The organism is Gracilibacillus sp. D59 (genome assembly GCF_052246695.1).
GTDB lineage: Bacteria > Bacillota > Bacilli > Bacillales > Amphibacillaceae > Gracilibacillus.
Window position 1 is genome coordinate 173014 of the sequence record NZ_JBQQCK010000003.1, and the last position, 57671, is coordinate 230684.

The window sequence follows — 57671 nt, forward strand, 5'->3', positions numbered from 1 at the left end:
CACACTGGATTATTTATCTCTTGTTTTATCAAGTGTCGGTTTTGGTGGGGTTTTATACGGAGTAAGTAACGCAAGTTCACAAGGCTGGGATGATCAAGTAGTGTTAACCACATTAATAGTCGGTGGCATTGCTTTAATTCTATTTGTGGTTCGTCAATTAAACATGAAGGAACCATTATTAGATTTACGTCCTTATAAATATCCTATGTTTGCACTTGCATCTGTCATTATGATTGTTAATGCAGTTGCGATGTTCTCAGGTATGATCTTAACACCTGCTTATGTCCAGGATGTTCGAGGTATTTCACCACTTCATTCAGGATTAATGTTACTACCAGGTGCAATTATTATGGGAATCATGTCACCTATTACAGGAAGACTGTTTGATAAATTCGGTCCGCGGATTTTGGCGGTTGTCGGACTTACTGTTACTGGGGTTTCAACCTATATGCTAGCACATGTACAAATCGATTCCACGTATACGTATATCGTATTAGTTTATTCTTTACGTATGTTTGGTATGGCGATGGTAATGATGCCAATCATGACGAATGGTTTAAATCAACTGCCAACATCGTTGAATCCACATGGTACAGCGATCAACAATACAGCACAGCAAGTATCAGGCTCAATCGGTACGGCAATAATGGTTACGATTATGAATTCTGTGGCAACATCAGAAGGTGAAAAATTAATGAGTGGAGTGGATCCAACCACATTAACAGAGGCTTCAACAGCTTCCATGACACAGCAAGCTTTGCTAAGTGGAATTCAGTATTCTTTCTTTGTGGCGCTAGGAATCAATATTGTCGCGCTAGTACTATCCTTGTTTATGAAACGCGTGGATACGAGCGATAAAGCGGTACAAGAAATTGAGAAGCAAGAAACAAACCCATTGGAACCAGCAGTGGAATCATGATAGATCAAAAGGGAATTGTTAATTACCATTTAAGTCAAAAGGTTGTCAGTAAAGCCTAGAACAACCCAATAGCAAGTATTCGGTAAGTCCAAGCATAGTCGAAAATAATAAACTGGGTAGTGAGATGCAAATGACTCTTACTGCACAGTTTATTTTTATTTTTGTTATTGGATTAGAAATATATCAAGGCCCTAACACAAAAAAAGTCGAAATTTGTAATTAAAACAAAAAAAATGTATTAATACAGTATAATATTTATGCAATACAAAAATCCAACTTTTAAAGGTTGGATTAAAGAAATACTGTAACAATGGGGTTTTGTAGAAATTAGCATAACTAATTAGTTCAACTGACCTAATTCATTAACTTTATGACTAAAATAAAGATATGAAAAAGTTAATTTTATAAACAAAACAAGTATTGACTTTTACAAAATGAAAGCGTATTCTATATTTAAAGTTACAGAAAAATTGTAATTAAACATTTTATTTGTAACTTAGTTATACCTAATAAAAGGAGGAGTCAATATGAAGAAGGGCTTTAGTGGACTTATTGGTTTGTTGCTTGTTGCAATGTTTTTGGCCGCGTGTTCTGATAATTCTGGCTCAGCAGGAAATGATGTAGAAATTCCAGAAGGTGCTACCGAAGTGGTTATGTGGAACTTGTTCGGTGGTGGTGATGCGGAGTACATGAATGATATCGTAACGAAGTTTAATGAGAGTCAAGATGAGTATTTTGTTAACAATGTACAGCAAGAGTATGACGAATACTACACAAAATTACTTACAAGTGTTGGGTCTGGAAAAGGGCCTGATATAGGTATTGCCCACAGTCATGTATTACCTGAATTAGTTAGCCAAGGACTTGTAACCAATATTAATGATTATGCTGAGACTGTAGGACTTAACTGGGATGAGTTTAACCAAAATGTGTTAGACGTCACAGTCTATGACGGAAAAAATTATGCAGTGCCAATCGATACCCATCCAGAAATTATGTATATTAACAATGATCTTGTTAAGGAAGCTGGTCTTCTCAATGAAGACGGTACACCAAAATTCGAAGAAACACCAGAAGGATTTGTTAATTTCTTAACTTCTCTTAAAGAATCATTGCCAGAAGATAAAATGGCCTTTGCGTTCTCAAGTACTGGTGAAGATCCATACCGCATCTGGTGGGCGTTATATAACCAAATGGGTGGAGAACACATAGTTTCCGGAGATTTGGAAAATCCAACTTATGCGTTAGATAAAGAAAAAGCGATTAAAGCAGCTAAGTATATTTATGACTTATACCATACACATAAAGTTACACCTTTAGATTTAGCTGATTTTTATAGTGACTTTCAATCCGGGAATGCAGCTGTAATGTCTACTGGGGTTTGGGCAACTGGAATTTGGGAATCAACGGAAGATCTTAACTTTACACCAATGCCTTTTCCTAATATGTTTGGCCAAGATGCTGCATGGGCAAGCTCCCATACATTCGTATTACCGTATTATGAAGACGCTGATGAAGACGTGCAAAAAGGTGCAGTTGAATTCATGAAATTTGCTACTGACAATGGTGCGATGTGGGCTAAAGCTGGACATATTCCTGCTAAAGATACTGTTTTAGAATCAGCTGAATTTAAGGAAATGCCATATCGTAGCGAGTACGCTGAGGTTGCCAATTATGTGAAATATGTAGACCGTACTGTTCATGCACGTGGAATTCAAGATATTGTAGTACGTAACTTAGATAAGTACTGGGCAGGAGATGCTACTGCTGAAGAGGTTTTCTCTACAATTGAGCAGGAAGTAACGGATCTAATAGCAGAATAAGTAGCAAAGTTAAAAGATTGCTTAGTAGCCTGGTCCTAGCAATTCTTCGTTCAACTAGAATATCAGATTACTAGGATCAGACTCTATTTCTTTTTCCATCCTTATACGAGGAGGTCAAAATATGATAAAGAAACAATGGATCCAAGATTTAAAAGCGATTCCTTTTTTATTACCATTCTTTATTGCCTATATGATCTTTACGATATTTCCAATTTTCAAAGGTTTAGAAATGAGTTTGTATGATTGGACATTAGTTCGTAAGTTAGAGTTTGTCGGATTAGAAAATTATACAAAAATGTTTACAGATCCTCATTTTTGGCGAACGTTATGGAACACAACTTTCTTTGTAATATTGACAACACCAACGATGGTCTTATTGGCATTAGGGCTGGCGCTATTATCTAACCTGAATACGAGACTAAAAACATTTTTCCGTGGCTCCTTTTTTTTACCGAGTATTTTATCTGTTTCAGTTATTTCGTTTCTTATGATTTTTATGCTTCAACCATATAACGGATTGGTTAACAATCTTATTCAAATGATCGGCATTGATGCGGAGCCAAAGTGGATGGCAGATCAAGGATTAGCATGGGTGACCATTGTTGTCGTTACTTTATGGTGGACGGTTGGTTTCAATATGATTTTATTCCTAGCCGCATTACAGGATATACCTGAGTCGTTATATGAAGCTAGCGAAATAGATGGTGCTTCACGCTGGGATATGTTTAAGTATATTACCTTACCACAGCTTATTCCGATTGGTCGCGTCGTTCTTCTATTACAAATACTTGCCTCCTATAAAGTGTTTGCGCAGATTCTCTTAATTACTGGAGGTGGACCTGGTGGAGCAACAAGGCCGTTAATTCAATATATTTATGAAGTTGGGTTTAATCAAAACAACCTAGGTTATGCTGCAACGATGTCGTATGCGTTATTCTTTATATTATTAATTCTCTCTATTATTCAATTAAAGAGTCAAAGATCGGGGGAGAACTAAATGAGTGATCCACAATTTAGTAATGAGGCTGCTGTTCGAGTTAAGAAAAGTAAAAGTACGGTATTACAGCGAAATCGAGATCCTAAATTAGGACTGAAGGTAACGTTGGGATTTATTGTAGCGTTAATCTTTATTTTACCTATCATTTGGATGTTGTTTGTTTCGATTAAGCCGAATGGTTTTTCTACAACAGAACCATTAGAATGGTTTCTGCCACCGTATACGTTCTATAACTATGTAGATATTATGTTTGGTAGTTTAATCTTTCGTTGGTTGTTTAATAGTTTAATTGTAGCGGTAATTACAACTATTTTAACATTGATTATAACGTCATTAGCTGCATTTGCTATTTCACAAATGAAATTTCGCTTCAAAAATTTTATCTTTATTTTCTTTCTGCTAGGATTAATGATTCCTGGTGAAGCAACGATTATCCCACTTTATGAGGTTGCTAAGAGCTTTGGGTTAATTGATACGTATGCGGGTTTAATCTTACCGATGATAGCATCACCATTAGGTGTCATTATATTAAAAAGCTTTTTTGACAATGTACCAAAAGAAGTAATCGAGAGTGCGATTATCGATGGCTGTTCCTATTTTAAATTATTTTACAAAATCGTTTTACCATTAGCGAAACCAGCTTTATCGGCGATAGGTATTTTTACGTTTATCGGTTCATGGAATAACTTTTTATGGCCATATCTATCAGTACTATCTGAGACACTGTACACTTTACCAGTAGGTTTACCAGTATTTAATTCTACCTATTCACAAGCATATGTCCAACCAATGACAGCAAATGCCATTGCATCTATCCCGGTAATTATCGCATTTTTAATTTTTGAAAAACAAATTGTAAAAGGTATTAGCTTTACAGGAATAAAAGGATAACAAAGGAGAATTTACACAATGGAAAATACAATCACATATCAAAGAACAGAATACCCACGACCACAATTTCAACGTGATAGTTGGGTGAATCTAAATGGAACATGGAAGTTCGCATTTGATGATCAAAATATCGGAGAAAGTGATCATTGGCATCAAAACTTGACGGAAACAAAGGATATACAAGTTCCATTTACGTATGAAACTAAAGCAAGCGGTATCGGTGATGAAAAGTTTCATCCCTATGTATGGTATCAACGGTCATTCGAAATACCAGCTGATCAAATTGGAAAAAAAGTGATGCTGCGATTCCAAGCATCAGATTATCTAACCAAAGTATGGGTGAATGGTGTATATGTTGGCAGTCATACAGGTGGAAATGCTCAATTTTCCTTCGATATTTCTAACGCAGTGACAACTAACGCCAAAAATGAATTAGTTGTGAAAGTCGAGGATAGCAACAGCTGTTATCAACCAAGAGGGAAACAGAGATGGAAAGAAGATAATTTCGGTTGTTGGTATGTGCAGACAACAGGAATTTGGCAAACAGTTTGGTTAGAATTTTTGGAAAAAAGAAATATCGAACATGTCAAGATGACACCAAATATTGATACGAATTCGGTAGCGTTTGATTACTCGCTAGCAGGTAACATGGATGACCAGCTTAGGGTTGAAACAACGATTCGTTTTAAAGGGGATACAGTAAAACAATTTTCTTTTACTCCAAACCGTTCTACAATGCACTTCGAAGTAGATCTATTAGCTGAGATACATGAGTGGAAGGTGATGCACTGGACACCTGAACATCCTAATTTATATGACGTGACCTTTTGTTTATATGAAGGAGACCGATTACTAGATGAAGTGCAATCCTACTTCGGTATGCGAAAAGTATCGATAAAAGATGGTCAGGTGCTGCTAAACAACCGTCCAATCTATCAGAAATTGTTATTAGACCAAGGGTATTGGCTAGACACGATGCTGACACCACCGTCTGATGAAGCGATGATCGAAGACATCGAAAAAACATTGGAAATGGGCTTTAACGGTGTGCGAAAACACCAAAAAATAGAAGATGAACGCTTTTTGTATTGGTGTGATCGTAAAGGGTTATTGGTTTGGTCAGAGATGGCTGCAGCGTATGAGTTTTCAGATCAAGCGGTTGAGAACTTTACCAAAGAGTGGTTAGACATTATGCAGCAACATTATAACCATCCATCGATCATCACTTGGGTTCCGTTTAATGAATCTTGGGGCGTACCTCATATCGCAACCAATAAAAAAGAACAAGCTTTCACAGAGTCGATATATTATTTATCTAAATCTATTGACGCTGAACGGCCTGTTATTGTTAATGATGGGTGGGAACATACGATATCAGACATTATTACCTTACATGATTATGAGGAGTTTGGTGAAAGATTTTTAGATCGATATCAAGATAAAGAAGCGATTGTCAATAATGAAATAGCCCACAATAATCATAAGTATCCATTTGCTAATGATTATACCTATAAAGGGCAACCAATCATAATTTCCGAATATGGTGGCATTGCTTTTAATGAAGGAAGTGGCTGGGGATATGGTAATCAAGTGGAAACAGAGGAACAATTTATAAGCCGCTACCGCAGTATTACGAACGCTATCAAAGAAATTCCGTATATATCTGGTTATTGTTATACACAAATAACAGATGTTCAACAAGAAATTAATGGTTTATTAAAAGAAGATCGAACTCCAAAAATTGCACTAGAAAAAATAAAAGAAATCAATGATTAAAAAACTTCTAAGGGATTGTTCTGAGTGAAAAGAACAATCCCTATTTAAAAATTAATGTGTCGGGAAGTGATTGTCATAAATGGGCGCGACCACTCTGTTGATTATTTTAAAGGACTTCTAGTCATTGGTATGGTATACACACACGTGCTGCAATTTTTTAGTGATGCATCTATTTTTTTATCGATTCCATATATCACCCAATTTTTTAATCTCATTACCTTTTCAGGATTTGTATTTTGTTTTGGATATGTATGTCAACTAGCCTATTATTGTAAGCCCTTTCGTTCCGTTTATAAAAAAATGTTTATGACAGGTTTGAAGACACTTCTGGCATTTTACTTATCTGGTATCGCTTTTCAAGTATATGTAGGCAATCAACCACTAGATATTAACACTATTATGCCGATTTTAGTCTTACAAGTTATTCCGGGATGGTCGGAATTTTTAGTTTCCTTTTCTTTGATCATCTTGTTGGGACTAGCCTTATTTCACAGTTTCAGATGGATGTCTAACCGACCGATTCTATTTTGGGTAGTATGCTCCCTTCTTTTGTTAACGACTTGGATTGATTATAGTAAGGTGACGATTCCGCAGCTAGGATTATTGATAGGGACAACGGAGACTATAACTTTTCCGGTTGTACAGTATTTGCCATTTTATTTAATTGGTATCTATTTTGCGAAATACCGAATCGGTTTCAGGTGGAAATATTTATGGATTTCTTCAGTTGGTACGATTCTATTTATCTATTATCTCCTAACAAGGGATATGCAATTGCCTGACAGGTTTCCACCGAGCATCTTTTGGATTATCGGACCAACTTTGATCCTTTATATCTATTATCTTTTTTCAAAAGTATTGGATCGTTGGCAAAAGGGGTTAGGCTTTCTAAGGATGATGGGAGAAAACGTACTTGTCTATTTACTGCTAAGTAATATGTTTATTTTTTCATTGGATAGCTTTTTTGTAGGACCGTGGCAGGGATTCTTCTTTAGTCTCATGCTCTTATTAGTGATTACGTATTTGATTAAGCTAACGAGTAGAGTTCCGAAAAACCATTCATCGTTAAAGATGATGCGAAATAAGGCTGAACCAGAGCAGTCAGCCAAAAGAATAACAATCTAGTACGCCTCTAACTAAAGGGGGTGATTCATTCATTGATTCAGCAAAGCTCGATAAAACGAATACTTACTAAAGGAGTGGCTTGATTGAAAAGAATTTTTAGTTTGCTGTTTATGGCTGTGTTAGTGATAACTTTTATTGTATTAAGTAGTAATTCTAATATGCTAGCTTCATCGGACCCTATCAAAATAGATGGGAACGACAAACCCGGAAATGAGCAATTACCAGATGAATTGAAGGAACTGAAGCAATTCAAGTTGGAATTGGATGATAGTTCGTTTGAAAGTGGCTCCTATCATGATGGAACCATTGATATCGACTTCCATGACAGTAAAACATTTGATTGGCAGGCTAACATTGGCATCAAGTATGTATTTGTTAAAGGTGGCAATGCAGGTAATCTTTATAGCTATAATCAGGAGGATACTATGGATAATGAATTAAACGCTCCGAAAAATAAAGCTGGACAACAACCAGACATTGGTCATATTACATTTTATTACGAAGAAGAACCAGCACAACTATTTGAAAATCCAGTGATAGGTAATGGGGCAGACCCATGGATTGTTAGACATACAGATGGCTATTACTACTATACAAATACAACTGGGAACAACGTAACCATTTGGAAATCGAAAACAATTTCAGGCTTACAAAATGCAGAAAGTAAAGTTGTTTGGACACCTGAACAAGGCGCTCCTAATAGTGCACACATTTGGGCACCGGAAATCCATTTTATTGATGGGAAATGGTATATCTACTTTGCCGCCTCTGGTGGTGACATGGAAAAACAACGTATGCATGTACTTCAGTCCGAAACATCTGATCCATTTAGTGACTATTCTTATCCGGAAGGAACTACCTATGGGAAGATAACGACACCTGCTGACAAATGGGCGATTGATGGCACGATTTTGGAAATGGATGGTGAGTACTATTTTGCCTGGTCTGGTTGGGAAGGTGATGTCAATGTGAGTCAGAATATTTATATTGCGCCAATGACCAATCCATGGACGATAAGCGGTGAAAGAGTAGAATTGTCAAGACCCGAATATGATTGGGAAAAAATCGGAAACCCACTTATTAATGAAGGTCCACAATTTTTAAGAAATAATGATGGCGAGCTTTTCCTGATTTATTCTGCTAGTGGAAGTTGGACAGATGATTATAAATTAGGGATGTTAAGATTTACGGGATCAGATCCACTTAATCCTGACGCGTGGGAAAAGAGTCCAGAACCGGTATTTGAAAAGGATCCCTCAGTTGGTGTCTATGGTCCAGGACATAATGGTTTCTTTAAATCACCAGATGGAACAGAGGATTGGATCATTTACCATGGGGCTAAATTTCAGGGATCAGGTTGGGATCGGAATGTAAGAATGCAAAAATTCACCTGGAATGAAGATGGTACACCAAACTTTGGCAAACCTGTCGCAACTGGAACATTATTAGAAGTCCCGTCAGGTGAACAGGCTGGAACGCTAACTCCTGCACTTCCGGTTGGTCATAAATTTGAAGCAGAGGTAGCTACAGTTAACCGTGCCAGGATTGTAGAAAATACATCAGCTTCCAATGGAGCAAAGGTTGGTTATATTGATTATGCTGATAGTTTTATAGAATTTGATGTTGACCTTCCAGCGGGAGATTACACGTTGAAAGTCAGATATGCAAATGGAATGGGAGAGCCGTCCTCACATCAAGTTTCCTTGAACGGTAAACCACTTGGTGAAGTTTCCTATAATAATAATGGCTGGGATAGCTGGTATTTTGCTGAAAAAGAGATTAGCCTAAGTAGTCAAGATAACAAAATTAGACTAACAAAAGGACATTTATATGCAGAGATCGATTTTATTGAAATCGTTCCAAGCCAACCAGAATTTAGATATGAAGCAGAACATGCACAATTAACTAACACATCCATTATCAACACGTTTGCTGCATCCAATAAGCAAAAAGTGAACTTTACTAGCAATGAAAGTGAATTGGAGTATCGAATAGACGTGAAAGAATCAGGAACATACAACTTACATCTAACTTATAGCAACCAGACAACTGGTATGAGTACACAGAAAGTCGTGATTAACAACAATGAAATTGGCGAAATAGTGTTTCCGCCGACTGGTGATAAGTTGGATAGTGTTTCGATTCCAGTAGAGTTAGAAGCTGGGGTACAGACTATTCATTTATCACAAAACACAGGCGAAATAGCTTTAGACTATCTGCAATTAACTCAATAATTTATTGAGACTGGGACAAAAGAGTAATTAGATAGGAAAAATCCGAACATTAAAGTCTGAGTAAACATACCGCTTCGGCAAAACACTTCGCTTTCCGTGGGCACGGCCTCAGCTAACTGTGTGAAGAAGAATACTTCACACAGTAGATTTTCGGCTCGCGTGAGTTCCCACAGGAGTCTGCGTATTTTGCCTACGCTTAGTTCAGATTGTTCGGATTCTCGTTCTACCTATTTAGTTATGTCCCAGCCTCGTCTTTTTAAATAAAATAAAAAAGGAGGAATACTACTTTGAAGTTATTCCGAATACTTCTTTTTTTTGCTGGAATTTTGGCGTTACCAAGTATTTCTTTTGCTTATAGTAATCCATTTGATGAATTACCTGATTCTTGGAAATGGGATAATGGAGATTTCTATGGTGAAGGTGACCCATATATTTTAAAACACAATGGGACGTATTATCTTTATGTAAGTACAGTTGATGATAAAAGTGGTGTGAAAGCTTGGACCTCAGAGGATTTAGTCAATTGGGAACATGCCGGTCTTGTTACAGAAGAGCCAAGTACATTAGCCGCCTATGCTCCTGAAGTCACCTATTGGAATGGTGCATTTTATATGTATACTTCACCTGGGGGTAATGGACATTACGTCTATAAAAGTGACAGCCCTCTAGGTCCTTTTGAATTGCAGACAGAAAACCTCGGCATGGGAATTGATGGCCATGTATTTATTGATGATGATGGTCAGTGGTATTTTTATGGTACTGGTCGTGATTATATCAGTGCATACAAGATGGAAGACCCTTATACATTTGGTCCAGAAATAAACACTGGTGCAGAAATGAATGGTTGGACAGAAGGGGCGACCGTATTTAAAAGGCATGGAAAGTATTATATGACGTATACTGGTAATCATGTCTGGAGCAATGCCTATCGAATTAATTATGCTACAAGTGATTCGCCAACTGAGAATTTTGAAGGAAGCACGCAAAATCCGATCTTAATTAATTCGGAAGGATCAAATGTTGGGTTAGGCCATAATTCCATCATAAGAGGTCCAGATCTTGATTCAGAGTTTATGGTCTATCATAGTCATGCAAAACCGGGGAGATTTATGAATATCGATCGGATCGGCTGGAACGGAGACAAAATGGTCGTGCTTGGACCAACTACATCTGAACAGCCTAATCCACAATTGCCGGATTTTAGTGACCGTTTTAAACGAGAGGAAATTGGTTCAGAATGGTCCACTATTAATGGTGGTGAATGGTCGATTGTAAACAATGATGACTCATACGCAATGGAACAAGCTACAATCGATGACGATTCATGGTATCGACAGGTAACTACGCATGAGACAGAAGCGAATTATACAGCTGAATTTAATGCCAATATGATCGAAATAGGAGACAACTCTAACCCACGTTTTGGCGCCGTATTCTCTTATCAAGATGAAGATAATTATGGACTAGCTGTATTAAATCCTAATAACAATAGACTGGAAACCTTCTTTCGAGTGGATGGTGTAGATCTTGAATGGGACACATCATCACTACCTAAAGACTTTGATTATACAGCTTTGCACAAAATCAGGGTGGAAAAAGAAGACACAGAATTCAAGATTTATATTGATGGCATGCATAAACAAACGAGAAATATTGAAGGTCTAACGGGTGGAAAAATTGGCTACACGACGATGGACGTTCATGCTTCCTTTGGTTATATCGCAACGAGTAATCAAGTGAATGGAAGTAATATATTTGATGTACACAAGCCTTTACCGGGTACCATTGAGGCTGTTCATTATAATTCCGGTGGAGAAGGATATCATTCCACAAAAGATGAAGTATCAGATACCTACCGAAAAGATCATGTTAACATCGGTCCTAATCCTGAAGGTGGCTTAAGTGTGAATTCCCTCCAGCAAGAAGAATGGCTTAATTATAACGTCAATATAGAGGAAGAAGCTACCTACGACTTTAACATGAGAATGGCAACACCTAAAGATGGTACAAAAGTGAGACTGTGGTTAGACGGTGATATAGACTTAACTGGTGTTGTAGACGTTCCAAATACAGAGGATAAGTGGCAGAATATTTCGATTGATAAAGTCTCACTACCTCAAGGGAAACATTCTATTAAGGTAGAAGTCATCGAAGGAGAAGTGAACTTTGCCAGATTTGATGTGAACAAACATCAGCCTGTATCCCTTTTGTTCGATGATTTTAATGACGGTTTAGACACTGGCTGGGATAGATATGAAGGTTCTTGGAGAGTCGATACAAATATGGATTCAGCAAGCGCGTTCGATGCACCAAAACCAATTCCAGGATCGATCGAAGCAGCTTATTATCTTCCTGGTGGTGAAGGAGTAGGATATCATGATCGAACGACAGAAAACATTGGTGGTGAACTGAGAACAGATTCAGTCGATATTAGAGAAAAGCCTGGTGGAGGTTATGTTGTTGGCTGGAATCAAACCGATGAATGGTTGAAGTATAATGTAGATGTCCAAGAAAGTGGATTATACAATCTAGAAATCGAATTGGCGACAACCTTTACCGATGCAGAAGTAAGACTATGGTTAGACGATGACACTGATCTTACTGGTGTTGTAGATGTCCCTACTACAGGTGATTGGAATAATTGGCAAACACTTACGATCGAAGACATAGAGCTTCCAGAAGGTGAACATACCTTGAAATTAGAAATTGTTACGGGAGAATTTGATATTTCCACCCTTACATTTAGATCATTTGATGTACACAAAGCCTTACCAGGAATGATCGAAGCTGTTGATTATAATTTAGGTGGCGAAGGTGTTGCCTATCATGATAAGACAGAAACAAATACCGGTGGCAAATTTAGAGATGACGGAGTCGATATTAAACAGGATCCTGAAGGTGGATTTGCCATCGACAAATTTGAGGAAGGTGAATGGGTAAATTACAATGTCAACGTTGCTGAAGCAGGTCAATATGATCTTGACTTGATTGCCAATAATGCAAATGAAAATACACAAATAAGAGTTCTGTTAGATAATGAAACAGATTTAACCGGTAATGTTGCTATTCCTGTTACGGAAACCGATACGTGGATGCAAGTACCTATAAAAGACCTTGAACTACCTGAAGGAAACCACACATTAAAAATAGAGGTTGTTTCAGGTGAACTGTCTTTTTCAAAAATGCTATTCCACACATTTGATCAACACCATGCATTACCAGGAAAAGTAATGGCTATCGATTATATGACAGGTGGCGAAGGGGCAGCCTATCATGATAATACCCCTGAAAATATTGGAGGTTACTATCGACATGATGGGGTAGACATACGTAATCATCCGGATGGAACGTTTAATATTGCTTGGAATCAAGCACAGGAATGGTATAAGTACAATGTAGATGTAGCACAAGCTGGTGAATACGTATTAGAATTAAACGTTACTAGTGATGTCCAAGATAGCCAAGTAAGAGTCTGGTTAGATGATGAGGTTGATCTCACAGGTATCATAGATATTCCGCAAACTGGTGGGATGGATAACTGGACAAGTGTCATTAAAGAAAATATTTCGTTACCTGCGGGTCAACATACAATTAAAGTAGAAACAGTCAATGGTGCGTTTGATTTTCACAATTTCACTTTTCACAATAGTGACGAGTTTGAGGTAGTGGAGCAAGAAGGTGTCTATCGTTCAGGAGCAGGTACTTTTGGTAAATCAGTAACTGGTGATAGTAATTGGAGTAACTATATTGTCGAAGCAGACATGCAAGTTGTGAATGGTGAAGGCGATGGCGGCATCTTGTTAAGAACAACAAACCCAGGGCATGGTACTGAGCTCAACCATAACAGTCCTGATATGCTGCAAGGTTATGTAGCATATATCAACAAAGATGGTGTGCATCTAGGGAAGCTTAATTATAATTGGAACTATTTAGATGGTGCTAGTCTGGATGAACCTATCGATGAATGGCAGCATGTTAAGGTTGCTGTTAATGGAACGAATATTAAGGTTTATGTCGGGGATATGGAAGAACCTAAAATTGACTATACCGACCACAGTGCCACAGCATTCACACACGGTAAGGTAGGAGTTAGAAGTTTCTATAGCGATACAAAGTATGATAATTTCCTTGTCAGACCATACCCAGACTATGACTCAACAAAAAGCTTAGTAGAGAAGTTTCATGATGATGGTGACATTGATCCTTCTTTCTACGAGTTACTTCAAGATAAATTGAAACAAGCACAACACCATCAAGAGAAAGGGAGACTTGAACAGTCGACAAAGCATTTGGGAGATATGCTTAAGCATTTAGATAAGCAGAAAGAGGAAGAGGGAATTTCTGAATTTGCTTATCAGATTATTTATGATAGTGTGCGGCAGATGATAGAGAACAAATAATGTTACTAATTTTGTAGGGCTTATTCGATTTTGGATAAGTCCTTTTTTCTGGCTCTATCATATGGGTATAGAAATATTCAGGCAAAAGAAAACAAGCAAGCTCCTTTATTTGTTACACTATGTTTAAGAAAAAAAGAAGTGATAAAGGAGGACCACGTATGTCAGATAAATTTAAAGCATTACTTGTAAATAAACAAAATGAAGAATTTTCCGTCGGAGTTAAGGAACTAACTTTTCAAGATTTACCAGAAGGAGAAGTATTAATTCGTGTTCACTATTCCGGAATAAACTATAAAGACAGCCTTGCTTCTAATCCTAATGGCAATATTGTCAAAGATTATCCGATTGTACCTGGCATTGATTTAGCGGGTGTTGTTGTCTCATCTGATGATCCACAATTTAAGGAGGGAGACAAGGTCATTGCGACTAGTTATGAGATCGGTGTTTCCCATTTTGGAGGGTACAGTGAGTATGCACGTATTCCCGCCAAGTGGATTGTCCCGCTTCCAAAAGGTCTTTCATTAAAAGAAGCAATGATTATCGGAACAGCTGGCTTTACTGCGGCATTATCTGTTCAACGTTTAGAAGAAAATAATTTGTCTCCTGAAAAAGGAAAAGTACTTGTCACAGGAGCAACTGGTGGTGTTGGCAGTTTTGCTATATCCATTCTTTCTTCTCTCGGTTATCAGGTGGAAGCTAGCACAGGTAAAGAATTAGAGCATGATTATTTGCGGAAGCTAGGAGCGAGTAGCGTTATTTCACGCGATGAAGTATATGACGGGAAAATCAGAGCTTTAGCAAAACAAAAATGGGCAGCAGCGGTTGATCCGGTTGGTGGTGAACCACTGGCTTCTGTCTTAAGCCAAATCGAATACGGAGGTTCTGTTGCAGTTAGTGGATTAACAGCTGGGACAAAACTGCCAGCTACTGTCTTTCCATTTATCTTGAGAGGTGTTAATTTGCTCGGGATTGATTCTGTGTATTGTCCAATGGAAACGCGGGTGAAAGCGTGGCAACGTTTAGCAACAAAGATTAAACCCGCTAATTTGGAAGAGTTTGTATCTAAAGAAGTTAGCTTAGAAGAACTTCCAGACGTTCTTCCGATTTTATTAAAAGGACAAGTAAGAGGTAGAATGCTCGTTAAATTAGTATAATGGAAAATAAAAGTCTGCTGGATATCGGGTAAGTAGTTCCGTTTCGGTGGAGAAACATAAGAAATAGCATACTAATTAGCAGGCCAAATCGCATATGATTTGGTCTCTTATTTGTTCCTTATACATCAACGATTATTGGATATTAACACTTGAATTATCATACAAAATTGCAACCAAAATAGAATAATGACAATAACTGTTGTCAACGTGAGATTCCTAAGTTAATTAGTAAGATAATCAATTTATCTCATTTCAAATAGGGCTAAACGGGTGCAAGAGTTCAACAAGGCAATCATCAAATGATTGTCTTTTTTCATGGCTTAAATTTAAAATGAAAAATTGGAATATTATGTTAAAATGGTGTGAGAGCATATTGTGCTAACTAGCAGGAATGTTTAAAAGGGGAAACTAAATGGAACTAAAACTAGAACATTATGTTAGAGTCTTACTTAATTTCTAGTTAAAGGTGGTTGTAATATGTCTATGCCACGACACGACACTCTCTTCTAGCGGGTGCGATTCCTTTTTGCAAAAGAAACAGGTTTAAATTAATAAAGCCACCAATATATTAGTGGCTTTAAGATAGATACTTATTTATAAGGATTTTTATATCTGTGATAAGAATTCCCAGTTATAAGTGGTCTTCGGGTTTCCGCATCAATAATAGTATGTTTCCAATACTCTTTATCTTTGGTTTGAACAAATGAAGCAAGGAAATACACTTGTCGTTCTGGATGTATTGAAGGAGAAAGAGTCTGTTTAGGTTGACCAAAATATCTTCCTGTTTTCTTTTCAAAAGTCATAATTGCATTAGGTGTTTCTTTATAAGATATTTTTTGTCTAACACTATAAGTAGCATCTTTAAACTCCATATAATCATCCTTTTCCGTTTGTTGATAAAACTCATTGACACTGACAAAGGATTTTTCTTGGTTAGCAGGATATTCAAACTGTTGAGCAGACGTTGAAATTGATAAAACAACAAACATAAGTAAAGCGATGATAAAAGTTAGAAACTTGTTCACGTTTTTCACCTCCGTCTTTTAGTAATTTTCCATAGTATTTAGATAACCATGTATATGTATTAATTTTTTAAACACATGTTAATATTTTCAAGATGAAGTTCACGTTTTTATTTAAAACAAGAATGTGAAGGAATTTATTCCTCTTACTTTTCTTTTTGTTTTGCACAAAAATCTGGAGGGACAAATGAAATAATGGAAAGCAAAATAATTAAACAACTTCGAAAATTATAATATTAAAAAAGTATTATTTGATTTTGAGGTAAAAAAATACATAATTCTTTGTTCATCTAACCTGTCATTAGTTTTAATAGAACATTGCATTTTTTTATATAGGAGGTGAGTTATATTGCAACAAACTATTTTTCGTGTTTTCCCTTTCGTGTTACCCACATTATGCATACTTGTATTTTTAAATGATATTGGAAGTTCCACGCCTTTTGTAGGTATAACTTTTTTAGTATTAGGGCTTGTATATAGTATTATGGATATAATAATTTTTAGAAAATCAGTATTATCTTCTATATTAAGTATTTACTATATAGTGTTCATTTTCCTTATTGGGTTAGTATTTTTTATTCTCATTATACTTGGTTGATAAAATCGATAACTCAATATATTATTTGTGAATAATTTCACTTAGATTGGCATTAGTACAAACAGAGCACTTGGGTAAAAAATCCAAGCTTTGTTTAATTATGGTGCTAAACATAGTGTTTTACTATGTCATTTCAACTGTTATTTTAGTTTTTCTCCATAGTATCGGAACTACTTAGGATATCGGAAACCTATCCTTTGTATGGTTTCAAACTTGCGATCAATTAGAATAAAAAAATCGTTGCTTCCTTACGTTCTTCTTTAATTAGTGTATCCAATTAATGCTCATAAATTCTAGTTGAATGTAAAACATAATAATAAAGGGAGATAAGCAAGACAGATAATAATATTCCAAAAAAAGGATGTAAATAAAATGGCAAATAAAAATAAAATACTTGTTCCAGAAGCTAGAGAAGGATTGGATCAGTTAAAAGCAAAAATTGCAAATACAAATGATCCTCAAAAAGCAAAATATGAAGTTGCAGCAGAACAACATGTTTCACTTGAACAAGGATATAATGGGAATATTAAAGCTAAAGATGCAGGAAAAATAGGTGGACATATAGGTGGTAATATGGTCCAAGAATTAGTTAAGATGGGGCAACAACAGCTTCAACAAAATCGTAACAATTCTAATTAAATAAAAAATCAGTTGACCAAGTGGTGGCGAAAATTACGTCAATTATGGTTATTACTTCGATTAAATTAGTAGAAAAATATTTATAAGGAAGACCTCTTTTCTGTGAGAAAAAAGGTCTTCCTTTTTCTATGTGTAGAAGTTTTTTCTAACGCTACCGACAGTTATTATATTCTGTCAAGGTGCTTATCGTCCGTAAAACGAAGTCTCACCCTATATAAAATTTCAATTCATTTTATTGCCGCTAAAAAAAGTAGTTTTCTTAAGGCAAGTCAGGGAATAAATTATTAGATATTTATTTACATATTTTTCATCTCTTGATTACAGTAAAGTGAAAGGGGCACCAGGAATAATGAGAGAAAATAAATGCATCTTAGGTGTAGTTACACCGCCTTTATATACAGAAAAAATTGGTAGACAATTAAAAAAAGGTCTTCCTGCCCTACTCAATGAGTACACAGAGGATAATATAAAGTGGGAGATAGAATATATATCAGACCCTTTAACAGGACTAACAGAACATTCAAAGGATGTAATCGAAGCCCTTTGTGAAAAGAAAGAGGAAAAAGAATGGGATTTTGCTGTCTGTTTAACGGATCTCCCACTATTTCGACATAAAAGACTGGTTGTAGCAGAAGCCAATAAAGAACGCAAAGTTTCACTGCTAAGTTTGCCGGCGCTTGGTGCTTTTCCTTTAATAAAAAGAATTCAAATATCTATTTTACACCTAGTAAAAGAAATGTATGGTGACAATATTGAAATGAAAGGATCACCAAATAATAGAACGAAATGGTGGAAGGAATTTACGTTACTGCCCCCCATTCAGAAAGAAGTTGCCGAAAAAAATGAAACGCATATTGGGGTCCGCTTCACTATGGACTCTAAATTTAGAGGTGGATTACGAATGATTTCCGGAATGGTGAAAGCAAATCGTCCGTGGCTGCTTTTTCCTTCTTTTTTTAAAATATTAATTATTGCTTTCACAACAGGGGTTTATGCATTGATTTTCCCAACGATGTGGAAGTTGAGTCATGGATATGAGTTAAGCCGGATGATGCTAGTATCTGTAATCGCCATTGCAGCCTTAGTATTTTGGATAATTGCAGCACATAATTTATGGGAAAAGCCAAGTGATGGTTATAGTGATTATCTCCGTAAATTATATAATGGCACAACAGTTCTCACATTGTTAATGACGGTAGTGCTATATTATTGCCTCTTATATATCTGTTTTTTTATCGCTGTATTTTTGCTAATTCCGATTGAAATGCTGGAATCCCAACTATCTGGCCCTACAGGGTTTGGGAATTATTTCAAAATAGCCTGGGTGGCCACCAGTGTTTCGACTATCATCGGTGCACTTGGATCAACCTTGGAGAAAGAAGAAGTGGTATTATCAGGAACTTATGGATATCGACAAAGACAAAGGTATAAGCTTATGAAGGAGGCAGCAGAAAAAAAGAGAAAAGCGGCACATGAGAAAAAAGAAATAGCACAGGGAAAATGAAATGACTAAAATGGAAGAGGAGGACGAATTGGAGATCTTTCGTTGGAACAAACGTCCAATAGCCAGAATAGAATCGACAAGGAGTGCCAATACTGGTTCGCATCGCAGTATCTGGCACTCCTTATCACTATTTACTATTAATAAAAACATCTTCTAATGACTGTTGCTCCATTCTCAATTCGAATAATTGAAAGCCAGAGTGAATCAGTTCCTTTGATAATTCTGCAATATCATTATCATCATGAACATTAACAATCACATATTGCTTTTTCGTTGTAGCAAATTGAACGTTGAAATCCCATTTTGCTGATAACTCAGCTATTTTTTGCGATGTTAACATAGGATTTGTTCTTAGCGCTACACTTATTTCACTTGATGTATTACTTTTTAATTCATCAGGTGTACCGAGTTTTTTTATTTTCCCGTCACTAAGGATACCAACACGATCACTGATTTTTTCAATCTCATCTAAATTGTGAGATGTTAATAGAATCGTTTTTCCTTGTTGTTGCAAATCAACAATCAATTTTCTAATGTTAATCGCTGACTCAGGGTCTAATCCAGAGGTTGGTTCATCAAGAATAATTAAACTCGGATTACCCAATAAAGCCTGTGCAATACTAATCTTCTTTTTCATACCAAATGAATAGGATTTTATCTTTTTCTTTTCGGCACCTTCTAGACCAACGTCTTTCATCAATGCTACATAATCCTGTTTGCTGCGTGTATCACCAGCAAGTTTACCCATGTATGTTAAGAATTGAATACCTTTCATTTGATCATATAAATTCGAGATATCCGGCATGACACCAATCTTAGCTTTTACGTCATCAAGCTGTTGATCAGAAGTTCCTATTATCTCAAATGATCCGCTGCTTTTATTGATAATACCCGTTAATGTATTGATAAAAGTCGATTTGCCAGCTCCATTATGTCCGATAAAGCCAAATACTTCACCTTCATGAATCGTTAAATCTATCCCATTTAAGACATCTGTTGTACCAAAACGTTTTGTCAGTTGTGCTACATTAATAATGTTCTTCATTTATAAATCCCTCCGTCTCATTATTACGACGCTGATTAATAGATAGGCAACTCCGATAACCAGTGGAACCAGCATACTAAACGAAGTATTCTCCATATAATGATACGGTAGAAGATATTTAAATGGGATCAAATACCATTTATCGGAGAAGAGGCTAATCATTCCGACAATAGGGAGTGAAATACCTAGTATAATTCCTAGGAACATGGTTAGCTTGGACTTCAGTACAATCGTTGAAATGAATAGGACAAAACCAATCACATAAAACAAAAATAGTAGAGTTGTTATGTAATCTAGGAAATGCCAAGAACCTGAAATAAAAGTCAAGATGCTATAAGATATTAAGATTGTCACCATCCAAAACAGTAAGATACCAATAAATTTCCCGATCACAATTTGCCAACGTGGGATTTTGGTTACAAGCAATCGTATGGTTCGCATTTCAATGTCTTTATTGATGACATCATGTGAAATAGCAAAAACGAACAAAAAGCCAAACATTAATACAATTAGCGAAATGGCAGCAGTATAGATAGAGCCTTCAGACCCTGCAGTAGAAATAATTTCCTCCACTAAACCTGGATTATTTTTAAAGAATCTAGCAGATTGATAAGAAATAAACGTCAAAAATAAGATGATCAGAATCGATCTTATACTTTTAAATGAATCAGTGAATTCTTGCCATAATACGTGTAACAAATTACAATCTCCCCTCTAGTTCATGTCATGCATTTTGATTTTTGTTAATTCTTTTTCTCTTTTCTCTTCTAAATACTTACGACCTGCTTTCCATTCGGCATACAGGAAAAGCCAACCTAGTAGCACTACAAGGATGTAGGCAACTATACTTTCTATGTTATTGGTTGAAAATCGCCAAGTTATCCATACCAAAAAGAATAACGGAGCGATAAAGCCTAAGTATTTATTATCCCTTGAGGCACAATAATATTGAAGGGCCAATAATGCTACAATAACTAATACTTGATAGAAGTCATTCATTGTTTTCACTCTTTTCTATTTTTTTGTATTTATCAATAATCAATCGAGCGTCTTCCAGACTGATTCGATCATCAATCGATAAGGTTTTGATAAAAGAAATAAATTCTTCCGTTTCTTCTGCATCATTTGCTTTTATTTTTTCAATTAACCGATTCAATTTAATTCTTACAGTAGGATAAGACACATCATATATTTTTGAAATTTCCTTTAACGATCCTGAATTCACGACAAAGTTTTTAATGAATTCCACATCTTCCTTTTCCAATGCTAGCAGCCAATTTGGAACTTCTTTAGCATCCATATATTACCTCCTTTGTTTTATCTTGTTTAACTTTAACATATTATTTAATAAAGTTAAAGTTTATTTTAACAAAATTAAAAATGTTGAAGAGTAAAAGTATAACACAATAATATAAAGACACTTAAAAAAATAATGGAAATGTAGCTTTCACTCCACTATGTACATGCTTTTTACCTGAAAACCATGAAATAAATAACAGGACTTTAGTCTCTGAATAAATTATTATAATAGATAATTAGTATTAATTTCCATTATTTTATTAACGATCACTTCAATTATTTTCCTTTATTATGTACACTAAATATGGCTTAAATAAAAATCTACTTCAAACTTGGAGGCTCTCATTGTGAAAATTCGGTATTTATATGTGTTTCTTGTTTTAACTGTGTTTTTAGGAGGTTGTCAAATGTCAGATAAAGAACATCCAAAACCATCTGAGATGGATCCAGAAGATTTACCTGATGTTAGTGCTTTTCAAGATGAATTTACGAGAGGATTTATGGATTCAGTTAAACCAACGAAAGAAGGCTATTATTCTTTTATTTCCAAAACCAAAGCGTATCAAATGGACTTTCCTGAAAATATGACGATAAGTGAAAAAAGTTACAATATTGGTCCGGATAATCGCAGTGAAATATTAATTATATCTCCAAAGAAACCTAGTGGGCTATACGTAGAAAATCAAGTAGAATATTATAGTTTTCTAAATAATGGAGAGCGTGGTAAAGAGCAGATTACTTCACGAGTTGGATTGGAAATAACTTTTGAAGAAGTGTCATCTAGTTTTGAAGGACAACATATTGAAATTGCAGAATACAATTATGACTCTGTAACTGAAATTGCCGCTTTGATTTGGAAGGACGAAGAGATGGGTCAAATTCATACTTTTTCAAGTATACGGTGTGTTGATGATAATAATTCTGAGAGTTGTAAAAAGCAAAAAACAGATAAAAAAGATCAATTAATCAGTTGGTTAAAAAGCATCGAGATAATTAGTAATGAGAGTGAGTGATTTAAATGAGGCGTGATATAATCTATACCGATGAATTCAAAACAAGACTAATTGATATAGGTTATCGAGATTTAACGGAAGAAGAGTTTGAGGATAAGGTTAGACAAATATACTTAGAAGAAAATGGCACATTATTAGAAGCTGATATAAAAATTTTACAATCATCTAATTCAAATAGCGAAATTGTCAAAAGTTCAGGATATGACGGCACGGCAATTTATATTAACACGGGGGAACAACAAGAATTATATGTGATTTCTAAAGGGTCGCAAGGAATAGGTGATTGGAATTATAATATAAAAGCCATGTTGGCCGGTAAGACTGCAGATCAAGCACTCCAACTGATGAGTTCGTTCATGAAGCAAAACAGCAATTCAACATTGATAAAAACGTTAAAATAATTGGATTATCTCATTCACTAGCCCATAATAATAATGCATTTGCACTCGTATCATTTGATACTTTTGATAATGTGTTTAGCGTAAATGGAGCTCAGCTGAACTACTACCAACTATTTAACACAGATCGTAAATTTAACAATACGGTTCGGTCAGAGTTTAATGTGATTGTAAACGATGATGTCTATGACATCCCACCTCAAGAACTTCATAATTTTGCTATGAAATTTTATAATGAAAAAACGGATGATATACAACAAGTTATTTCAAAGGATGATCCCCTATATGCAGTGAGCGGTGTAAGGGGTTTCTTTACCTCTGGTGATGTGAAATTTTACGATACGAATACGGATTATCCTGGCCTACGTCAAATAATGGATCAAATCCCTGATGAAAATGTAAAGGATTTACAAGAATTAGCGATTGATTATACGGTAGCTTCTAAGCAGGGAGGTATGAACGCAGGCATCCAGAAGTTAACTGGTATTGATATGGATTTGATCAAAGAATTCGATGGTGTATGGGGTGGAATTACAACATATACAACGAAACAATTAGAACTCAATAATATGGTTATCGCTATAAATGATAAACTTCCGCGACTTACTTCACAAATTAAACTACTCACTTCTAACGCTGATACCATTTCTCAAAAATTTGTAGTTTCAGGATATATAAATGAAAAACAAAAAAAATTACTCGTAACCGAATTATCCAATATTGAAACTGAACTAGATGAAATAGAGGAGGTTGTTAAGAGATTAGTTAGTATCCATGAAAACAGCCAAGATTTCAGCTTCAAAGTCGGAGGTGACATAGGTTCAATGCTAAACGTAATAAATCACGCAAAAAACGTTTTTGAAAGTTTAGAAAAAATTAATACAGAGGAACTACAACATCTCTTACATACTATTGCAAGTGGGCATGATATAACTGGTATCCTCGCTGCCATGTCAATTGGTAACAAGTCTTATTTAGGAACGGATATGGTGTTAACCAGTACAAAGACTGGAAAAGAGATTCAAGTGAATATATCTGCGGCATTACGAATGTATACAGAAGGACGAGTGGTTTTAGAAGACAAGGCATCCAAGGTAAATCAGTTGGAGAAAGCCATTAATCGTGAAGTAGATGTATATTATGAAAATGTGAAAAGAAATGTGATGAACAAAATCTACGATATGGAAGCTAACCCAACTCCTTATACCTACCTACTTCGAAAACACGTCTATTATGCAAGATTGGATAAATCGTTGGTTAGTATCAACGTGTATGAGTCACTACCGCCGCTTCGATCTATGCATATGGAAGAAAGAACTGATTATTTAGATAAAAGTGTAGAGAAAGGCTATACCTATATAGAAGATTATCGCAAAGCGATTGAAAAACTATTTGAGGAAGAAGATAATATTGCGACGATGTTTGATGAGATTGGAGGCTTATAACATTGAACGAAACCCTTCATACGATAACTATAAGCGAAGTAATAATGGACAGTGAAGATTTGCAACACAAAAAAACAATTCTGAAACGCCATACAGAAGAAATAGTTGAACAAGATGATCATTTTTATAAATTAATCGATTCCATCTTTATTAACGAAGATCAAAAAGGTGAGATTATTGATTCGATGCTTGAACAAACACAGCGGCTCAAACGTGAAAATTTGCAGATCGTGGAGGATGTAGATCAACAAATTGTTAAATTGGTTACCAACTTAAATGATCAGGTGGATGACATTAAGGAGCAGAGGATGACGCTGACTTATAGGGATAATCTATGATTGTTTTTTATTTAGCCAACCTTCATCAACACAATTTTGACTAATATTACAAATAGGAGCATATTTGATAGTTTCTTTGATCAATAGAAAATAGACCTCCCTATTTGCCCAACAAGTAACTAGGAGAGGTCTATTAATCCTTTGATAGCCGATCCCTTTGGGGGAACCGCTTATACATAACCCGCAGTAGCATCTGCGGGTTATTTAGTATACGCATTGCTCATTTTTATTATAACATAATCGGTGAGAATTTGTGAATTGTCAACTACAGCGTTTCATACGAGGTGATTGCAATACTTACTTTTAAATAAAGGATGATACCATGCCAACTTACAATAAGCTAGTACGTGATAAAATACCAGAAATTTTAGAGCAGAATAATTTAACATATCGTTTAAAACATTTAGACAAAGACCAATTTCATTCAGCAATACAAGAGAAATTTCAAGAAGAATGGACGGAATATCAAAAGGCAGCGAATAATGATGAAGCTGTTGAGGAGTTGGCTGATTTATTGGAAGTGATTTTTGCTATGACAGAAATACATGGAATAACGAAAGAAGAATTATTAGCTGTAAGACAAAGGAAGTTTATAGACAGAGGTGGATTCGATCAAAAGTATTATTTGCTTGAAGTAGAAGATAAGTAATCTAAATTGATGAAAAAAGTAATATTTTTTATCACGGTGATAATCGTCTATAAAACCTCCATTTCAAGGTTCAAGTAATTCAAAAAAACTAAGTGGGGGTAACGGACGCTAACACCCACTTAGTTTCGCTAACCATTAGTGGGGGCCAAAAACCCTACTAGTGGAAGTCTCACTTTATGGCCCCACTACAAAAGGTTCAAGATACCCATTATTTAGTAGTATAATTTAAATAATGGGTATCACTAGGAGGACGAGGTTATATGTACATAGAAACTGATCGACTTATTATTAAAAATTTTGCAGAAAATCATTTAGATGAAGTATTTGCTATTTATAACGATGAATTAACATGTCGGTATTTGTTACATGATAGATGGACACATGAAAACAAGCATATTAATTTTCAAAAGAAAATAACTAATAATACATTAACGCAGAACAGCTCTTTAAGTTTGGCTGTATTACATAATACCAGAGTGATAGGTGATCTATCCGTATGGTATACAGGCATGAAAGACACGGTTGAAGTAGGCTATACTTTTTCAAGGTCTGTAAGTGGACAAGGGTTCGCAACTGAAGCTATGAAAGCTTTGTTGTTCTATTTATTTAATGACTATGATGTACATCGTATTCAAGCAACTTTAGATGCAAAAAATCAAGCATCCATTAAGTTATGCGAAAGAATTGGTATGAGAAAAGAGGCTCACTTTATTCAGGATTTTTGGAGTAAGGGAGAGTGGACGGATAGTATTGTTTTTGGGATGCTAAAATCAGATTTAAAATAATATAGAATATATTTTTTTGAATTTACTTTCGTTAGAAACTAGACTGTGTGTTTGCATTAGAATGATTGATATATCAACCATTCTAATGCTTTTTTAGTTTTAGACTGAAATTCCTGAACGGTTAATGAAAACTACAGATAATGATCAAAATTTGTCATTAATACAAAAAATATGTATTAATACATGATAATGATCTGCATAATGCATAATTAAATTTTTAAGAGCTAGTTTAAATAAAGGTTGTAATAATAGGGATTTGTTTCAATTAGAACAATAAGTTTATTTAATTAATATTTTATATTAGTTGATTGGCAAAAATCAATATATATAAATGTTAATTTTATTTCTTGAATTAATGTTGACTTCTATAAAATGGAAGCGTATTCTATACTTGAATAAACGAAAAAACTGTAATAAAACATAATGATTGTAATCCAAATGACTTGTTAATGGGGGATCAGTGGGCTTATTGCTGTTTTTGTTTATTGCGTTAATTTCGTGCATTTCGTTGGTTGTTTTATTCATTAGGGAATGATAAGAAGATTTCGCAAGATGATACCGAAATGGTTATTTGGAACTTGTTTGGTGGTGAATGATAAAAAATGTTTGGTGAGACTCAAGATAAGTATTTTATTAAAGATGTGTAGAATATGACGAATACTACGCGAATTTACATACGAGTATTGGACTGATAAAAGGGCCTGATCTAGTATCGCCAAAAAGTCTTGTATTACCTGGAGTAGTTAGCTAAGGAATTTTGACAAATATAAATAAAGTGTAGAACTTGCTTGAGATTATATTAGCCAAAATATGTAAGACGTCGCGATGGAGAAGATTTGCGGTGCCAATTGATTAGAAATCAGAAAATATGCATATAAAAAATTTAGTAAATAATTACTACTTGATTACATTGTATATCTTTTGATTTGCGAAAATAAAATATAAAATATTGAATTTTTTTACAAATATTATTAAAAAAATATATTGAAAGCGTTTTATTTTATTGGTATCATATAATTGTTTAATGTTGTTTTACTAAAATAACACTAAAATTTGAGTGTTGAGGAGGAATGAAAATGAAAGGTAGATTAAGTTGGTTTGTAAAAGGATTTTTAGCTTTGGTATTTGTTGTATTGTTATTGTCAGCTTGTAGCTCAGATTCAGGTAGCTCATCCTCGGGTAATTCTAGTGGTGGAGAGATAGAATTAACAATGACTGCATGGGGGAATCCAGCGGAAATCAAAGTATATCAAAAAGCGATTGATGCCTATCAAGAAGAGAATCCAGATGTAACAGTCAAATTAATACCGGGGCCTGGTGATACTTATAAACAAAAGTTACTAACACAGTTACAAGGTAGTCAATCACCTGATTTGTTCTATGTTGGCGCTGAATACATGTCACAGTTAATCGAGACAGATAGAGTAGCTGAATTATCAGAATTTTTAAATTCAGACGAGAGCTTTGTTAAACCGGATGAATTTGCGAATGGATTATGGGGATCCGCAAAAAAAGGTGAAGAGATTTATGGTACACCAGTGGACTCTAATCCTTTGCTTCTTTATTACAATAAAAAGGTATTAGAGGAGGCTGGATTGGATCCAAACGAGCCACAGAAATTGTTTGAAGCAGGAGAATGGAATTGGGAAAATTTTGCGAAAGTAAACAAACAAGTTACCGAATCAGGAAAATATGGCTTTGTAGCTGAAAATTCCTCGTTACACATGTTTAGCTGGATTTGGTCAAACGGTGGACAGATGTATGACGATGAGGGAAATATGATTTTGCAAGATAACGAAAAAGCTCAGGAAGCCATTGCTTATTTAAATGAAAATATTTCAGATGGTAACTTCAAGTACGCTGGCTCATTACCAGAAGGGCAAGGACCTGATGCGATGTTTATGTCCAATCAAACAGCTTTTGCAGCCGCTGGTCGTTGGTATACACCGATGTTTAGTGAAAATAAAAACCTTGAATTTGATTATATACCATGGCCAACCAATACAGGTGAGAAAATGGAGCCTGCCGTTATTGCAACCGCTTACTTATCTACAACAACTGATTCCGATAATCTAGAGGAAGCAAAAAAATTCCTTTCTTTCTATACTTCTGAAAAAGGGCAAAGAGCTCGCCTAGAAGGAAACGGAAATGCAGTACCATCTATTGAAAGTGTGGATGACATTATCGAAAATGCAGAAGTACCAGAACATGCAGGTTATTTAATTGATGCTCGTGATATAGGAAAAGTAGAATCAAATCAATCTGTTATTCCAGGACTAGATCAAGAAGTAACCGATATGTTTGATCTGATGTTCTTAGGTGAGAAGACACCAGAGGAAACGATTAAGGAAGTATCAGAAAAAGCTGAGAAAATGATTGAAGATTATAAGAATCAGTAAAATCATGAAGCAGTGGGAGTAGGTTATCCTACTCCACTCCTCCTTCCATATATCTTATAAAGAGGTGAGCAATGTGCAAAAAAACAACGTCTTTTGGGGACTTGTATTTCTTACACCACAGTTACTCGGTTTGATTTTCTTTGCGATTATCCCACTATCATCTGCACTAGTATTAAGTTTTATGAAATGGGATGGCTTTGGAGAAAGGTCTTTTGTAGGACTAGATAATTTTATTTATCAGTTTACGAATTCGGAATTTTGGACAGCAACCTATAACACAATTTTATATACTATCTTTACTGTACCAATTGGTTTGTTAATTTCTCTGCTCCTTGCAGTTGCGCTCAATAAAATCAAAGGTAAAGAGATATACCGTTTATTCTATTTTATGCCAGTTGTCACAAGCTCTGTTTCTATTGGGGTTATTTGGATGTGGATTTTAAATGGCGATATTGGGATTTTAAATCAAATGCTGGCATTGATCGGTGTTGATGGACCAAACTGGTTAACGAATACGAATCTCGTCATGATCTCGATTGCTGTACTAAGTATATGGTGGCAACTTGGCTATAATATGGTTATTTTTTTAGCAGGACTTCAAGGTATTTCAAAATCATATTATGAAGCTGCAGAAATTGATGGAGCATCAAAATTTCAGCAATTTCGGAGTATTACACTCCCGATGCTTTCTCCAACTACTTTTTTTGTCGCAATTATGGCTATTATTGGTTCATTCCAAGTGTTTGATCAAGCATTTGTTATGACAAATGGTGGTCCTGGTAAGGCGAGTTATACGATGGTATTTCATATTTATGATAATGCCTTTGTCGATTTTCGATTTGGTGAAAGTTCTGCAGCTGCAATGATTTTGTTTGTTGTTATCCTAATCTTTACACTAGTTCAATTTAAGCTACAAAAAAGGTGGGTCCACTATGAAGACTAATACACAAGTATTAAACGATAATGTCGCGACAGTAGCTGAATCTAAGAAAAAAATCAAACCTTCAAGAATTTTACTGCATATTGTCTTGGCACTTGGTGCTTTTGTTATGGTATTTCCTTTTCTATGGACAATTAGTAGTTCATTAAAGGATATGTCCCAAATCTTTGCAGTACCACCTGTTTGGATTCCGGATCCTATCGTATGGTCTAACTATGTGGATTCCTTTACCGCAATGCCGTTCGGTAGAGCCTATTGGAATAGCTTCTACATTACTGCAATTGTAGTAGTGGCACAGCTATTTACTGGATCAATGGCTGCATATGCTTTTGCTAAGCTACGTTTTCGTGGATCTGATTTTCTGTTTATATTGTTTCTAGCAACAATGATGATTCCAAAACAAGTTACAATGATTCCATTATATTTAATTATGGATAAAATTAATTGGCTCGATACCCATTTATCGCTAATTGTGCCTGGTGCCTTATTCAATGCATTTGCTGTTTTTTTATTACGTCAATTTATTAGAGGGATCCCTAAGGAATTAGAGGAAGCAGCAGTTATGGATGGTGCCAATCCACTTCGAATCTATTGGAATGTGATATTACCATTAATTCGTCCTGCGCTAGCTGCTGTTGGTATATTTATCTTCATGGGTACGTATAACAATTTTATCGACGCCTTAATTTATTTATCGACCCCTGAGAATTTCACTGTCCCATTATTACTTAATAATTTTAAAGGTTTATATGTAACGAACTGGTCCTATATGATGGCTGGTGCAACAATATCCGTTATACCGGTTATCATTGTTTACATGTTTGCTCAACGACATATTATTGAAGGTGTAACACTAACAGGTATAAAAGGTTAGTTAACAATTTCCCTACTATGACGTAAAGAATAGTGGGGATTTTTCTATACATGAACCTATTACAAAACTAACCTCATTCTTTATCATTACAACCCTGCCAATTGTTTGAAGTTTAAGCTGTTTTTCTAATTAACTTCTCTAATGTAAGTAACTAATGATTAGTGTTATACTAGTAGAAATAGAATGCGTATATTAGTGAGGTTGTTTTATATGGCTACGATAAAGGATATTGCATTACGCTCTAATGTATCAGCGACAACAGTTTCAAGAGTGTTAAATAATGACCAAACACTTTCTGTTGCGTCCGAAACGCGAAAACGGATTCTCGAAATAGCCAATGAACTTGGTTATAAAACAGTTAGAGAGCGTAAGTTTGAACAGCGAACAATGGATAAAAAAAATAAAATAAAGATTGGAATTGTATTGTGTCAATCGTTGCAGGAAGAGTTAAATGATCCTTATTTTCTTCCGATTAGACAAGGAATTGAGAAGGAATGTCTCGAATGTGGTATCCATGTTACCGAGCTTTTTCGAGCTCATTCATTCTCAGCAACTCAACTCACTGAGGATTTTGATGGGTTAATCATAGTTGGCAGGTACAGTCCAGAATCCATTCAAAAGTATAGTAATCAAATAAAAAATATTGTTTATATAGATTTTGCACCTGATGAAGAAAAATTTGATTCAGTGGTAATTGATTTTGAGGGCGCTACCAAGAAGATCATTAATCATTTATTCGCTAATGGTTATCAACATATAGGTTTTATTGGGGGAAGACAATTAGAACATTCAGATATTGGTTATCACAAGGTGGAGGATCCAAGAGAAAAAACTTTTAAGACCATAATGAAACAACGCGGTATCTATAATTCTGAACATGTTTTTATTGGAGATTTCACTATCTCTTATGGGTATCAATTAATGAAAAAAGCAATTGAAACAGAAAATATACCTGAAGCATTTTTTATTGCAAGTGATCCAATGGCAATTGGCGCTTTGAAAGCACTGCAAGAGGCTGATTTACGCGTACCTGAAGACATGGCAATAGTTAGCTTTGATGATATTGAAATGGCTCAATTTACCAGTACACCATTAACAACCGTAAAAGTGTATACAGAAGAAATGGGGAGGACAGGAGTAAGGCTACTATTGGATAAAATTAATGGAAGAGAACTCCCACTGAAAGTAATTGTTCCAACTAAGCTTGTCATTCGAGATAGCTGTGGAAGTGCACGAAATAGAAAACATGTTATCAATGGTGATGGGCTGTAGAAAGTATTTCCTGATTATAAAAAACTTCGGTCGATATAAAATAGACCTTCCTGGAGAGCGGACGGATAATATTGTATTTAGGATGCAAAAAAAAGATTTAAAATAATATGGAATATAGCTTATATGATATCTGTCGTTATTTCACTCTGATGGAACTCTTGTCGATAACCCGTAGTAGCCACTGCGGGTTATTTAGTATCTACAATTCTTTCTTTTTGTCCTACATTAAGGTAGGGGCTGTCCTCTGTCTCATTTTATCACGGTGCTAATCGGCCGTAAAACCCCCACTTCAAGGTTCGAGTAAATCAAAGAAGCTAAGTGGGAATAACGGACGCTAACACCCTGATAAGTTTCACTAACCATCAGTGGGGATCAAAAACCCCCACTGATGGAAGTCTCACTTTATAAATCAAATAAAAATAAATATTGACTATAAAATAATATAATATTATGATAGTATTAGTTAAGCGCTTTCTCTTAGGAGAAACATAGTACAATTTATGACAATTTTTTTATAAAGTGTTCATTAAAAGTTAAGCGTTTTCTTAATGTGAATTGTCGTTTATTTTTTGAAAAGGAGTACACGTTATGGCAGATATGACAATTGGAATTATAGGAGCGGGGAGGATCGGACAGTTACATGCTGAGCATATTATCAGTACGCCCTCCATAGAGTTAAAAGGAATTTGTGATATTAATATTGGTCATTTAAAAGGAACATTTATTGAAAAGAATGTGCCGATCATTACAACAGATCCTTCTAGTCTAATAGAAGACGAAGAAATTGATGCAATCTTTATTTGTTCCTCCACTGACACACATTGTTATTATATTGAAAAGTGTGCACGGGCAAGAAAACACATATTTTGTGAAAAACCAATCAGTTTCAGTTTGGAAGAAACAAAGGCTGCTCTACAAATAGTGGAAGAAGCAGGAGTGAAATTACAAATAGGTTTTAACAGGAGGTTTGACACACATTTTAGGAAAATATATCAAACAGTACAAGAGGGAAAAATTGGGAAACCGCATATCATTAAAATTACATCACGTGATCCTAAGCCACCAAATGAAACGTATATCAAATCATCAGGTGGTATGTTCTTTGATATGACGATCCACGATTTTGATATGATTAGATATTTATCCTCCAGTGAAGTAAAGTTGGTATCCGTAGCTACTGCTAATCTAGTCGATCCATGTTTTGAAAAGTATGATGATGTGGATACGGCAATTGTTACTTTAATCTTTGAAGATGGAACATTAGCAACTATTGATAATAGTAGGCAAGCAGTATATGGATATGACCAACGAATCGAAGTTTTTGGGGAAAAAGGAATGGTCATGGCTGACAATGAAAGAACGTCAAATGTCCAGATAGCAACAAAAGAATCCGTTACCCTAGATCATCCTAAGTATTTCTTTCTAGATAGATACAAAGATGCCTTTTATAAGGAAATTCAAGAGTTTGCAAAAGCAATAATTAATCATGAACCATTGACTTGTACTGGTGAAGACGGACTTCAAGCTCAAAAGTTAGCAATTGCTACAAAAAAAGCATGGAAAGAAAAGCGTTCTGTTCCACTAAATGAAATTTAAAAAGGAGGAATTCATCCATGTCGTCATTGTTAAAAAAGCCACACCAGAGGGATAGTGAGGGAAATGTAATCAAGATAGCTCCTGAATCAGTGGGCTGGAAATACGTAGGTTTTGAGGTGTATCAGCTTGACAAAGGGAAAAAACTTAGCAAAACAACAAATAATAATGAAGTTTGCATTGTTATTTTAAGTGGAAAGGCTAATATTCAAACCAATGACAGAAGTTTCTCCGATATAGGTCAAAGAAAGAGTGTATTTGAGAAGATTCCACCATATTCCGTATACGTTCCTAATCAAAATCAATATTCAATCGAAGCAAGAACGAATTTGGAAATTGCTATTTGCCTAGCTCCAGGGCAATCCAGTTATCAAACTAGATTAATAGAACCGAAGGATGTAGGTCAAGAAGATAGAGGCTCAGGAAAAATGAGTAGAAAAATTCACAATATTTTGCCAGAACAAAAAGAAGCCGACAGTTTATTAGTTGTTGAAGTATTTACACCGGATGGCAACACGTCCAGTTATCCCCCACACAAACATGATCAGAATAATTTGCCAGAAGAGTCTTATTTAGAAGAAACCTATTATCATAAGGTGAATCCAGCACAAGGGTTTGTATTTCAGCGAGTCTATAATGATGATAGAAGCTTGAATGAAACGATGAGTGTTGAAAATGGCGATGTAGTCCTTGTTCCGGAAGGGTATCATCCAGTGTCTTGTGTACCCGGTTATGAGTCCTATTATTTAAATGTGATGGCAGGACCTGTGAGAACATGGAAGTTTCATAATGATAAGGATCATGAGTGGTTATTTTAATACTTTTTAGTTAAGCGCTTTATTTTTAGAGGAGGCTCAATATGTATAATTTAGATTTTAAGTCGGATCGTTCCATAGATTTAGTGGGTATAGGTAGACTTTGTATCGATTTAAATGCTGATCAATTTAATCGTCCGATGGAAGAAACAACTTCTTTCACAAAATATGTAGGCGGATCACCAGCCAATATAGCAATTGGAGCGGCACGACTCGGGTTGAGAAGTGGATTTATTGGAAAAGTTTCTGATGATCAAATGGGTCGTTTTATTCAGCAATATTTACAGAAAAACAATATAGATATCAATGGTGTTTCTGTTGATGATACAGGAGCGGTAACAGGTTTAGCATTTACTGAAATCAAGAGTCCAGAAGATTGTAGTATATTAATGTATCGAGATAATGTTGCTGATTTAAAGTTAGATACATCGAATGTATCCGAAGATTATATTCAACAATCCAGGGCTTTATTAATTTCGGGTACAGCACTTGCTGCAAGTCCATCTAGAGAAGCAGTCTTTCTAGCTTTGGATTACGCTAAAAAGCATGGAGTGATTATCTTTTTTGACTTAGATTACCGCCCATATAGCTGGAATGATGATAAGGAAACAGCTGTATATTACAATCTTGTAGCTGAAAAATGCGATGTGATTATAGGTACTAGAGAAGAGTTTGATATGATGGAGCAATTTGAGAACTTTAGTCAAGATGATCATAAAACAGCACGGAAATGGTTTGACTATTCAGCGGAAATCGTTGTGATTAAACATGGTTCTGAAGGCTCTATTGCTTATACAAAAGAAGGGCAGACGGAACGAAGTGGGATATTCAAAACTAAAGTATTAAAGACATTTGGAGCAGGAGATGCATATGCTTCATCTTTTATATACGGTTTAATAAATGGCTGGGACTTGGATAAGGCAATGCGATTTGGTAGCGCTTCCGCATCTATTGTTATTTCGAAGCACAGTTGTTCAGATGCGATGCCGACAGTGAAGGAAATTAATGAATTTTTAACGTCGGCCTCGATAAGTGAGAAAGAATGAAAGTTGGTGCATTATGCTAGTCACTTTAAACCATTTGTTACAGCAAGCCTTAGCTAAGAAGTGTGCCATTCCTGCATTTAATGTGTTTGGTTATGAAGATGCGAAAGCAGTTATTGATGCAGCTGAAGAAATACGATCACCGGTTATTTTAGCCACTAATAAAGTAGCCATTCAACACATGCCGATAGATGTGATTGGAGGGATGCTTGTCAAAATGGCAAAGAAAGCAAAAGTCCCAGTAGTTGTGCATCTTGATCATGGGCAGGATTATGAAACTGTTGCGCAAGCCATAGCGACTGGGTATAGCTCCGTTATGTATGATGGTTCAGCCTTACCTTTTGAAGAAAATGTAAAGAATACAAAAGACGTTGTAAAACTTGGCCACGCTTTCGGTGTTTCAGTGGAAGGTGAGATTGGTTCTGTTGGTTATAGTGATACAACGACTGGAAGTAATGGCAATTTAACCGACCCTCAAGAGGCAAAAGTATTTGCTAAAGAAACAAATGTTGATGCTTTGGCGGTAGCTGTAGGTACAACTCATAGAATGGAGACACAATCAGCTAGAATTGACTATCAATTAATCGGGAATATTCAAAAGTGCGTTTCAGTACCACTAGTGATGCATGGTTCTACTGGTTTAGCAGATAAAGATTTACAGCAAATTGCAGAAATGAATTTTTGCAAAGTAAATATTGGTACAGCAATTCGTATGCGTTTTGGCAATAGTCTACGTAAGGAAATACATGAGAAATCTGACGTGTTTGATAGGTTAGAGTTATTTAAAACACCTATGCATGAAGTAAAGCAGGAAGCCATCCACAAAATCAACTTGTTACAGGCAAACCAATTAAACTGAAAAGAAGAAAGTAATTTGGGAGGAGAACGATATGACAAATGCACAAATACCTAGACTTCAGAACTTTATCGGTGGAGAATGGGTAGATATTCAAAGTGAACAAGAAGAAGTTGTATATAACCCTGCTACAGGAGAGCAAACGGCGAGAGTGCCATTATCTACGAAGGAAGATTTGGATCGAGCAGTTGAAGCTGCTGAAGAGGCATTTGAATCATGGAAGGAAGTTCCTGTTCCGAAGAGAGCGCGAATCCTTTTTAAGTATCAACAGTTATTAGTCGAACACTGGGACGAATTAGCGGAGATTATTACAAAAGAAAATGGTAAAAATTTAAAAGAAGCACATGGTGAGATGCTTCGTGCCATTGAATGTGTTGAGTTTGCATCAGGTGCGCCGACTTTGATGATGGGTTCTCAATTGCCTTCTATTGCTACAGGATTAGAATCTGGTGTATACCGTTATCCGATCGGAGTTGTTGGTGGAATTACACCATTTAACTTTCCGGGTATGGTGCCATGTTGGATGTTCCCATTAGCGATCGTAGCAGGAAATACCTTTATATTAAAACCATCAGAGAAAACGCCACTATTAGCAAATCGATTGGCCGAATTATTTGAAGAAGCTGGCTTACCAAAAGGAGTGCTAAACGTAGTGCATGGTGCGCATGATGTTGTAAATGGTCTTTTAGATCATCAAGATGTCAGAGCCATTTCTTTTGTTGGGTCACAACCTGTTGCAGAATATGTCTATAAACGAGGAACAGAAAATCTTAAACGAGTGCAAGCATTGGCAGGAGCTAAAAACCATTCTATAGTTTTACAAGATGCAAACCTAGAAAACGCCGTAACACAAATCATGAATGCTTCATTTGGCTCTGCAGGTGAGAGGTGTATGGCATGTTCAGTTGTAGCAGTTGAAGATGGTATTGTAGATGATTTTATTGATCTAATGGTACAAAAAGCAAATGAAATAAATATCGGAAATGGTTTGGATGAGAATGTCTTTCTAGGACCAGTGATTCGTGAAGAACACAAAAAGAGAACACTGCAATATATAGAAACGGGGATAAATGAAGGAGCACAATTAATTCGTGATGGAAGAAACGATCAGAAAAATCAAGATAAAGGTTACTATGTAGGACCGACTATTTTTGATCAAGTAACGAGCCAAATGAAGATCTGGCAAGATGAAATATTTGCCCCAGTATTATCGATTGCTAGAGTAAAGAACCTTGACGAAGCTATTGACTTAACGAATCGTTCTAGATTTGCAAACGGAGCATGTTTATTTACCAATAATGGTGGGAGTGTCCGAACTTTCCGGGAAAAAATTGATGCTGGCATGCTAGGGATAAATATTGGAGTACCAGCACCGATGGCATTCTTTCCGTTCTCGGGTTGGAAGGATTCCTTTTATGGAGACCTTCATGCGAATGGAAAAGATGGCTTAGAATTTTACACGAGAAAGAAAGTTGTAACAGCACGGTGGGTATAAGAAGAAAAGCGCAGAGCGCCCGCTTTGCGACGTATGGACTGGACTGAACCGTAGGAGATAAAGGAAACACGGTGAGCTGCAAGCGAATCGATGTTGACTTATCGTACAGAGGTGAGGGAAGTCTCACTAGTCGCTGGGCATTCGTAGCTAGACAGATACGCAAATTTTCTTAACTTTCAAAAAAGATTGCCAGATATGACATTTCAATATCTGGCAACCTTTTAATCAAATAGATTGAGGTGATTTTTATGAAACTTACAACTTCGCAAGCTCTAGTAAAATTTCTTAATCAACAATATATCGAAGTAGAGGGTCAGGAAAATAAATTGTTCAAGGGTATTTTTACTATTTTTGGCCATGGGAATGTGTTAGGTATCGGTCAAGCGTTAGAAGAGGATAGTGGTGATTTAGAAGTATATCAAGGGCGGAATGAACAAGGAATGGCACATGCTGCAGCCGCATTTGCCAAACAAAAGCTTCATCAACAGTTAATTGCCTGTACATCATCTGTTGGTCCTGGCTCAGCCAATATGGTAACAGCTGCAGCAACAGCCACAGCGAACAATATACCACTATTATTAATTCCGGGAGATACGTTTGCCTCGCGTCAACCAGATCCTGTTTTGCAACAAATAGAACAAGCGCATGACCTGACGATATCAACGAATGATGCATTTAAGCCTGTAAGTAAATATTGGGATAGAATAACAAGACCAGAGCAATTAATGACTACCCTAATTAACGCAATGAGAGTGTTAACGAGACAAGCGGAGACTGGTGCGGTTACGCTAGCTATACCACAGGATGTTCAGACAGAGGCATATGATTACCCTGACTATTTTTTTGAAAAAAGGGTACATCGATTTCATAAAAGAAAACCAGATGATTATGAATTAAATCAGGTAGTGAGCTTGATCAAAGGAAAACGACGACCGCTCATTATTTGTGGTGGCGGCGTTCGTTACAGTGAGGCAGGAAATGTATTAGCTTCGTTTTGTGAAAAATATATTATTCCTTTTGCAGAAACCCAAGCTGGTAAGAGTGCGGTCATAAGTGATCATCCAATGAACCTTGGTGGAATTGGAGTAACAGGTAACTTCGCTGCAAATCGAATAGCTAATAAAGCTGACTTGATCATCGGTATTGGAACGAGATTTACCGATTTTACAACGTCATCTAAACAATTGTTCCAACATAAAGATGTCGATTTTGTTTCTATCAATAATTCAGACTATCATGCTTCAAAATTAGATGCATACAAGCTCGTTGCAGATGCGAAAATGGCCTTAGAACATTTGGATCAGCAATTGTTGCAACATGATTACCAAACGTCTTATATGGACGAAATAAATAATATTAAAAAAGAATGGCAGGAAGAAGTTAGGCGCTTATATAACATAAGCTATCAATCATCGGATTTCACCCCAGAAATCGAAGGGCATTTAGATGAACAATTAGCAGAATATCAAAAGGTGTTACAAGCTTCTCTCACACAAACCCAAGCTATCGGCGTGATTAATCAACACATTGCAGATGATTCTATTATTGTAGGTTCATCAGGAAGTCTCCCGGGTGACCTTCAGAGAATGTGGATAAATCGAAGACCGAATACCTACCACCTAGAATATGGATATTCCTGTATGGGATATGAAATTTCAGGTTCCTTAGGCGTTAAACTAGCTTCACCTCGACAAGAAGTTTACGCAATGGTCGGGGATGGTAGTTATTTAATGCTACATTCAGAGTTAATTACTAGTATTCAAGAAGGTCAGAAGATTAACGTTCTGTTATTTGACAACGCAGGATTTGGTTGCATTAATAACTTACAAATGGATCATGGAATGGGTAGTTTTGGTACAGAATTTCGCAAGCGTGATCAACAGACTCGTCAACTTACGGGTGAGATTTTGCCTATATCCTACGCAGAGAATGCTGCGGCTTATGGCGTTACAACATATACTGCTACTACACCTGAAGAATTAATTGCAGCATTAGAGGATGCCAAAAAGCAACCAGTATCCACATTAATTGATATAAAAGTATTACCTAAAACGATGACACATGGTTACGATGCTTGGTGGAATGTCGGTGTAGCAGAAGTAGCAACGAAATCAGCTATTCAGCAATCGTCAAAAGCAAGACAAGAGAAATTAGCATCGGCTAGAAAATATTAAATAAGGAGTGAGACGATGTTTGATAAAAATGCTATTCATTTAGGGATTGCGCCAATTGGTTGGACAAATGATGATATGCCTGAACTAGGTGGTGATATTCCTTTTGAACAATGTATTAGTGAAATGGCTTTGGCAGGCTTTACTGGTACAGAAATAGGCAATAAATACCCAAAAGAAGTAGATAAACTAAAGAAAGCACTTCAATTAAGAGGCCTAAGTATCGCAAGTGCATGGTTTAGTGCTTACTTAACTACAAATCCATATGAGGAAACACAAGAAGCATTTATACAGCATCGAGATTTTTTACATGCAATGGGATCAAAAGTGATTGTGGTATCTGAGCAAGGAAAAAGTATTCAAGGAGAAATGGATACACCGTTATTTGAAAACAAACCAAAATTCTCTGATCAAGAATGGCATGTTTTAGCTGACGGGCTAAATAGACTTGGAGAATTAGCGAACGAAAAAGGAATGAAGTTGGTGTTTCATCATCATATGGGAACTGGTGTGCAGACAACAGAAGAAATTGACCGATTAATGGACATGACCGAGGAATATTTAGTTTATTTATTATTTGATACAGGGCATCTTTATTTTTCTGGAGACGATCCGCTATATATTTTAAATAAGTATCTTTCACGTATTAAGCATGTTCACTTAAAGGATGTCCGAGATGACGTAGCCGAACTTGTAAAAAGAGAGAAGTTAAGTTTTCTGCAAGCTGTTAAAGAAGGTGTGTTTACTGTTCCAGGAGATGGCTCCTATAATTTTCAACCGGTTTTTGAAATACTTTCTCAGTCAACCTATAAAGGTTGGTTATTAGTTGAAGCAGAACAGAATCCTGAAAAGGCAAACCCGTTAGAACATGCATTGATTGCTCGAAGATATTTACGAGAAGAAGCTGGTATTTAACGCTTAATATTTCAATAGTTTATCACGGTGCTAATCGTCCGTAAAACCCCCACTGATGGAAGTCTCACTTTATAAAATAAAAATTTGTATGAACAAATTATTACAATGTTATTTTATCAGTGTGATAAGATAGTATTGTAATTTTGTTTGTAAAGGTTATCATGCTGATTAGTATAGGGTTAATGGAAGTTGGTGATAAAGTGAAGGTTACAATTTATGATGTGGCAGAAAAAGCTGGTGTTTCAATAGCTACAGTATCAAAAGTGATTAATAATACAGGAAATATGCGAGATACAACAAGACAGAAGGTAATGAAAGTAATGGAGGAATTAAATTATTTCCCTAGTGTCATGGCTTCTGCTTTAACTGGAAAAAAAACTCAGACGCTTGGTTTATTGGTTCCTGATATATCCAATCCCTTTTTTTCGGAAATGGCTAGAACTATTGAAGATAGAGCCCATGAGAGAGGGTTAAGTGTTATTATGTGTAGTACAGACGAAGATGAAGAAAAGGAAAAGAAGTATTTGGAATTATTACGTAGAAAACAAGTAGATGGCTTCATTATTGCTTCATCCTTTCATGATAAAAAGTTGTTAGAAAACATAAAAAATTCTGGGATACCGCTGGTGATGTTAACACAAGATGCAGGTTCTCTAGGTGTGACCTCTGTTTCTGTTGATGATTTTACTGGTGGTTTTGAGGCTACTTCACATTTGCTGTCTTTAGGTCATCAAAATATAGTAATAATTGCTGAACAAAGGTTAAGTAGTAAAATGAGAATATATGGATTTAGAGAAGCATATGAAACGCATGGATATAAATATAATGATGAAATGGTATTAAAGACAACAGCCTCTATTGAAAATGGAAAGAAGTGTTTGGAAGAAATTCTAAAGAAAAAAGAAAGACCTTCTGCTATATTTGCATGTAATGATTTAATTGCAATTGGTGTCATTCAAGGAGCGAGAGAACATGATATTGATATCCCTAGGGATTTGTCCATTGTTGGATTTGATAATACCATTTTGGCTACGACAACAGTTCCTTCTCTTACTACTGTTGCTCAACCTATTAATGAAATGGGGAAAAAGGTCGTTGATGTTATTGTTAGCAATATTAATAACGAGGAACCAAATTCTGAACGAATATTGTTTAAACCAAAACTGATGGTGAGGGACACGTCAGGAGCCAAGGCATGATTTAGAATGGTTAATTTTTCTTGTTAAAAAATTAAACGCTTAACTAAAATAGAGCAAATTAAGAGTGGACCGTGCGAAATTTCGCACGGTTCTTTCTTTTTGTTAGTATAAAGATCCTGTGTCTGATGTATTTAAAAAGCTGATGTTATAATGAATATTTTAAAAATTCAAATAAAAGACTTGTTTTTAAATAGATTAGTTGATAAAATACAAAGTGAGAAAGCGCTTAACTATATTATCCAGAAAGAAAGGGAGCGATATTTTTTTAATAGAAAAGGAAAGCCCTTACATTTTGTGTGAAAAAGTATTTAAAAAGGAGAGGTTTAGTATGAAGAAGATATTTTTATTACTCTTTGTATTACTATCAACAATATTAGTGGCATGTTCAGGCAATAATAGTGAATCTAATGGAGAATCAGGATCTGAATCTAGCGGGGAAAAAATGCAATTTTATGTCTCTGGTGATACTGTAGAAGGTTCTGCCCTAACTAAAATGTCAGAAAAATATACAGAAGAAACGGGTATAGAGATTGAGGTTGTGGATGTTCCTTATGATGATATGGTAACAAAAATTACTAATATGATGCGAGCAGAAGAACCGCCAGCATTGGCTCGCGTTACAGGCTTCAATCCAGCGTGGAACGGAAAGTTAATGGATTTAAAGGAAATTGCTAAAAAGAATAATGTCATGGTTGATTTGGGAATTACGGTTGATGATAAATTAGTTGCCCCACCATTAGACCTTACGGCAGTTGGTATGTTTATTAATAAATCTTTGTTTGAAGAAGCAGGTGTTTCTTACCCAACAAGTGAAGATGAAGTGTGGACATGGGAAGAATTTCTAAGTTCAGTAAGTACAGTAGTTGAAAAAACTGATGCAAAGTACGGTATGGTAATGGATAACTCAGAGCATCGATTAAATGCGTTTTTATATCAGCATGGAAGTAAGGGTTTCTACCAAGATGGAGATAAATATACGACAAACGAAGAAACAAAAGGTGCACTTAAACGATTTATAGATATGAACGACAATACAATTATGCCGAAATCAGTTTGGACAGCAGGAGAAGACGCCTCAGCTATGTTTAAGAGCGGTAGAGTTGCTGCTTATATGTCAGGTTCTTGGCAAATCACAGACTTCGCTTCCAATATTAAAGATTTTGAATGGGAAGCAGTATATATGCCGTATCAAGATGTAAGGGCTACCAATCTTGGTGGAAACTATTTAGTAGGATTTAAGGGATCTGGTCAAGAAGAACAAGCGAAAAAATTTATTGATTGGTTATATCAAAAAGAAAACTACGAACAGTTGGCAACATACGGTGGTTACTTACCAGTAACGGAAGATGCAAAGGTTGAATATGAATTGGCTCCAGAAGCGTATAAAATTTATCAAGACGAGATTGCTGCTTCAGACCCCATTGCAAGCCAACAGCGTAATGAGTTAGTTGTAAAACAATTAGTATCCCAAAGAAGTGTCAGTAGTACCTTAGCTGATGAAATGATCAATACTTTAAATGGTGAGCAAAGTTTAGATGAAGCTATTGAGAATGTCAAAGCAGCAATGACAGAAGCTTATATAGATTAATAGCTAGTAATAGCGGCCATTAAATATGGTCGCTATTCATTACGGAAAATGGTGAAGGAGGGGACAAAGCTACATGAAAGATACAAATAAAAAATGGGCATTTATTTTTATAGCTGCAAACTTGGTATTGTTTCTTGTCTTTTTTGCGTGGCCAGCTATTTTAGGTGTCTATTATTCTTTGACCGAATATAACGGCAATGTAGCAACGTTTATTGGATTAGAAAACTATATTAATTTATTTCAAGATTCAAGTTTCTATAAGGCTATGTCACGGACATTCTTGTATACACTGATAGGTGTTCCTTTAGTTTATGTAACATCACTATTTGTGTCCGTTATGCTTACAAGTAAGCATACAAAAGGTAAAAATGTTGCGAAAATTATTTTCTTTTTCCCGTGGTTAATTTCACCTATAGTAGTAGGTGTTCTTTGGAGATGGATGTTTGGTGAAAGTTTTGGCTTTGTTAATTATATGATTCAATTAATTGGTGGAGACCCGATACCATGGTCATCAAATGGTAATTTTGCTTTTTTAGTTGTGTTATTTGCTACAGCTTGGGGAGGAACAGCATTTAATATGCTCATATTCATGGGGGCTCTGATCAGTATTCCGAAATCACTATATGAAGCAGCAGATGTCGATGGGGGTTCTGGATGGCAAAAGTTTTGGCACATAACTTTACCTTCTATTAGATCGACATCATTCCTAGTTATTTTACTGGCTGTATTTAATTTGATGAAGGAGTTTCCGATGGTTCAATCCTTGACTAATGGTGGACCTGGAACAGATACAACTTTTATCGTCCAATATATTTATGAAACAGGGTTTGACCAAATGAGGGTAGGATATGCAAGCGCTGCATCAATGGTATTGTTTGTCATCTTACTTTTATTTTCATTATTACAATTTAAATTTGCGAAAGGGGGAAGGGTAGATGAATAGTAAATTAACCGACAGATTTTCAACAGCAATGCTAACTACGGCACTTTATATAGTTGCTTTTATGTACCTTTTCCCTATTTTGTGGTTATTACTAAGTTCTTTTAAACCGGGAAGTGAGTTGTTTTCGTATCCTCTAACAATTTTCCCTGATAACCCTACTTTGGATGGCTATGCATATTCATGGTCTACAATGCAGTTTATTAAATACTTTTTGAATACGTTGATCGTAGCAGTAGTCACAACTGTATTAACCGTTATAGCAAGTGCCACTTGTGGGTTTGCCTTAGCTAAATACAATTATAAATGGTTAAATGTCTTTTTAATCTGTATGTTAGCAACTACGATGTTGCCTACAGAGGTCATTATGAATCCGACTTTCTCTGTAATTTTAGAACTAGGTCTTTATGATAGTTTAGCAGGTTTAATCATTCCATCTATTAATACAGCAACGGGGATTTTTATGTTCCGTCAGTATTTTATGACTGTTCCTAATGATTTGTTAGAATCTGCTAGAATTGATGGTGCGAATGAAGGAAAAATATTCTTCCAATTGATGTTACCAATAGCTAAACCTGTAGTTATTACATTAGCGATCTTTTCTTTCCAGTGGAGATGGAATGATTATATTTGGCCGTTAATTGTATTGAGTGACCCTAATAAATATACTGTCCAAATTGCATTACGCAGTATTATTGGTGCGGAAAACATAGACTGGGTGCTATTACTATCGTCTTCCATTATATCTTTAGCTCCGATGATCATTATTTTTATTGTATTCCAACGTTATATCATGGATACTAGTGCGACTTCAGGCTTGAAAGGATAAGTAGATGATAGCCATCCAGGAGGAGGAAAGAAGAATGAATTGGTATCACAAAATTGTTCATAAAAATGATGAACATACTAAGATGTATATAAAGCATCAAGTGAATGATAGAAATAGCAGATACTTCGGAGGTATTATTAATCTATCTACAGGTATTCCAAGCCCTAGTCACACTGGTACTGGTAGTGTAATTGGGGCCTGGATATGCTCATATGTTAATAAAGATTCGGAATACTTTCATCAAAATGAATTGGAGGTAAAAATTGATAACGCATTAGATTATATGTTATATCAACAACACGAGGATGGAACGATATCGCCTGGTTGGACCAATTATCATTCACCACCAGATACCGCCTTCATCATAACAGGATTTGCACAACTGTATTGGTTATTACAAAAAGATGGTGCCGAAAGGTTAATGAAAAAACTAAAGTTATTTTTACAAAGAACCATTCCAGCTATGTTAACTGGAGGTTGCCATACACCTAACCATCGTTGGGTGTTAGCCTCGGCTCTGTCCAACCTTTATGCTATTTTTAATAAGCAAGAATTAAAACAAAGATCAGAAGAATGGTTGCAAGAAGGAATGGACATAACAGAAGATGGGGAATGGACGGAAAGAAGTAATGGTATATATAACTCCGTCAGCAATATTTGTTTATATCACACAGCATCACTATTAGATAAGCCAGAGTTATTTCATTATATACGAAAAAATCTCGATATGATGAAATATCTTGTACATCCAAATGGAGAAGTGGTTACGGATTATTCAGGTCGACAAGATCTTGGAAATACGTTTGATTTGTCCCCGTATCACTTAATATACCGATTAATGGCCTTTAAGGATGAAAATCCCGAATATATGGCGATGGCTGATTTAGCATTAGAAAATTTTAATGACCTAGGCCCTGTGAATAATCATATTATGCTCGGCTACCTAGCTTTTCCTTTTATTCAGGATGAGAGTATTGAAAGAGCTGAACTACCAAAAGAATATGAATTATTTATTAACGAAAATTATAATGTGAAAGATAATTTGAATAGAATGGAAACGGTAGGTCATCATTCTAAAATAAAACATAGTAGCATGCATACTTCCTTTGGTGCACAAACTGTTAGATTTCGTAAAAATGATATAAGTGCGACATTAATGGGGATGAACCCATCGTTTTTTTCTTTACGTCACGGTAAAATAAAGCTGTTGGGTACTCAAATATACACTAGTTTTTCACCAGGTGTAATTGAATTTGATTCAATGGAGAAAATAGATGATGGTTATCGTTTATCAACTGTGTTAGAAAAAGGCTATAAAGGTCCTTTACCAATATCGAGTAGTAACATGCAAGGTGATCGAAGTATATGGTATCTCCTGCCTCATCATTTAAGAGAAACTACACATATGCAGACTCACCGAGTATGGGTAGATATCAAGAGAGAAGAAAGTGACTGGACCATTCATTTACAAACAGATGACTTAAGCGATGTGTTTATTCAAGCTGTATTTATTTTTGACTCGAATATAACTATTAAAGGTAATGGAATCGAAAAAATCGAAGAGAGTAATTATTTTTGGAAGAACGGTACCTTAGATATTCAAGATGAACGCGTTCAAATGACGTTATTAGCTGGAGAATATGAACATTGGCAAAAATCTTTAGGCGATATAAATGCAAGTAAGAATCTCCAAGTTTATCGAGTAAATCTGGTTTCCCCAATCAATAAACAATTTAAATTGTTGTTTTCTTAACAAGGTAAGTCAACAAGCTCTTTGTTCAGTAGAAGAATTTGCATATGACCATCTCAAAGAATGTACGTTCTAGTTAAGGATAATGTTCTTTTAGGGTAGGGGCGGCTAATCCCTTGTGGTGAGAGGGGATGATGCTTATGAGTATTTATGAAAGATTTACGGTACTATTTAGTTTCGGTACCTTCTTGATTTGCATTACTCGCTTTAGTCATATCACTGATCAAACGAAAATAGACCTCCCTATTAACCGACAAAGTGAGTAGGTGAGGTCTATCGAACCAAGATAGCCGGATCCCTCTCTGGGGGAACCACTTATCCATCACCCGTAGTGTCCGCAACGGGTGATTTAATATATGCAATTCTCCTTTTATTATAACATTGATCAAATGAATTGTGTAGCAGTAAAGTGATAGGGACACAATATGTTTCCTATAGCAAGAAGGTGAGTTATACAGAGAGAAGAAAAATAATACTTTATTTTTTCATAATAAATATACATGCCTCACGTTTTACATCACTATTAATCAAAAATCCCTTTTTCTGAAAAATTCCCCCAAAAAATGATTGAAAAGTATACCGTCTGGATAGTATAGTAATATCACAAGTATAAAATAAAGAGGAGATCTCGAATGGGCAGAAATTCTAGAAAAGTAGAAATCCTTCATGCTGCATCGAAAGTTGTTGGTGAAAAAGGTATATTTAACTTAACGCTTGAAGCTACAGCAAAGGAAGCAGGTATTAGTAAAGGTGGTTTGCTTTACCATTATCCATCCAAAGAAGCACTCGTACAAGGGATGGTAGAACACTTAGCGAACGATTATCGAGAGAAAATAGCTACTAATGCAGAGGAAGATCCTGTAGATAAAGGAAAATGGGTTCGTGCATATGTTGATGTCACTTTTAACCAAGCTTATCAAAATAAAGATATGCATTATGGATTATTGGCAGCCAAAGCAGTAAGCTCCAATTCATTGGATCCTATTCGTGAACTATATACGGAGTGGCAGCATGAAATAGAGCATGATGGAATAGATCCAATTAAAGCGACCATCATTCGTTTGGCTACCGATGGGATTTGGCTATCCGAGTTATTCGATATTTATCATATCGAACCCGAAAAGAAAGAAGCTGTCTATAAAAAGCTCAAAGATTGGGCGAACGAAGCAGATTAAATAATTTTTTTACACAAAACACTAGTTTTTTAAGCTGGTGTTTTTATTTTTTTGCAATTTTTTGTCGAAAACGTTGGGAGTATTGCCCTGACAGTCACAAACGCTACCTTTTTTTCTTCAAAATTCCCCATGTAACCCCTTTCCACTGTTAATCAAGGTTGAAAATGAACCGTCCAGATGGTATAGTTTCTAACTGTGATAAAAAAACCGTCCGGATGGTATATAAATTATAAATGATTTTTGACTGATAAAAAGTAATCTAAATAAAGAAAGTGAGGCTTTCCAATGAAAAATAAGGTATTACTAACAGCTGCAGTAACTGGTGCAGGGGATACAACAGCAAAGAGTTCTTATGTTCCGGTAACACCGAAAGAGATTGCTCAAGCAGCAATCGAATCAGCAAAAGCTGGTGCAACGGTAGCACATGTGCATGCTCGTGATCCTAAAACAGGAGGAATTAGCCACAATGTCGATCATTATCGTGAAATTGTTGATCGAATTCGTGAATCAGAAACAGACGTGATTATCAATATTACTTCTGGAGGTGGCGGTGACTTCATTCCTAGTTTGGACACGCCAGCAGCTGGTGGAAATGGAACGGATATCCAAACACCGGCAGAAAGACATGAGCCAGTAGGAGAATTACTACCAGAAATGTGTACACTCGACTGTGGTTCAGTAAATTTCGGAGATATGCTTTACATGAGCCCGACTGATTGGCTAAGAGATCAAGCAAAATTGATCCAAGACAGTGGTGTAAAACCAGAACTAGAATGTTTCGATACCGGACATCTTCGTTTTGCGAAACAACTCGTAAATGAAGGATTAATCGATGGCGATCCAATGTTCCAATTTTGCATGGGAATTCCATGGGGAATGGATGCAGATGTAGAGACAATGCTTTATATGAGAGATCGTCTTCCAGAGAATGCACATTGGTCAGCATTTGGTATTGGACGTATGCAGTTACCAATTCTGGCACAAGCTGCACAGTTAGGTGGAAATGTGCGTGTTGGGTTGGAAGATAACATCTATTTATCCAAAGGTGTACTAGCTCGTAATGACCAACTCGTTGATAAAGCAGTTACTATGCTAAGCAGCAATGATATCGAAGTCATGACACCAGAAGAAGCGAGACAACAATTCGGATTGCGAAATCCTTACGGAGGTAAGAAAGCATGAGTAACACAAAGACAGTTGCAGTAATTGGTACAGGTGTAATAGGAAATGGATGGATTGGTAGATTTTTAGCACAAGGACTAGACGTTATCGCGTTTGATCCTGCCGAAGGTGCAGAAGAACGTACACGTAAAGTGGTAGAGCAAGTATGGCCAGAGTTAGAAAAGCTTGGAGTGGCAGAAGGAGCTTCTCAAGATCGTTTAACATTTGTTTCAACATTAGAAGAAGCCGTTCAATCTGCTGATTTTATTCAGGAAAATGTGCCAGAGCGTGAAGATATTAAGAAAAGTGTCTTAACTAGCATCGATCAACATGCGAAGCCTGATGCGATCGTTGGATCCAGTACATCTGGCATTATGGCCACTACTTTACAACAAGGCTTACAGCACCCTGGACGTGTGATTGTTGCTCATCCATTTAACCCAGTTTATATTTTACCGCTTGTGGAGCTTGTTGGCGGAGAAGCAACAGATGCTGCAGAGATGGAAAAAGCAAAAGCGTTCTATCAATCTATTCAAATGAAACCATTAGTGATTAACAAAGAAATAGAAGGTCATGTTGCCGATCGTTTAATGGAAGCATTATGGCGTGAAGCATTACACCTTGTTAATGATGGCATTGTAACAACTGAAGAAGTCGATGCAGCGATTATCTATGGTGCAGGGCTTCGCTGGGCACAAATGGGGCCATTCTTAACATTCCATTTAGCTGGTGGAGAACAAGGAATGCGTCACATGCTAGAACAATTTGGTCCAGCATTGAAAAAGCCATGGACAAAATTAGAAGCACCTGAACTAACAGAAGATTTAAAAGAAAAAGTGATTGAAGGCTGTGAAAGCCATGCAGGTGATGTTCCGATTTCTGAATTAGAAAATAAACGAAATGAATTCTTAGTAAAACTACTAGACTTGGTAGAAGATTACTGGCCTCAATCAAAAATTTAATTTGGAGGTTTATAAAATGGGAGAACAAGCCTTTCAATACCAGGATTATGTGCATCATGACTGGGTCGATTATAACGGCCATATGAATGATGCAGCATATGCGAAAGTATTTAGTTTAGCAGTTGATCGTTTTATCGATACGATTGGACTAGATGCGGCTGCGCGTCAAAAATACAGCTATACGATTTTTACGTTAGAAACACATCTATGTTACTTGCAAGAAGCACATCAGGATCAACAATTAACCGTGACAGTACAATTGTTAGATGTTGATGCGAAACGTCTACACGTTATTTTCACGATGAAAAATGCAAATAATGAGGTGCTTGCGACAAGTGAACAGATGTTAATGGGAATGGATACTGATCAAGAACGCCCTGCTCCTTTTCCAGAGGATGTTGCAGGGAAAGTAGAAGCGGTCTGGAACGAACATAAACAGATCGAAGCACCGAAACAAGCGGGGAGAACGATCGGTATTAAACGAAAAAAGTAAGACGATAAGGATAGGAGAATGTTGATGAATAAGATTGAAGTAAATAATCTGACGAAAATCTTTGGTTCTCATCCACAACAAGGTCTCAAACGCTTAAAAAATGGCGAACAAAAAAGTGAAATCCTTGAAAAGACTGGGATGACAGTTGGTGTTAACCAAGCATCATTTACAGTAAAACCGGGAGAAATCTTCGTTATTATGGGCCTTTCTGGAAGTGGTAAATCAACATTAATACGATTGATCAATCGGTTGATTGAACCAACAGATGGAGAAGTGTTAATCGATGGAGAAGACATTACCCAAATGGATAAAAATACGCTAATTGACACTAGACGTAAGAAATTAGGGATGGTCTTCCAAAAATTTGGTTTATTACCCCATAAAACAATATTGAACAATGTCGCTTATGGATTAGAACTCCAAGGTATTAGTAAACAAGAACGAGAGCAAAAAGCGTTAGAAACAATTAAGGATGTTGGGCTGAATGGTTATGAGGATAGCTATCCGAGTCAATTAAGTGGTGGGATGCAGCAGCGTGTTGGAATTGCACGTGCACTTGCCAATGATACAGATATTCTTTTAATGGATGAAGCGTTCAGTGCGTTAGACCCGATCATTCGTAAAGAAATGCAAGATGAACTGTTGAAGATTCAAAATAAATTAGATAAAACGGTATTATTCATTACCCATGATTTAGATGAAGCATTAAAGCTTGGTGACCGTATTGCGATCATGAAGGACGGAAGAATTGTACAAATTGGAACATCAGAAGAGATTTTAGAAAATCCAGCGAATGATTATGTCTCCAACTTTGTTAAAGATGTCGACCGTTCCAAAGTGTTAGAAGCTTCTCATGTCATGAAAAAACCAGAAGTTTTATTAACATACAAAGATGGACCACGTGTTGCGGTAAGAAAGATGGAAGAAGCAGGCGTTTCCAGTATCTTTGTTACCGATAAAGAAAAGAATTTTAAAGGTTTGATTACGATTGATGATGCAGTAAAGGCCTATCAAAACAAAATTCCAATGGAAGAAGTACTCATTACCGATAATATCCATTCCACTTCTCCAACCACACCATTAAATGACTTAATTGGTATTGCGGCAGATGTCAAATATCCAATTGTCGTTGAAGAAGATGGAAAACTGTTAGGAATTATTTCACGTGTGTCGATCCTTTCGGGATTAGTGCTTGGGAAAGAGAAAGATGAGGTGGAATTAACATGAACTATTTCGACTTTCCATTAGAAGAATGGACAAATGATTTTGTTAATGGATGGTTACTACCAGTCATGGGTGGTTTCTTTGATAGTATCAGTGTGCCACTTAGCGCTTTTATCGAAGGTGTAACCAATTTAATCATTGCGATTCCTCCTGAGATCATCGCAATTCTGTTGATATTATTAGCATGGAAACTTGCAGGAAAAGGAACGGCTTTGTTTACCTTAATCGGTTGTCTTTACATTGGTTCTGTTGATTTATGGGCAGAAACCATGCAAACCGTTGCGATTGTCATTGTCTCGACGATTATCTCCGTTATTTTTGGAGTGCCTGTTGGGATATTAAGTGCTAAAAGTAGTGTGATAGATAAAATTGTCCGTCCAATATTGGACTTTATGCAAACATTACCGATTTTCGTCTATTTAATTCCATCGATTCTATTATTTGGACTTGGTGGTGTGCCAGCTGTTATTGCAACATTCGTATTCGCTGCCCCACCTGCAGTAAGAATGACTCGATTAGGAATTTTACAAGTGCCTGGAGAAGTAGTAGAGGCATCAAAAGCATTTGGTTCAACTTCGAAACAATTACTATTTAAAGTGCAGTTACCACTTGCTATACCAACAATTATGGCTGGTGTAAACCAAACGATTATGTTAGCCCTATCGATGGCTGTTGTTGCTTCAATGATTGGTGCACCAGGACTTGGTTCAATTGTATTATCAGGGATTTCAACTGTTAACGTTGGTCTCGGTTTAATTGGTGGTTTAGCCATTGTTGTGATCGCGATTATTCTTGACCGAATCACACAAGGTATTGGAAATAAACTATAAAACTCTCTGTGTTGGAACATGCACAGGGCAAAAAATTAAAGAGGAGAGTTAAAATGAAAAAAGTAGTATTAAGTATGATGACAGCATTACTAGTAATGTTTATCGTTGGCTGTTCCCAACAAAATGAAGAAACGAGTGAAAATGAAGCAGGTGCAGAAGAGAAACCAACCATTACACTAGGTGTAACACCATGGACAAGTACAGTACCTCCTACAGAAATTGCTCAAATCATTTTGGAAGATATGGGTTATACTGTAGAACAAACACAAGCAGACGCAGGTAGTACTTACATTGGACTATCACGTGGCGATATTGATGTATTTATGGATGGATGGTTCCCAGTTCATGATGTCTATATCGAAAAATATGGTGAAACTATTGAAGAAACAGCAGTTAGTTATTCAGATGCCGATTCTGGTTTAGTTGTTCCAAGCTATATGGAAGATGTCAATTCCATCGAAGATCTTAAAGGCATGGAAGCTGATTTCGATAATGAGTTATATGGTATTGAAGAAGGTGCGAGTGTAACGAAGAAGATCGACGGATTAATCGAAACTTATGAACTTGATATGAAGCAAGTAAATTCCTCTGAAGGTGGAATGATTGCACAAGCAATGCGTAAAATGGAAAGTGAAAAGCCAGTAGTTTTCTACGGTTGGAGACCACACACGATGTTTAACAAATTCGATATTAAAATGTTAGAAGACCCTAAAGGTGTGTTTGAGTCAGCGACTGTTAAAGTAATTACAAATAAAGAACTACAAAAATCTGCTCCAGACGCATATAAATTCTTAAGCAATTGGAGTATCCCACTTGATGAAGTGGAAGAAATGATTGTAAAAATTGAAGAAGAAGAAATCCCTAAAGAAGAAGTAGCACAAGAGTGGATTGACAACCATCAAGATAAAGTAAATGAAATGCTAGGTAAATAAGCAAAAACAAGCGTCTGTGTTGACCGAGTCAGCACAGACCTGGTTTGTATAGGATTCATTTTGTCATTTTTAGCGAGCAACTCTCAATTATATGCTTTATAAAGGATTCAGGCAGTAAGTAGGGGGGTGGATCCCGATAATATACTTTTTAAAAGGATTCACGCAGAAAAAGGGAGGGTGAATCCCGATAATATGCTTTTTTAAAGGACTCGCGCAGCAAAATAGAGAGTGAATCCCGATAATATGCTTTTTTAAAGGATTCACGCAGCAAAAGAGAAAGTGAATCCCGATAATATGGACTTTAAAAGGATTCACGCAGCAAAAGAGAGAGTGAATCCCGATAATATGGATTTTAAAAGGATTCACGCAGCAAAAGAGAGAGTGAATCCCGATAATATGGATTTTAAAAGGATTCACGCAGAAAAAGGGAGGGTGAATCCCGATAATATGTATTTTTAAAGGATTCGCGCAGCAAAAGAGAGAGTGAATCCCGATTACATGGATTTTAAAAGGATTCACGCAGCAAAAGAGAGAGTGAATCCCGATAATATGCTTTTTTAAAGGACTCGCGCCGCAAAAGAGAGAGCGAATCCCGATAATATGCTTTTTTAAAGGACTCGCGCCGCAAAAGAGAGAGCGAATCCCGATAATATGCTTTTTAAAAGGATTCACGCAGCAAAAGAGAAAGTGAATCCCGATAATATGCTTTTTAAAAGGATTCACGCAGAAAAAGGGAGGGTGAATCCCGATAATATGGATTTTAAAAGGATTCACGCAGAAAAAGGGAGGGTGAATCCCGATAATATGGATTTTTAAAGGACTCACGCTGCAAAAGTGAGAACAAATCCCGATTATACGTTAAGTTCTGCTATTTTTATGTTAATTCGTTCGAAAGGAAGATTAATATGACAAAAACCAATCAAGTGTTGGTCGAAAGAGAAGTTCCTTGTACCTTAAGAGACGGGATAATATTATATGCGAATATCTATCGGCCGCAAGCCGGTGGAAACTATCCTGTGTTATTAACTCGTTTGCCGTATAATAAAAATCTTCCAGACTTTTCACATAGATGGATCGATCCGATTCGCACGGCGATGCAAGGCTATATTGTTATTATTCAAGATGTTCGAGGTCGTTTTGCATCTGAAGGTGAGTTTGAACCTTTTGCTCAAGAGGTAGAAGATGGATATGACACCGTCGAATGGGCTGCAAGCTTACCATACTCTAATGGCAAAGTAGGCATGTTTGGCTTATCTTACTATGCATTCACCCAATTATATGCACTAGTAAAGCAGCCACCTGCGCTAAAAGCAATTTTCCCTGCCATGACAGGAAATATTTTCAAGGAGCCTTTTGGGGGAAATGGCGTACTCGCTTTAGCTTCAGCAGAAACGTGGATGCTTGACTCTGTAGCGCCAGATTATTTAAAAAGAAAGCTAAGTAGAGAAGATTATTCAGAAGCGATCAAAAAGCTTACTAATGACCTTAATCAGATTGAAGAATGGCACAAATATACGCCTATTAAAGAGTTACCAGCAGTGGTGAAACACCCAGTACTACACGACATCTATCGCAAATATATCGATCAAGAATTTATTAAGAAAGCAATCACAAAAATAGATGGAAAAAATGTTTCTGATTTTATGAACATTCCAGCTTATCACCTTGCTGGCTGGTATGATAACTTCTTAAGTCAAACGCTTTTGAATTATGAACAGATGCGAGCATACAATCCAGATCAAAAATTAATCATTGGTCCATGGGGACACGGAATGGTTGGTTCTGACTTAGGAGACCGTTCCTTTGGGGTGGATAGTTCAGCACATTCGATTGAAGGCAAATATGATCTTACTTCACTTCATGTTAAATGGTTTAATCACTGGTTGAAAGAAGGTAACGCAACACTTCAAGATGACGAAGATCCTGTCAAAATTTTTGTTATGGGGATTAATCAATGGCGTTCCGAAAAGGAATGGCCACTTCAGCGTACGGCATATACAAACTATTATTTGCATAGCAGTGGTCAAGCAAATAGTAAGTCTGGGACATTAACTACTACTGCTCCTGCAAATGAGCCAAGCGATCAGTTTTCACATGATCCGGCCAATCCGGTACCAACTCATGGTGGTGGAACATTATTTTATAATGGTAGAAATGCGGGTCCACGTGATCAAAGAGAAATCGAACAACGAGAGGATGTAGTCGTTTATACTACTCCGCCATTAAAAAAAGCCTTAGAAGTAACTGGCACAGCAAAAGTTATCTTATGGGCGTCCACAGATGCCATTGATACAGACTTCACAGCAAAATTAGTTGATGTTTTTCCTGATGGAACAGCGTATAATCTAGCAGATGGTATTGTTCGAGACAATTATCAAAACAGTGAAATGATGTGCTATGAAATAGAACTAAATCCAACAAGTAATGTATTTTTACCAGGTCATTCAATCCGGATTGATATTGCATCTAGCGATTTCCCACGATATGACGTGAATCCTGGTACTGGTAAAACAACATTAGATACGGTAGAAATGGTAAAGGCAAAACAAACTTTATTTCATCAAACAGAATATCCATCACATGTTATTTTGCCAGTTATACCTTGAATAATGGCAAGGATGTATCCTTACGAAATTATAATTTGAAAAAATATATGAGTTTAGAAAAGAGGAACAAGCATTGAATAAAGGATTGTTTGCATTATTAATCGTTATAACAACAAGCTTAATGGGATCTTCGTTTGCAATTGGAAAGATCGGATTAAATTATATATCACCTTTACTGTTAGTCGGTTTGCGTTTTACACTGGCAGGTCTATTAATGGGGATAATGGTTCGAGTATTCAAGCGGAGTCACCCGAGTACGCTACGAGAATGGATTCACATTATGGTTATTGGCTTGTTCCAAACGGCTGGAGTGATGGGCTTTATCTTTATCAGTATGAGAACGATAACGGCTGGCGAGTCATCTATCTTAACATTCACAAATCCATTACTTGTTGTTATCTTCGGAACATTGTTTTTAGGAACGAAATATCATTGGATACAATGGTTAGGTGTTGTCATTGGATTTGTAGGTGTATTTATTACGTTAGGAGCTAATTTAGATGTTCAGCAAATTGGTACTATACTAGGTTTCTTAAGTGCGGTTTCTTGGGCGATTGCAACATTGTTGATGAATAGATGGGGATCAACTCTTGATGTATGGGTAGTAACTGCCTATCAAATGCTAACTGGTGGACTCTTGTTATTGTTAGCAAGTGCTTTCTTTGAACAAGTTGAAATAGTTATTACATCAAGCTCGATTTTAATCGTATTATGGTTAGCAATTATGGCATCGATTGTGCAATTTGCTGTATGGTTTTTCCTATTGCAGAAAGAGAATCCTGGTAAGGTAAGTTCGTTTTTATTTCTGGCCCCGCTCTTCGGTGTCCTCTTTGGTTGGCTTCTGTTAGATGAACAATTGCATATCTCCACATTAATAGGCGGATCGATTATATTAGTTGGCATTTATCTTGTGAACAGACCACAAAGTAGAATCCAAGAATAGAACAATAAAAACAGTGCATGGATAGATATGGGTGTGTATCTAGCAGTCGTAAACAACTAGACATTTTTATCACGGTGCTAATCGTCCGTAAACCCCCCACTTCAAGGATCAAGTAAATCAAAGATAAGTTTAGGGATAACGGACGCTAACACCCTGATAAGTTTCACTAACCATCAGTGGAGAGGCAAAAACCCCCACTGATGGAAGTCTCACTTTATGATGCTCACCTACTCATCCATTTGCTCTTCAAGTAGTTTTGCAATCGATCTTAAGTAATCTAGCATTAATAATAGAATTGAGTTAAAAATCCTAGTTATATGGTTATAATCATTACATTATTTTCATACTCACTAGATCTGATGTTTTGAAAATACTATATCTTTTTTCTTATTTCTAATATATTGATTATATTTTTTTGAAAAGTCCTTTTATATAATGTGAACTATCCAACTAAAACAAAGACTTTAAAAATGAAAAGGCTTCCATCAAGAAGGTTGCCACTTGCTTACTTTAAGGAGGTGATACAGACAAAAAATCTCTTATTAAGAAGTAACGAGTTGCACCAAGAATTACATATGTGTAGGTAGTAATTCAGTGAATATTAAAAGGAGG

45 protein-coding genes and 1 pseudogene (1 of these 46 running past the window's edge) are annotated in these 57671 nt (G+C 36.1%); 41 read left to right on the forward strand and 5 right to left on the reverse strand.

Annotated elements, in window-relative coordinates:
• From ACTWP4_RS07115 to ACTWP4_RS07155, 9 genes are all read left to right on the forward strand, one after another.
• Positions 1–919, forward strand: the 3' portion of a protein-coding gene (locus tag ACTWP4_RS07115; protein WP_443128066.1) for a DHA2 family efflux MFS transporter permease subunit. Its footprint begins 590 nt before the window's first position; only the last 919 of its 1509 coding nucleotides appear in the window; its start codon lies beyond the left edge, outside the window; its stop codon occupies positions 917–919.
• Between the two features lie 527 nt (positions 920–1446).
• Entirely contained in the window at positions 1447–2742 is a 1296-nt protein-coding gene (locus tag ACTWP4_RS07120) for an extracellular solute-binding protein (RefSeq protein ID WP_443128067.1), read from the forward strand.
• A gap of 121 nt (positions 2743–2863) precedes the next feature.
• Positions 2864–3739 (forward strand): carbohydrate ABC transporter permease, encoded by an 876-nt coding sequence (locus ACTWP4_RS07125; protein ID WP_443128068.1) that lies wholly within the window; start codon positions 2864–2866, stop codon positions 3737–3739.
• Entirely contained in the window at positions 3740–4630 is an 891-nt protein-coding gene (locus ACTWP4_RS07130; protein WP_443128069.1) for a carbohydrate ABC transporter permease, read from the forward strand.
• A gap of 18 nt (positions 4631–4648) precedes the next feature.
• Positions 4649–6406, forward strand: coding sequence for a glycoside hydrolase family 2 protein (locus ACTWP4_RS07135; protein WP_443128070.1), 1758 nt, complete (start codon positions 4649–4651; stop codon positions 6404–6406).
• 66 nt (positions 6407–6472) lie between these two features.
• Positions 6473–7531 (forward strand): hypothetical protein, encoded by a 1059-nt coding sequence (locus ACTWP4_RS07140; protein WP_443128071.1) that lies wholly within the window; start codon positions 6473–6475, stop codon positions 7529–7531.
• A gap of 83 nt (positions 7532–7614) precedes the next feature.
• Positions 7615–9765 carry a family 43 glycosylhydrolase gene (locus ACTWP4_RS07145; RefSeq protein ID WP_443128072.1) on the forward strand — a complete coding sequence of 717 codons (2151 nt, stop codon included), beginning with the start codon at positions 7615–7617 and terminating at the stop codon, positions 9763–9765.
• A 287-nt stretch (positions 9766–10052) separates the two neighbouring features.
• Complete coding sequence (locus ACTWP4_RS07150) at positions 10053–14165, forward strand: carbohydrate-binding protein (RefSeq protein WP_443128073.1); 4113 nt, start codon at positions 10053–10055, stop codon at positions 14163–14165.
• 158 nt (positions 14166–14323) lie between these two features.
• Entirely contained in the window at positions 14324–15319 is a 996-nt protein-coding gene (locus ACTWP4_RS07155; protein WP_443128074.1) for an NADPH:quinone oxidoreductase family protein, read from the forward strand.
• 590 nt (positions 15320–15909) lie between these two features.
• On the opposite strand, the gene ACTWP4_RS07160 is transcribed toward ACTWP4_RS07155, so the two are convergent.
• Positions 15910–16344: a hypothetical protein gene (locus ACTWP4_RS07160; protein ID WP_443128075.1), complete on the reverse strand. Its 435-nt coding sequence runs from the start codon at positions 16342–16344 to the stop codon at positions 15910–15912.
• Between the two features lie 967 nt (positions 16345–17311).
• On the opposite strand from ACTWP4_RS07160, the gene ACTWP4_RS07165 reads away from it, so the two are divergent.
• Positions 17312–17578 (forward strand): small, acid-soluble spore protein, alpha/beta type, encoded by a 267-nt coding sequence (locus ACTWP4_RS07165; protein WP_443128076.1) that lies wholly within the window; start codon positions 17312–17314, stop codon positions 17576–17578.
• A 349-nt stretch (positions 17579–17927) separates the two neighbouring features.
• On the forward strand, positions 17928–19082 hold the full coding sequence (locus ACTWP4_RS07170; protein WP_443128077.1) for a hypothetical protein: 1155 nt from the start codon (positions 17928–17930) through the stop codon (positions 19080–19082).
• 127 nt (positions 19083–19209) lie between these two features.
• Here the strand turns inward: ACTWP4_RS07170 and ACTWP4_RS07175 are convergent, their stop codons facing one another.
• Genes ACTWP4_RS07175 through ACTWP4_RS07190 form a run of 4 tightly spaced genes read right to left on the reverse strand, consistent with a single transcriptional unit; the run spans position 19210 to position 21427 of the window.
• The gene (locus ACTWP4_RS07175) at positions 19210–20127 is read right to left on the reverse strand and encodes an ABC transporter ATP-binding protein (RefSeq protein WP_443128078.1); all 918 of its coding nucleotides are present in this window, start codon (positions 20125–20127) and stop codon (positions 19210–19212) included.
• On the reverse strand, positions 20128–20826 hold the full coding sequence (locus ACTWP4_RS07180; RefSeq protein ID WP_443128079.1) for an ABC transporter permease: 699 nt from the start codon (positions 20824–20826) through the stop codon (positions 20128–20130).
• Between the two features lie 15 nt (positions 20827–20841).
• The gene (locus ACTWP4_RS07185; RefSeq protein ID WP_443128080.1) at positions 20842–21126 is read right to left on the reverse strand and encodes a hypothetical protein; all 285 of its coding nucleotides are present in this window, start codon (positions 21124–21126) and stop codon (positions 20842–20844) included.
• On the reverse strand, positions 21119–21427 hold the full coding sequence (locus ACTWP4_RS07190) for a DUF2089 family protein (RefSeq protein WP_443128081.1): 309 nt from the start codon (positions 21425–21427) through the stop codon (positions 21119–21121). The genes ACTWP4_RS07185 and ACTWP4_RS07190 overlap by 8 nt, the downstream gene beginning before the upstream one ends.
• Positions 21428–21833: 406 nt before the next feature.
• Between ACTWP4_RS07190 and ACTWP4_RS07195 the strand changes: the two genes are divergently transcribed.
• The 30 genes and pseudogenes from ACTWP4_RS07195 to ACTWP4_RS07340 all read left to right on the forward strand — a co-directional run bounded on the left by ACTWP4_RS07195 (position 21834) and on the right by ACTWP4_RS07340 (position 57059).
• Positions 21834–22439, forward strand: a complete 606-nt coding sequence (locus tag ACTWP4_RS07195) for a hypothetical protein (protein WP_443128082.1) — start codon at positions 21834–21836, stop codon at positions 22437–22439.
• A gap of 5 nt (positions 22440–22444) precedes the next feature.
• Positions 22445–24282 (forward strand): annotated as a pseudogene (locus ACTWP4_RS07200) (DUF6792 domain-containing protein).
• Positions 24283–24284: 2 nt separating this feature from the next.
• A complete protein-coding gene (locus ACTWP4_RS07205; protein ID WP_443128083.1) occupies positions 24285–24620 on the forward strand; it encodes a hypothetical protein in 336 nt (111 codons plus the stop codon).
• Positions 24621–24942: 322 nt separating this feature from the next.
• Entirely contained in the window at positions 24943–25269 is a 327-nt protein-coding gene (locus tag ACTWP4_RS07210) for a nucleoside triphosphate pyrophosphohydrolase (protein ID WP_443128084.1), read from the forward strand.
• A 260-nt stretch (positions 25270–25529) separates the two neighbouring features.
• Entirely contained in the window at positions 25530–26054 is a 525-nt protein-coding gene (locus ACTWP4_RS07215) for a GNAT family N-acetyltransferase (protein ID WP_443128085.1), read from the forward strand.
• 1076 nt (positions 26055–27130) lie between these two features.
• Positions 27131–28453, forward strand: coding sequence for an ABC transporter substrate-binding protein (locus ACTWP4_RS07220; protein ID WP_443128086.1), 1323 nt, complete (start codon positions 27131–27133; stop codon positions 28451–28453).
• A gap of 73 nt (positions 28454–28526) precedes the next feature.
• On the forward strand, positions 28527–29396 hold the full coding sequence (locus ACTWP4_RS07225; RefSeq protein WP_443128087.1) for a carbohydrate ABC transporter permease: 870 nt from the start codon (positions 28527–28529) through the stop codon (positions 29394–29396).
• On the forward strand, positions 29386–30267 hold the full coding sequence (locus tag ACTWP4_RS07230; protein ID WP_443128088.1) for a carbohydrate ABC transporter permease: 882 nt from the start codon (positions 29386–29388) through the stop codon (positions 30265–30267). The genes ACTWP4_RS07225 and ACTWP4_RS07230 overlap by 11 nt, the downstream gene beginning before the upstream one ends.
• Before the next feature lie 210 nt (positions 30268–30477).
• Positions 30478–31539 carry a LacI family DNA-binding transcriptional regulator gene (locus tag ACTWP4_RS07235; protein ID WP_443128089.1) on the forward strand — a complete coding sequence of 354 codons (1062 nt, stop codon included), beginning with the start codon at positions 30478–30480 and terminating at the stop codon, positions 31537–31539.
• Positions 31540–32127: 588 nt separating this feature from the next.
• A complete protein-coding gene (gene iolG, locus ACTWP4_RS07240) occupies positions 32128–33135 on the forward strand; it encodes an inositol 2-dehydrogenase (protein WP_443128090.1) in 1008 nt (335 codons plus the stop codon).
• A 17-nt stretch (positions 33136–33152) separates the two neighbouring features.
• Positions 33153–33950, forward strand: coding sequence for a 5-deoxy-glucuronate isomerase (gene iolB / locus ACTWP4_RS07245; protein ID WP_443128091.1), 798 nt, complete (start codon positions 33153–33155; stop codon positions 33948–33950).
• A 41-nt stretch (positions 33951–33991) separates the two neighbouring features.
• A complete protein-coding gene (gene iolC, locus ACTWP4_RS07250; RefSeq protein ID WP_443128092.1) occupies positions 33992–34993 on the forward strand; it encodes a 5-dehydro-2-deoxygluconokinase in 1002 nt (333 codons plus the stop codon).
• A gap of 13 nt (positions 34994–35006) precedes the next feature.
• A complete protein-coding gene (locus ACTWP4_RS07255) occupies positions 35007–35849 on the forward strand; it encodes a class II fructose-bisphosphate aldolase (RefSeq protein ID WP_443128093.1) in 843 nt (280 codons plus the stop codon).
• Between the two features lie 31 nt (positions 35850–35880).
• Positions 35881–37341, forward strand: coding sequence for a CoA-acylating methylmalonate-semialdehyde dehydrogenase (locus tag ACTWP4_RS07260; protein WP_443128094.1), 1461 nt, complete (start codon positions 35881–35883; stop codon positions 37339–37341).
• 248 nt (positions 37342–37589) lie between these two features.
• On the forward strand, positions 37590–39515 hold the full coding sequence (gene iolD / locus ACTWP4_RS07265; protein ID WP_443128095.1) for a 3D-(3,5/4)-trihydroxycyclohexane-1,2-dione acylhydrolase (decyclizing): 1926 nt from the start codon (positions 37590–37592) through the stop codon (positions 39513–39515).
• 15 nt (positions 39516–39530) lie between these two features.
• Entirely contained in the window at positions 39531–40427 is an 897-nt protein-coding gene (gene iolE, locus ACTWP4_RS07270; RefSeq protein WP_443128096.1) for a myo-inosose-2 dehydratase, read from the forward strand.
• A gap of 161 nt (positions 40428–40588) precedes the next feature.
• Positions 40589–41626: a LacI family DNA-binding transcriptional regulator gene (locus ACTWP4_RS07275; RefSeq protein ID WP_443128097.1), complete on the forward strand. Its 1038-nt coding sequence runs from the start codon at positions 40589–40591 to the stop codon at positions 41624–41626.
• 328 nt (positions 41627–41954) lie between these two features.
• Positions 41955–43214 (forward strand): ABC transporter substrate-binding protein, encoded by a 1260-nt coding sequence (locus ACTWP4_RS07280; RefSeq protein ID WP_443128098.1) that lies wholly within the window; start codon positions 41955–41957, stop codon positions 43212–43214.
• Between the two features lie 73 nt (positions 43215–43287).
• On the forward strand, positions 43288–44157 hold the full coding sequence (locus ACTWP4_RS07285) for a carbohydrate ABC transporter permease (RefSeq protein WP_443128099.1): 870 nt from the start codon (positions 43288–43290) through the stop codon (positions 44155–44157).
• Positions 44150–44983: a carbohydrate ABC transporter permease gene (locus tag ACTWP4_RS07290; protein WP_443128100.1), complete on the forward strand. Its 834-nt coding sequence runs from the start codon at positions 44150–44152 to the stop codon at positions 44981–44983. The genes ACTWP4_RS07285 and ACTWP4_RS07290 overlap by 8 nt, the downstream gene beginning before the upstream one ends.
• A 34-nt stretch (positions 44984–45017) precedes the next feature.
• Positions 45018–46736 (forward strand): hypothetical protein, encoded by a 1719-nt coding sequence (locus ACTWP4_RS07295; RefSeq protein WP_443128101.1) that lies wholly within the window; start codon positions 45018–45020, stop codon positions 46734–46736.
• Positions 46737–47365: 629 nt separating this feature from the next.
• The gene (locus tag ACTWP4_RS07300) at positions 47366–47908 is read left to right on the forward strand and encodes a TetR/AcrR family transcriptional regulator (RefSeq protein WP_443128102.1); all 543 of its coding nucleotides are present in this window, start codon (positions 47366–47368) and stop codon (positions 47906–47908) included.
• Between the two features lie 285 nt (positions 47909–48193).
• Entirely contained in the window at positions 48194–49090 is an 897-nt protein-coding gene (locus ACTWP4_RS07305; RefSeq protein ID WP_443128103.1) for a 3-keto-5-aminohexanoate cleavage protein, read from the forward strand.
• The gene (locus ACTWP4_RS07310) at positions 49087–50031 is read left to right on the forward strand and encodes a 3-hydroxyacyl-CoA dehydrogenase NAD-binding domain-containing protein (RefSeq protein ID WP_443128104.1); all 945 of its coding nucleotides are present in this window, start codon (positions 49087–49089) and stop codon (positions 50029–50031) included. Before ACTWP4_RS07305 ends, ACTWP4_RS07310 begins: the two co-directional genes overlap by 4 nt.
• A gap of 16 nt (positions 50032–50047) precedes the next feature.
• Entirely contained in the window at positions 50048–50524 is a 477-nt protein-coding gene (locus ACTWP4_RS07315) for a thioesterase family protein (protein ID WP_443128105.1), read from the forward strand.
• A gap of 24 nt (positions 50525–50548) precedes the next feature.
• Entirely contained in the window at positions 50549–51751 is a 1203-nt protein-coding gene (locus ACTWP4_RS07320; protein ID WP_443128106.1) for a quaternary amine ABC transporter ATP-binding protein, read from the forward strand.
• Complete coding sequence (locus tag ACTWP4_RS07325) at positions 51748–52578, forward strand: ABC transporter permease (protein ID WP_443128107.1); 831 nt, start codon at positions 51748–51750, stop codon at positions 52576–52578. Before ACTWP4_RS07320 ends, ACTWP4_RS07325 begins: the two co-directional genes overlap by 4 nt.
• Before the next feature lie 53 nt (positions 52579–52631).
• The gene (locus ACTWP4_RS07330) at positions 52632–53510 is read left to right on the forward strand and encodes a glycine betaine ABC transporter substrate-binding protein (protein WP_443128108.1); all 879 of its coding nucleotides are present in this window, start codon (positions 52632–52634) and stop codon (positions 53508–53510) included.
• Positions 53511–54415: 905 nt separating this feature from the next.
• The gene (locus tag ACTWP4_RS07335) at positions 54416–56116 is read left to right on the forward strand and encodes a CocE/NonD family hydrolase (RefSeq protein ID WP_443128109.1); all 1701 of its coding nucleotides are present in this window, start codon (positions 54416–54418) and stop codon (positions 56114–56116) included.
• A 73-nt stretch (positions 56117–56189) separates the two neighbouring features.
• Positions 56190–57059 carry a DMT family transporter gene (locus ACTWP4_RS07340; RefSeq protein WP_443128110.1) on the forward strand — a complete coding sequence of 290 codons (870 nt, stop codon included), beginning with the start codon at positions 56190–56192 and terminating at the stop codon, positions 57057–57059.
• The last annotated feature ends 612 nt before the right edge of the window (positions 57060–57671 follow it).

Bases quoted from the DNA above. Each gene is read 5' to 3' on its own strand.
- ACTWP4_RS07325 (WP_443128107.1), top strand. From the start codon at position 51,748: ATGAACTATTTCGACTTTCCATTAGAAGAATGGACAAATGATTTTGTT.
- ACTWP4_RS07305 (WP_443128103.1), top strand. From the start codon at position 48,194: ATGAAAAATAAGGTATTACTAACAGCTGCAGTAACTGGTGCAGGGGAT.
- ACTWP4_RS07300 (WP_443128102.1), top strand. From the start codon at position 47,366: ATGGGCAGAAATTCTAGAAAAGTAGAAATCCTTCATGCTGCATCGAAA.
- iolD (WP_443128095.1), top strand. From the start codon at position 37,590: ATGAAACTTACAACTTCGCAAGCTCTAGTAAAATTTCTTAATCAACAA.
- ACTWP4_RS07185 (WP_443128080.1), bottom strand. From the start codon at position 21,126: ATGAATGACTTCTATCAAGTATTAGTTATTGTAGCATTATTGGCCCTT.
- ACTWP4_RS07125 (WP_443128068.1), top strand. From the start codon at position 2,864: ATGATAAAGAAACAATGGATCCAAGATTTAAAAGCGATTCCTTTTTTA.
- iolG (WP_443128090.1), top strand. From the start codon at position 32,128: ATGGCAGATATGACAATTGGAATTATAGGAGCGGGGAGGATCGGACAG.
- iolC (WP_443128092.1), top strand. From the start codon at position 33,992: ATGTATAATTTAGATTTTAAGTCGGATCGTTCCATAGATTTAGTGGGT.
- ACTWP4_RS07175 (WP_443128078.1), bottom strand. From the start codon at position 20,127: ATGAAGAACATTATTAATGTAGCACAACTGACAAAACGTTTTGGTACA.
- ACTWP4_RS07230 (WP_443128088.1), top strand. From the start codon at position 29,386: ATGAAGACTAATACACAAGTATTAAACGATAATGTCGCGACAGTAGCT.
- ACTWP4_RS07315 (WP_443128105.1), top strand. From the start codon at position 50,048: ATGGGAGAACAAGCCTTTCAATACCAGGATTATGTGCATCATGACTGG.
- ACTWP4_RS07170 (WP_443128077.1), top strand. From the start codon at position 17,928: ATGAGAGAAAATAAATGCATCTTAGGTGTAGTTACACCGCCTTTATAT.
- ACTWP4_RS07165 (WP_443128076.1), top strand. From the start codon at position 17,312: ATGGCAAATAAAAATAAAATACTTGTTCCAGAAGCTAGAGAAGGATTG.
- ACTWP4_RS07295 (WP_443128101.1), top strand. From the start codon at position 45,018: ATGAATTGGTATCACAAAATTGTTCATAAAAATGATGAACATACTAAG.
- iolE (WP_443128096.1), top strand. From the start codon at position 39,531: ATGTTTGATAAAAATGCTATTCATTTAGGGATTGCGCCAATTGGTTGG.
- ACTWP4_RS07310 (WP_443128104.1), top strand. From the start codon at position 49,087: ATGAGTAACACAAAGACAGTTGCAGTAATTGGTACAGGTGTAATAGGA.
- ACTWP4_RS07330 (WP_443128108.1), top strand. From the start codon at position 52,632: ATGAAAAAAGTAGTATTAAGTATGATGACAGCATTACTAGTAATGTTT.
- ACTWP4_RS07210 (WP_443128084.1), top strand. From the start codon at position 24,943: ATGCCAACTTACAATAAGCTAGTACGTGATAAAATACCAGAAATTTTA.
- iolB (WP_443128091.1), top strand. From the start codon at position 33,153: ATGTCGTCATTGTTAAAAAAGCCACACCAGAGGGATAGTGAGGGAAAT.
- ACTWP4_RS07220 (WP_443128086.1), top strand. From the start codon at position 27,131: ATGAAAGGTAGATTAAGTTGGTTTGTAAAAGGATTTTTAGCTTTGGTA.
- ACTWP4_RS07335 (WP_443128109.1), top strand. From the start codon at position 54,416: ATGACAAAAACCAATCAAGTGTTGGTCGAAAGAGAAGTTCCTTGTACC.
- ACTWP4_RS07135 (WP_443128070.1), top strand. From the start codon at position 4,649: ATGGAAAATACAATCACATATCAAAGAACAGAATACCCACGACCACAA.
- ACTWP4_RS07255 (WP_443128093.1), top strand. From the start codon at position 35,007: ATGCTAGTCACTTTAAACCATTTGTTACAGCAAGCCTTAGCTAAGAAG.
- ACTWP4_RS07190 (WP_443128081.1), bottom strand. From the start codon at position 21,427: ATGGATGCTAAAGAAGTTCCAAATTGGCTGCTAGCATTGGAAAAGGAA.
- ACTWP4_RS07290 (WP_443128100.1), top strand. From the start codon at position 44,150: ATGAATAGTAAATTAACCGACAGATTTTCAACAGCAATGCTAACTACG.
- ACTWP4_RS07280 (WP_443128098.1), top strand. From the start codon at position 41,955: ATGAAGAAGATATTTTTATTACTCTTTGTATTACTATCAACAATATTA.
- ACTWP4_RS07195 (WP_443128082.1), top strand. From the start codon at position 21,834: ATGTCAGATAAAGAACATCCAAAACCATCTGAGATGGATCCAGAAGAT.
- ACTWP4_RS07155 (WP_443128074.1), top strand. From the start codon at position 14,324: ATGTCAGATAAATTTAAAGCATTACTTGTAAATAAACAAAATGAAGAA.
- ACTWP4_RS07320 (WP_443128106.1), top strand. From the start codon at position 50,549: ATGAATAAGATTGAAGTAAATAATCTGACGAAAATCTTTGGTTCTCAT.
- ACTWP4_RS07215 (WP_443128085.1), top strand. From the start codon at position 25,530: ATGTACATAGAAACTGATCGACTTATTATTAAAAATTTTGCAGAAAAT.
- ACTWP4_RS07130 (WP_443128069.1), top strand. From the start codon at position 3,740: ATGAGTGATCCACAATTTAGTAATGAGGCTGCTGTTCGAGTTAAGAAA.
- ACTWP4_RS07260 (WP_443128094.1), top strand. From the start codon at position 35,881: ATGACAAATGCACAAATACCTAGACTTCAGAACTTTATCGGTGGAGAA.
- ACTWP4_RS07120 (WP_443128067.1), top strand. From the start codon at position 1,447: ATGAAGAAGGGCTTTAGTGGACTTATTGGTTTGTTGCTTGTTGCAATG.
- ACTWP4_RS07285 (WP_443128099.1), top strand. From the start codon at position 43,288: ATGAAAGATACAAATAAAAAATGGGCATTTATTTTTATAGCTGCAAAC.
- ACTWP4_RS07235 (WP_443128089.1), top strand. From the start codon at position 30,478: ATGGCTACGATAAAGGATATTGCATTACGCTCTAATGTATCAGCGACA.
- ACTWP4_RS07275 (WP_443128097.1), top strand. From the start codon at position 40,589: ATGCTGATTAGTATAGGGTTAATGGAAGTTGGTGATAAAGTGAAGGTT.